Annotated in this window: 53 protein-coding genes and 2 tRNA genes (2 of these 55 only partly in view); 46 read left to right on the forward strand and 9 right to left on the reverse strand. The window is 71.7% G+C overall.

All coding sequences use genetic code 11. From position 1 onward, the window contains the following. The 16 genes from ACFVTR_RS02570 to ACFVTR_RS02645 all read left to right on the forward strand — a co-directional run. Positions 1 to 524, forward strand: partial view of an ABC transporter substrate-binding protein gene (locus ACFVTR_RS02570; protein WP_387034462.1) — the 3' end only. The gene continues 1,138 nt to the left of window position 1, outside the view; 524 of the gene's 1,662 nt are visible here — the last part of the coding sequence; the start codon falls outside the window, past its left edge; its stop codon occupies positions 522 to 524. A gap of 51 nt (positions 525 to 575) precedes the next feature. Further along, on the forward strand, positions 576 to 1,580 hold the full coding sequence (locus ACFVTR_RS02575) for an ABC transporter permease (protein WP_387034464.1): 1,005 nt from the start codon (positions 576 to 578) through the stop codon (positions 1,578 to 1,580). Continuing rightward, complete coding sequence (locus tag ACFVTR_RS02580) at positions 1,573 to 2,670, forward strand: ABC transporter permease (protein ID WP_157422317.1); 1,098 nt, start codon at positions 1,573 to 1,575, stop codon at positions 2,668 to 2,670. Before ACFVTR_RS02575 ends, ACFVTR_RS02580 begins: the two co-directional genes overlap by 8 nt. Continuing rightward, positions 2,667 to 3,572: an ABC transporter ATP-binding protein gene (locus ACFVTR_RS02585; protein ID WP_387034466.1), complete on the forward strand. Its 906-nt coding sequence runs from the start codon at positions 2,667 to 2,669 to the stop codon at positions 3,570 to 3,572. The genes ACFVTR_RS02580 and ACFVTR_RS02585 overlap by 4 nt, the downstream gene beginning before the upstream one ends. Beyond that, on the forward strand, positions 3,569 to 4,417 hold the full coding sequence (locus ACFVTR_RS02590; protein WP_387034467.1) for an ABC transporter ATP-binding protein: 849 nt from the start codon (positions 3,569 to 3,571) through the stop codon (positions 4,415 to 4,417). Before ACFVTR_RS02585 ends, ACFVTR_RS02590 begins: the two co-directional genes overlap by 4 nt. Before the next feature lie 65 nt (positions 4,418 to 4,482). Then, positions 4,483 to 5,637: an ROK family protein gene (locus ACFVTR_RS02595; RefSeq protein WP_387034469.1), complete on the forward strand. Its 1,155-nt coding sequence runs from the start codon at positions 4,483 to 4,485 to the stop codon at positions 5,635 to 5,637. 100 nt (positions 5,638 to 5,737) lie between these two features. Beyond that, a complete protein-coding gene (locus ACFVTR_RS02600) occupies positions 5,738 to 6,994 on the forward strand; it encodes a 6-phospho-beta-glucosidase (RefSeq protein ID WP_387034471.1) in 1,257 nt (418 codons plus the stop codon). Next, positions 6,991 to 8,022: an N-acetylglucosamine kinase gene (locus ACFVTR_RS02605; RefSeq protein ID WP_387034473.1), complete on the forward strand. Its 1,032-nt coding sequence runs from the start codon at positions 6,991 to 6,993 to the stop codon at positions 8,020 to 8,022. Before ACFVTR_RS02600 ends, ACFVTR_RS02605 begins: the two co-directional genes overlap by 4 nt. Positions 8,023 to 8,083: 61 nt before the next feature. Then, a complete protein-coding gene (locus ACFVTR_RS02610) occupies positions 8,084 to 8,524 on the forward strand; it encodes a VOC family protein (RefSeq protein ID WP_376941221.1) in 441 nt (146 codons plus the stop codon). Positions 8,525 to 8,602: 78 nt separating this feature from the next. Next, entirely contained in the window at positions 8,603 to 10,081 is a 1,479-nt protein-coding gene (locus ACFVTR_RS02615; protein WP_376941220.1) for a malate:quinone oxidoreductase, read from the forward strand. A 353-nt stretch (positions 10,082 to 10,434) separates the two neighbouring features. Next, a complete protein-coding gene (locus ACFVTR_RS02620; protein ID WP_387034475.1) occupies positions 10,435 to 12,180 on the forward strand; it encodes an ATP-binding cassette domain-containing protein in 1,746 nt (581 codons plus the stop codon). A 100-nt stretch (positions 12,181 to 12,280) separates the two neighbouring features. Continuing rightward, positions 12,281 to 13,417 (forward strand): Rv2578c family radical SAM protein, encoded by a 1,137-nt coding sequence (locus ACFVTR_RS02625; protein ID WP_387034476.1) that lies wholly within the window; start codon positions 12,281 to 12,283, stop codon positions 13,415 to 13,417. Positions 13,418 to 13,567: 150 nt separating this feature from the next. Then, positions 13,568 to 14,884: a sensor histidine kinase gene (locus ACFVTR_RS02630; protein ID WP_387034478.1), complete on the forward strand. Its 1,317-nt coding sequence runs from the start codon at positions 13,568 to 13,570 to the stop codon at positions 14,882 to 14,884. Beyond that, positions 14,881 to 16,014, forward strand: a complete 1,134-nt coding sequence (locus tag ACFVTR_RS02635; RefSeq protein WP_387034480.1) for a hypothetical protein — start codon at positions 14,881 to 14,883, stop codon at positions 16,012 to 16,014. The genes ACFVTR_RS02630 and ACFVTR_RS02635 overlap by 4 nt, the downstream gene beginning before the upstream one ends. Next, complete coding sequence (locus tag ACFVTR_RS02640; RefSeq protein WP_387034482.1) at positions 16,001 to 16,687, forward strand: response regulator; 687 nt, start codon at positions 16,001 to 16,003, stop codon at positions 16,685 to 16,687. The genes ACFVTR_RS02635 and ACFVTR_RS02640 overlap by 14 nt, the downstream gene beginning before the upstream one ends. Next, positions 16,688 to 17,302 (forward strand): thymidine kinase, encoded by a 615-nt coding sequence (locus tag ACFVTR_RS02645; protein WP_387034484.1) that lies wholly within the window; start codon positions 16,688 to 16,690, stop codon positions 17,300 to 17,302. Here the strand turns inward: ACFVTR_RS02645 and ACFVTR_RS02650 are convergent. Further along, positions 17,286 to 17,747 carry a GtrA family protein gene (locus tag ACFVTR_RS02650; protein WP_387034485.1) on the reverse strand — a complete coding sequence of 154 codons (462 nt, stop codon included), beginning with the start codon at positions 17,745 to 17,747 and terminating at the stop codon, positions 17,286 to 17,288. The genes ACFVTR_RS02645 and ACFVTR_RS02650 overlap by 17 nt on opposite strands. A 90-nt stretch (positions 17,748 to 17,837) precedes the next feature. Here ACFVTR_RS02650 and ACFVTR_RS02655 point away from each other — a divergent pair, with 90 nt between their 5' ends. The 5 genes from ACFVTR_RS02655 to ACFVTR_RS02675 all read left to right on the forward strand — a co-directional run bounded on the left by ACFVTR_RS02655 (position 17,838) and on the right by ACFVTR_RS02675 (position 23,617). Beyond that, a complete protein-coding gene (locus ACFVTR_RS02655; RefSeq protein WP_387034487.1) occupies positions 17,838 to 18,587 on the forward strand; it encodes a glycosyltransferase family 2 protein in 750 nt (249 codons plus the stop codon). Next, a complete protein-coding gene (locus ACFVTR_RS02660) occupies positions 18,584 to 20,188 on the forward strand; it encodes a hypothetical protein (RefSeq protein ID WP_387034489.1) in 1,605 nt (534 codons plus the stop codon). The genes ACFVTR_RS02655 and ACFVTR_RS02660 overlap by 4 nt, the downstream gene beginning before the upstream one ends. A gap of 119 nt (positions 20,189 to 20,307) precedes the next feature. Next, entirely contained in the window at positions 20,308 to 21,159 is an 852-nt protein-coding gene (locus tag ACFVTR_RS02665) for a universal stress protein (protein WP_387034491.1), read from the forward strand. Continuing rightward, positions 21,156 to 22,253, forward strand: a complete 1,098-nt coding sequence (locus ACFVTR_RS02670; RefSeq protein ID WP_387034493.1) for a heparan-alpha-glucosaminide N-acetyltransferase domain-containing protein — start codon at positions 21,156 to 21,158, stop codon at positions 22,251 to 22,253. The genes ACFVTR_RS02665 and ACFVTR_RS02670 overlap by 4 nt, the downstream gene beginning before the upstream one ends. A gap of 62 nt (positions 22,254 to 22,315) precedes the next feature. Continuing rightward, positions 22,316 to 23,617: a UDP-glucose dehydrogenase family protein gene (locus ACFVTR_RS02675; RefSeq protein WP_387034495.1), complete on the forward strand. Its 1,302-nt coding sequence runs from the start codon at positions 22,316 to 22,318 to the stop codon at positions 23,615 to 23,617. 52 nt (positions 23,618 to 23,669) lie between these two features. Here the strand turns inward: ACFVTR_RS02675 and ACFVTR_RS02680 are convergent. From ACFVTR_RS02680 to ACFVTR_RS02690, 3 genes are all read right to left on the reverse strand, one after another. Then, positions 23,670 to 23,743, reverse strand: a tRNA-Pro gene (locus ACFVTR_RS02680). Between the two features lie 113 nt (positions 23,744 to 23,856). Beyond that, positions 23,857 to 24,831: a metallophosphoesterase gene (locus ACFVTR_RS02685; protein WP_387034497.1), complete on the reverse strand. Its 975-nt coding sequence runs from the start codon at positions 24,829 to 24,831 to the stop codon at positions 23,857 to 23,859. After that, on the reverse strand, positions 24,828 to 27,449 hold the full coding sequence (locus ACFVTR_RS02690; protein ID WP_387034499.1) for a transglycosylase domain-containing protein: 2,622 nt from the start codon (positions 27,447 to 27,449) through the stop codon (positions 24,828 to 24,830). The genes ACFVTR_RS02685 and ACFVTR_RS02690 overlap by 4 nt, the downstream gene beginning before the upstream one ends. Before the next feature lie 149 nt (positions 27,450 to 27,598). Here ACFVTR_RS02690 and ACFVTR_RS02695 point away from each other — a divergent pair, with 149 nt between their 5' ends. Continuing rightward, positions 27,599 to 27,832: a hypothetical protein gene (locus ACFVTR_RS02695; protein ID WP_157422335.1), complete on the forward strand. Its 234-nt coding sequence runs from the start codon at positions 27,599 to 27,601 to the stop codon at positions 27,830 to 27,832. Continuing rightward, a complete protein-coding gene (locus ACFVTR_RS02700) occupies positions 27,832 to 28,302 on the forward strand; it encodes a RidA family protein (protein WP_387034501.1) in 471 nt (156 codons plus the stop codon). Before ACFVTR_RS02695 ends, ACFVTR_RS02700 begins: the two co-directional genes overlap by 1 nt. 79 nt (positions 28,303 to 28,381) lie before the next feature. Here ACFVTR_RS02700 and acs read toward each other — a convergent pair whose 3' ends face one another. Then, positions 28,382 to 30,334 carry an acetate--CoA ligase gene (acs, locus tag ACFVTR_RS02705; protein WP_387034503.1) on the reverse strand — a complete coding sequence of 651 codons (1,953 nt, stop codon included), beginning with the start codon at positions 30,332 to 30,334 and terminating at the stop codon, positions 28,382 to 28,384. Positions 30,335 to 30,791: 457 nt separating this feature from the next. Here acs and ACFVTR_RS02710 point away from each other — a divergent pair, with 457 nt between their 5' ends. The 5 genes from ACFVTR_RS02710 (at position 30,792) to ACFVTR_RS02730 (ending at position 33,950) form a co-directional block, all read left to right on the forward strand. Beyond that, positions 30,792 to 31,910 carry a TadA family conjugal transfer-associated ATPase gene (locus tag ACFVTR_RS02710; RefSeq protein ID WP_387034505.1) on the forward strand — a complete coding sequence of 373 codons (1,119 nt, stop codon included), beginning with the start codon at positions 30,792 to 30,794 and terminating at the stop codon, positions 31,908 to 31,910. Beyond that, positions 31,907 to 32,908, forward strand: coding sequence for a type II secretion system F family protein (locus tag ACFVTR_RS02715; protein ID WP_387034507.1), 1,002 nt, complete (start codon positions 31,907 to 31,909; stop codon positions 32,906 to 32,908). The genes ACFVTR_RS02710 and ACFVTR_RS02715 overlap by 4 nt, the downstream gene beginning before the upstream one ends. Before the next feature lie 133 nt (positions 32,909 to 33,041). Continuing rightward, positions 33,042 to 33,248 (forward strand): DUF4244 domain-containing protein, encoded by a 207-nt coding sequence (locus tag ACFVTR_RS02720; RefSeq protein ID WP_387035369.1) that lies wholly within the window; start codon positions 33,042 to 33,044, stop codon positions 33,246 to 33,248. A gap of 16 nt (positions 33,249 to 33,264) precedes the next feature. Then, positions 33,265 to 33,573, forward strand: a complete 309-nt coding sequence (locus ACFVTR_RS02725; RefSeq protein WP_387034509.1) for a TadE family type IV pilus minor pilin — start codon at positions 33,265 to 33,267, stop codon at positions 33,571 to 33,573. After that, positions 33,570 to 33,950, forward strand: a complete 381-nt coding sequence (locus ACFVTR_RS02730) for an Rv3654c family TadE-like protein (RefSeq protein ID WP_387034511.1) — start codon at positions 33,570 to 33,572, stop codon at positions 33,948 to 33,950. The genes ACFVTR_RS02725 and ACFVTR_RS02730 overlap by 4 nt, the downstream gene beginning before the upstream one ends. A gap of 29 nt (positions 33,951 to 33,979) precedes the next feature. Here ACFVTR_RS02730 and ACFVTR_RS02735 read toward each other — a convergent pair whose 3' ends face one another. After that, positions 33,980 to 34,216, reverse strand: a complete 237-nt coding sequence (locus ACFVTR_RS02735; protein WP_387034513.1) for a hypothetical protein — start codon at positions 34,214 to 34,216, stop codon at positions 33,980 to 33,982. A gap of 209 nt (positions 34,217 to 34,425) precedes the next feature. Between ACFVTR_RS02735 and topA the strand changes: the two genes are divergently transcribed. The 5 genes from topA to ACFVTR_RS02760 all read left to right on the forward strand — a co-directional run bounded on the left by topA (position 34,426) and on the right by ACFVTR_RS02760 (position 40,845). Then, on the forward strand, positions 34,426 to 37,209 hold the full coding sequence (gene topA / locus ACFVTR_RS02740; RefSeq protein ID WP_387034515.1) for a type I DNA topoisomerase: 2,784 nt from the start codon (positions 34,426 to 34,428) through the stop codon (positions 37,207 to 37,209). Beyond that, complete coding sequence (gene tmk / locus ACFVTR_RS02745; protein WP_376941198.1) at positions 37,206 to 37,838, forward strand: dTMP kinase; 633 nt, start codon at positions 37,206 to 37,208, stop codon at positions 37,836 to 37,838. Before topA ends, tmk begins: the two co-directional genes overlap by 4 nt. Positions 37,839 to 37,872: 34 nt before the next feature. Then, on the forward strand, positions 37,873 to 39,063 hold the full coding sequence (locus tag ACFVTR_RS02750) for a DNA polymerase III subunit delta' (RefSeq protein WP_387034517.1): 1,191 nt from the start codon (positions 37,873 to 37,875) through the stop codon (positions 39,061 to 39,063). Continuing rightward, entirely contained in the window at positions 39,060 to 40,640 is a 1,581-nt protein-coding gene (locus ACFVTR_RS02755) for an alpha/beta hydrolase (RefSeq protein WP_387034518.1), read from the forward strand. Before ACFVTR_RS02750 ends, ACFVTR_RS02755 begins: the two co-directional genes overlap by 4 nt. Before the next feature lie 132 nt (positions 40,641 to 40,772). Then, positions 40,773 to 40,845 (forward strand) — tRNA-Thr (locus ACFVTR_RS02760). A gap of 101 nt (positions 40,846 to 40,946) precedes the next feature. Here the strand turns inward: ACFVTR_RS02760 and ACFVTR_RS02765 are convergent. The 3 genes from ACFVTR_RS02765 to ACFVTR_RS02775 all read right to left on the reverse strand — a co-directional run bounded on the left by ACFVTR_RS02765 (position 40,947) and on the right by ACFVTR_RS02775 (position 43,603). Further along, entirely contained in the window at positions 40,947 to 41,813 is an 867-nt protein-coding gene (locus ACFVTR_RS02765) for a GyrI-like domain-containing protein (protein WP_387034520.1), read from the reverse strand. 144 nt (positions 41,814 to 41,957) lie between these two features. Next, positions 41,958 to 42,773: an SGNH/GDSL hydrolase family protein gene (locus ACFVTR_RS02770; protein WP_387034522.1), complete on the reverse strand. Its 816-nt coding sequence runs from the start codon at positions 42,771 to 42,773 to the stop codon at positions 41,958 to 41,960. Continuing rightward, entirely contained in the window at positions 42,770 to 43,603 is an 834-nt protein-coding gene (locus ACFVTR_RS02775; RefSeq protein WP_387034524.1) for a GDSL-type esterase/lipase family protein, read from the reverse strand. Before ACFVTR_RS02775 ends, ACFVTR_RS02770 begins: the two co-directional genes overlap by 4 nt. An 83-nt stretch (positions 43,604 to 43,686) precedes the next feature. Between ACFVTR_RS02775 and ACFVTR_RS02780 the strand changes: the two genes are divergently transcribed. From ACFVTR_RS02780 to ACFVTR_RS02840, 13 genes are all read left to right on the forward strand, one after another. Further along, positions 43,687 to 44,673, forward strand: coding sequence for a Gfo/Idh/MocA family protein (locus ACFVTR_RS02780; protein WP_387034526.1), 987 nt, complete (start codon positions 43,687 to 43,689; stop codon positions 44,671 to 44,673). 171 nt (positions 44,674 to 44,844) lie between these two features. Then, complete coding sequence (locus ACFVTR_RS02785) at positions 44,845 to 45,822, forward strand: hypothetical protein (protein WP_387034528.1); 978 nt, start codon at positions 44,845 to 44,847, stop codon at positions 45,820 to 45,822. Continuing rightward, on the forward strand, positions 45,819 to 47,492 hold the full coding sequence (locus ACFVTR_RS02790; RefSeq protein WP_387034530.1) for a hypothetical protein: 1,674 nt from the start codon (positions 45,819 to 45,821) through the stop codon (positions 47,490 to 47,492). The genes ACFVTR_RS02785 and ACFVTR_RS02790 overlap by 4 nt, the downstream gene beginning before the upstream one ends. After that, entirely contained in the window at positions 47,489 to 48,166 is a 678-nt protein-coding gene (locus tag ACFVTR_RS02795) for an ABC transporter ATP-binding protein (protein ID WP_376941189.1), read from the forward strand. The genes ACFVTR_RS02790 and ACFVTR_RS02795 overlap by 4 nt, the downstream gene beginning before the upstream one ends. A 128-nt stretch (positions 48,167 to 48,294) precedes the next feature. Then, positions 48,295 to 49,521 (forward strand): ABC transporter permease, encoded by a 1,227-nt coding sequence (locus ACFVTR_RS02800; protein WP_387035370.1) that lies wholly within the window; start codon positions 48,295 to 48,297, stop codon positions 49,519 to 49,521. 90 nt (positions 49,522 to 49,611) lie between these two features. Next, on the forward strand, positions 49,612 to 51,072 hold the full coding sequence (locus ACFVTR_RS02805) for a D-alanyl-D-alanine carboxypeptidase/D-alanyl-D-alanine-endopeptidase (RefSeq protein ID WP_387034532.1): 1,461 nt from the start codon (positions 49,612 to 49,614) through the stop codon (positions 51,070 to 51,072). Between the two features lie 71 nt (positions 51,073 to 51,143). Continuing rightward, the gene (locus tag ACFVTR_RS02810) at positions 51,144 to 51,755 is read left to right on the forward strand and encodes an isochorismatase family protein (protein WP_387034534.1); all 612 of its coding nucleotides are present in this window, start codon (positions 51,144 to 51,146) and stop codon (positions 51,753 to 51,755) included. Beyond that, the gene (locus tag ACFVTR_RS02815; protein WP_387034536.1) at positions 51,752 to 52,531 is read left to right on the forward strand and encodes an alpha/beta fold hydrolase; all 780 of its coding nucleotides are present in this window, start codon (positions 51,752 to 51,754) and stop codon (positions 52,529 to 52,531) included. The genes ACFVTR_RS02810 and ACFVTR_RS02815 overlap by 4 nt, the downstream gene beginning before the upstream one ends. A 194-nt stretch (positions 52,532 to 52,725) precedes the next feature. Next, entirely contained in the window at positions 52,726 to 53,805 is a 1,080-nt protein-coding gene (hisC, locus tag ACFVTR_RS02820) for a histidinol-phosphate transaminase (protein ID WP_387034538.1), read from the forward strand. A gap of 139 nt (positions 53,806 to 53,944) precedes the next feature. Beyond that, a complete protein-coding gene (locus ACFVTR_RS02825; protein WP_387034540.1) occupies positions 53,945 to 54,940 on the forward strand; it encodes an ABC transporter substrate-binding protein in 996 nt (331 codons plus the stop codon). Positions 54,941 to 54,970: 30 nt separating this feature from the next. After that, positions 54,971 to 55,864 (forward strand): ABC transporter permease, encoded by an 894-nt coding sequence (locus ACFVTR_RS02830; RefSeq protein ID WP_157422354.1) that lies wholly within the window; start codon positions 54,971 to 54,973, stop codon positions 55,862 to 55,864. Between the two features lie 14 nt (positions 55,865 to 55,878). After that, positions 55,879 to 56,670, forward strand: coding sequence for an ABC transporter ATP-binding protein (locus ACFVTR_RS02835; RefSeq protein ID WP_376941182.1), 792 nt, complete (start codon positions 55,879 to 55,881; stop codon positions 56,668 to 56,670). A gap of 173 nt (positions 56,671 to 56,843) precedes the next feature. Continuing rightward, on the forward strand, positions 56,844 to 57,138 hold the 5' portion of the coding sequence (locus tag ACFVTR_RS02840; RefSeq protein WP_387034543.1) for an Lrp/AsnC family transcriptional regulator. It continues 176 nt past the right edge of the window; 295 of the gene's 471 nt are visible here — the first part of the coding sequence; the start codon lies at positions 56,844 to 56,846; the stop codon falls past the right edge of the window.

Below are 57,138 nucleotides of genomic sequence, written 5' to 3' on the forward strand. Positions count from 1 at the left end.
ACGGCTGGACCGACTACAACGACGCGGCGAAGCTCATCTCCGAGCAGGCGGCGGAGGCGGGCATCCGCATCAACGCCCGCACCGTCTCCGACGCCGAGTACTGGACGCCGATCCAGAACGGCGACTTCCAGATGGCGCTCTTCGGCCTCACGCAGAGCCTCGTCGCCGACCCGTACTCGAACTACCACGAGTACTTCGCCGGCACCTCGACCGCGAAGGTCGGCGAGCCCCCGCTCGTCGGGCAGAACTACTCGCGCTACACGAACCCGACGGTCGACGCGGCGGTGCTCGCAGCGGGTGCGACGCAGGACGTCGCGGCGAAGCAGGAGGCCTACGCGACGATCCAGGCCGAGATCGCGCGCGACCTCCCGTACATCCCGGTGGTGCTGAACGCCTCGCAGTCGTTCTTCAACACCGAGAAGTTCAGCGGGTGGCCGACCGAGGACGAGCTGTACGCCGCGCCCCTGCCGTATCTCGCAGTGGCCAACGCGGTCGTGCTCACGCACCTCACGCCGGTCGAGTAGGCCGAGCGGTCCCATGGAACGAACCTCCCCCACCTCGAGGACGGCAGCGGCATGAGCTTCTACCTTCGGCGGGTCGCCTTCTACCTGGTGACCCTCTGGGCGGCGATCTCGCTCAACTTCCTGCTCCCGCGGCTCCTCCCGGGCGACCCCGCGGCGATCATGCTCGGCAAGCTCCGGCGGGCCAGCGGCGGGCGCCCCCTCTCCGAGGAGACGATCGAGGCGATCACCTCGATCCTCGGCGCCGGGAAGGACATGTCCCTCTGGGACCAGTACGTGGCGTACTGGGGCCGGCTGCTGCAGGGAGACCTCGGGGTCTCCTCGACGCGGTACCCGGCCTCGGTCGCCGACCTCATCGCCGCGGCGCTGCCGTGGACGATCATCCTGGTCGGGGTCGCGACCGTCATCTCGTTCCTGCTCGGCATCATCGTCGGCGCGTGGGTGGGGTGGCGGCGCGGCACCTGGCTCGACCACCTCGTGCCGGTGACGACGGTCTTCCAGTCGATCCCGTACTTCTGGCTCGCGCTCGTGCTCGTCGCGGTGTTCTCGGTGCAGCTGGGACTCTTCCCGATCGTCGGCGGGTACGACGTCTTCGAGTTCCCGGCCGGTCCCGAGCTCAGCTGGGCGTTCATCGGCAGCGCGATCTACCACGCCATCCTCCCGGCGACCACGATCGTGCTCTCCTCGGTCGGCGGCTGGCTCCTCGGCATGCGCAACATGATGGTGTCGACGATGTCGGAGGACTACGTCGTCACCGCCGAGGCGAAGGGGCTGACGCCGCGCCGCGTGCGCACGAAGTACGCGTCGCGCAACGCGGCGATCCCGAGCCTCGCCGGATTCGGCATCGCGCTCGGCTTCGTCGTCGCGGGCTCGATCGTGATGGAGCAGGTGTTCAGCTACCCGGGCATCGGCAAGCTCATGATCCAGGCGGTGCAGGGCCTCGACTACGCGCTCATGCAGGGCGTGTTCCTCGTGATCACGCTCACGGTGCTCGCCGCCAACTTCTTCATGGACCTCATCTACGGCTTCATCGACCCGAGGGTGCGACACAATGGATGACTCCCAGCCCACCCTCGATCGCGCGACCGACGACTCCGGGTACGCGACGGGCGACGACGCGCCGTTCCAGTCGCCGGTCTCCGCCGAGGCCGTGCGCGAGACGAACCGGGAGGCGACCGCGACCGCGGCGATCGCGGCGGCCCGCGCGACGCGCGGCGGGCGGTTCCGCCACGTCCTGCCGAGTCGCTCGGGCAAGCTCGTCGCGGGGGTCGTGATCGTCGGGCTCATCACCCTGTTCGGCATCTTCGGGCCGATGATCGCCCAGCCGCCCCGCGACTCGAGCAACGAGGCGCTGCAGCCGCCCTCGGCCGAGCACTGGCTCGGCACGACGAAGCTCGGCTACGACGTCTTCTCCCAGCTGGCCTGGGGCACGCAGGGCTCGCTCTTCATCGGGCTCGTCGCGGGCATCGTCGCCCTGCTCCTCGCGGTGATCTTCGGCGTCTTCGCCGGCTACTTCGGCGGCGTGCTCGACGAGGTGCTCACCCTCTTCACGAACATCGTGCTCGTGATCCCGGGCCTGCCCGTCGTCATGGTGATCGCCGCCTACGTGCAGAACGCCGAGGGGCTCGGGCCGCTCGCCCGCAGCTCGCTCCTCGTCGCGCTCGTGCTCGGCATCACCGGCTGGGCCGGGTCGGCGGTGGTGCTGCGGGCGCAGGCGCGCTCGCTCCGCACCCGCGAGTACGTCGCCGCGGCCCGGGTCGCGGGCGAGAAGCCCGGCCGCATCATCTTCGTCGAGATCCTGCCGAACCTCGTGCCGCTGCTCGCCGCCCAGTTCATCTTCGGCGTGATCTTCGCCGTGCTCGGCGAGGCCGGCCTCTCGTACCTCGGGCTCGGGCCGACCGGTTCGATCACCCTCGGCACGATGCTGAACGACGCCCAGACCGGCCAGGCCGTCGGCACCGGCGCCTGGTGGTGGTTCGTGCCGCCCGGCCTCGTCATCGCCGCCCTCGGCGCCGGGCTCGCCCTCATCAACTTCGCGATCGACGAGGTCGTGAACCCGAAGCTCAGGCTCGCGCCTGAGAACGCGAAGCGCCAGCGCCGGGCCGCCAAGGCCGGCCGGGGCGTCGCCGACACCGGAGCTTTCGCATGAACCCAACGAACCCCGTGATCGCCACGGACCCCATGAACGGCGCGGTCGCCCTCGGCGAGCCGGTGCTCACCGCGCGCGACGTCTCGATCGAGTACGAGGTCGACCCGCCGGTGAAGGCCGTGCGTGGCGCGTCGATCACCCTGCACCGCGGCGAGATCCTGGGACTCGCGGGGGAGTCGGGATGCGGCAAGACGACCCTCGCGTACGGCCTCAACCGCCTGCTCAAGGCCCCGGCGCTCATGACCGGGGGCGAGGTCGTGTTCCACGACGCATCCGGCGCCGACATCGACGTCGTCGCACTCGACGGCGAATCGCTGCGGAAGTACCGCTGGGACAAGGTGTCGATGGTCTTCCAGGGCTCGATGAACTCGCTGAACCCCGTCATGAGCGTCCGCAAGCAGCTGGCCGACGTGTTCCTCACGCACCGCCCCGCGATGAAGCGGGCCGAGCGCGAAGCGCGCTGCGCCGAGCTCCTCAGCCTCGTCGGCGTCGACCCCGCGCGGCTCTCGAGCTTCCCGCACGAGCTGTCGGGCGGCATGCGCCAGCGGGTGATGATCGCGATGGCGCTCGCCCTCGACCCGCAGGTCATGATCATGGACGAGCCGACGACCGCGCTCGACGTCGTCGTGCAGCGCGGCATCATCCGCGAGATCATGCGGCTGCGCGAGCGGCTCGGCTTCGCGGTGATCTTCATCACGCACGACCTGCCGCTGCTCATCGAGATCAGCGACCGCATCGCGATCATGCTCGACGGCGAGATCGTCGAGCAGGGCGCGTCCGAGCAGATCTACCGAGCTCCCGGGCATCCGTACACCCGGCGGCTGCTGTCGAGCTTCCCGAGCCTGCGCGGCGAGCGCGGCGACTTCATCCGGACGGGTGCGGCGATGGGCGGTGCGGCATGAGCGGGCGCACTGGGCCCCTCGAGGTCACGACCCTCGAGGCGCGGAACCTCGTCAAGGACTTCCGCCTGCGGAGCGGCGTGAACGTGCGCACCCTCAATGCGGTGCGGGATGTCTCGTTCACCCTCGAGCCCGGGCGCACCATCGCCCTGGTCGGCGAGTCCGGTTCGGGCAAGTCGACGATCGCACGGATGATGGCGAAGCTCGAGACCCCGACCTCCGGCGAGGTGCTCCTCGACGGGCGCGTGAGCGCGACCCGGGGGAGCGGCCTCGCCCGCTACCGACGCGACGTGCAGATGGTCTTCCAGGATCCGTTCAGCTCGCTGAACCCGTTCCATCCGATCCGGCACCACCTCGAGCGGCCGCTGCGCATCCACCACCCGCGGCTCTCGTCGAGGGAGGTCCGCGAACGCGCGGAGGAGCTGCTCGAGCGTGTGCGGCTCTCGCCGGCTTCGACGTTCGCCGACCGCCGGCCGCACGAGCTCTCGGGCGGTCAGCGGCAGCGCGTCGCGATCGCGCGGGCGCTCGCGCCCGGGGCCCGGTTCATCATCGCCGACGAGCCGGTGTCGATGCTCGACGTGTCGATCCGCCTGGGCGTGCTGAACCTGCTCGCCGAGCTGCAGCGGCAGGAGCACCTCGGGGTGCTCTACATCACCCACGACCTCGCGACCGCGCGGCACTTCTCGGACGAGATCCTCGTGATGTACCGCGGCGAGATCGTCGAGCGCGGGCCGAGCGAGCAGGTGATCCTCGATCCGCAGCACGACTACACGAAGACCCTGCTGGAGGCGGCCGCCGATCCCGATCGGCTCGGACGGCTGCGCGACGAGGTGCGGAGCGGCGGGTGATCCAATCAGTAAACATTGTTTTCAGATAGAGTGACCACGAACACGATTCGCGAGAGGCGGACAGCATGAGCCAGATCGACCCGGGCACCCCGACGTGGCTCGCGGCGCGCAACGACCGCACCGCGTTCCGCCTCCTGCTCGAGCACGGACCGCTCACGCGTTCGCGCCTCGGCGAGCTGACTGGGCTGTCGAAGCCGACGGCATCGCAGATGCTCGCACGGCTCGAGCGGGTGGGCCTCATCCATCCCGTCGGCGAGCGTTCGGGAGGGCGCGGGCCGAACGCGGTGACCTACGGCGTGCGCACCGACCGCATCACCGGGGTCGCAATCTCGATCCTCGACCGATCCATCCAGGCGGTGGTCGTCGACGCGGTCGACCACGACCACCCGATCGTCGAGATCGCGACGGCCGACGGCGACCGCACGCCCGAGGGCGACGTCCGCGACGCCGTCCGCGCGGCCTGCGCCAGCGCGGGCATCGACGAGCACACGGTGAGCCGCGTCGTGATCGGCGTCCAGGCCGCGTTCTTCGTCGAGGGCGACGAGCTCTCGTTCACCGACACGCTGCCCGGCTGGCCGGCGATCGGCGCCCGCGCGCGCATCGAGCGGGCGCTCGGCATCCAGGTGACTATCGACAACGACGTGAACCTCGCGACGATGGCCGAGCGCTCGGCCGGAGCGGCGCAGCAGGCGTCGAGCTTCGCACTGTTCTGGATCGGCGACGGCCTCGGCGTCGGCGTCGACCTGGGCGGCACCGTCCACCGGGGCGCCTCCGGCGGGGCCGGCGAGATCGGCTACCTCGCGGTGCCGCGCGCGGCGGCCGCGTTCGCACCGACCGCGAACGACTTCACCGATCTGCTCGGCGGCCCGGCCGTCGCGCGGATGCTGGGCGACGGCGACCAGGCGCTCGCCGAGGTCCTGCCCCGCCTCGCGGGCGACGACGCGGCGCTCTCGGCGCTCGCCGACCGGGTCATCCTGGCGGTCGACCCGCTGCTCGCGATCCTCGACCCCTCGATGATCGTGCTCGGCGGCCCCACCGGCACCGCGGGCGGTGCTCGGCTCGCCGAGCTCGTCGCCGGCCGCGTCGACCCTGCGGCCCACCCCAAGCTCGCGGTGCGCACGAGCGGCGCCGGCGCGCAGCCGGTGCTCCTCGGCGCGCGCCAGCAGCTCGTCGACCAGATCCGCGATCAGCTCGAGGCGGACATCTCGCTCGCCACCTGACCCGCCTCCGAGCGGCGGATGCCGGGGCATCCGCCGCCAGGCCACGATCTTCGCTCCGCGCCGCTGCGCGCGGGGCGCACCACGCACGGAATGAGGACCAATGAAGCTCGCCATCGTCGGCGGAGGATCCACCTACACGCCCGAACTCATCGACGGGTTCGCCCGCCTCCGCGACACCCTGCCGCTCGAGGAGATCCGGCTCGTCGACACCGACCCGCACCGGCTCTCGCTCGTCGCGGGGATGTCGCGGCGCATGCTCGAGCATGCGGGGCATCCGGCCGCCGTGATCGGCACCACCGACCTCGTCGCCGGCGTCGCCGACGCCGACGCGGTGCTGATCCAGTTGCGCGTCGGCGGGCAGGACGCCCGTCACGCCGACGAGACCTGGCCCCACGAGGCCGGCTGTATCGGCCAGGAGACGACCGGGCCGGGCGGGCTCGCCAAGGCGCTCCGCACCGTGCCGGTCGTGCTCCGCATCGCCGAGGTCGTGCGCGCCCACGCGAAGCCCGACGCCTGGATCGTCGACTTCACGAACCCGGTCGGCATCGTGACTCGGGCGCTGCTCGAGGCGGGCCACCGCGCCGTCGGCCTCTGCAACGTCGCGATCGGGTTCCAGCGCCGCTTCGCCGCGATGTTCGACGTCGACCACGACCGGGTGAACCTCGGCCACGTCGGGCTCAACCACCTGACTTGGGAGCGCAGCGTCGTCGTCGACGGCGAGGACCGCCTGCCGGGGCTCCTGCAGCACCGGCTCGGCGACCTCGCCGAGGAGGTGCACCTCGCTCCGGCCCTCATCGCCCAGCTCGGCGTCGTGCCCTCGTACTACCTTCGGTACTTCTACGCGCACGACGAGGTGCTGCGCGAGCAGCTGCGCGAACCCACGAGGGCCGAGGCCGTCCGCGCGATCGAGCGAGAGCTCCTCGAGCTCTACGCCGACGACGCCCAGCACGAGAAGCCCGCCGCCCTCGAGGGGCGCGGCGGCGCGTTCTACTCGGAGGCGGCGATCGAGCTCCTCGCGGCGATGCGCGACGGCGGGAGCCGCTCCCGCGTGGTCAACCTGCGCAACGACGGCGTGCTGCCGTTCCTGCCCGACGACCACGTCATCGAGGTGCCGGCCGTGTTCCGCGACGGGGGATTCGTCGCGGAACCGGTCGCGCCGCTTCCCGACGACATCCGCGGGCTCGTCTCGGGCGTCGCCGGATACGAGCGGCTCGCGCTCGACGCGGCGCTGCACGGCGGTCGGGATCGCGTGCTCCGCGCCATGCGCGCGCACCCGCTGGTGCTGCAGCACGACCGGGCCGAGCAGCTCACCGACCTGCTCCTGGCCGAGAACGCGCGCTTCCTGGAGTGGGCGTGACCGGGGGCGCGGCGGGCGTCGGCGAGGATGCCCCGCCGCCGCCGCCGCCGGTCGTCGTGGCCGTCGACGGCGGCGGCTCGAAGACCGACGCCGTCGCGCTCACGCTCGACGGCGAGCTCGTCGCGCACCGGCGCGGCCCGGGGTCGAGCCCGCACTTCGAAGGGCTCGGCGCCTCCGTCGCCCAGGTCGACGGCCTCGTGCGGCAGGTCGCGGGGGAGCACCCCGTCGCGCACACCGGCCTCTACCTCTCGGGCCTCGACCTGCCGGTCGAGATCGAGCAGTACGCCGGCGCGATCGCGGGCCTCGGGTGGGCCGCGGGAGCCGTCGTCGAGAACGATCTCTACGCGCTCCTCCGCGCTGGCACCGATTCGCCCGACGCGGTCGCGGTCGTCTGCGGCACCGGCGTGAACGCGATCGGCGTCCGAGCCGACGGCGCCGTCGTGCGCTTCCCGGCACTCGGGCCGCTGTCGGGCGACTGGGGCGGTGGCTCGGGGCTCGGCGAAGCGGTGCTCTGGCACGCCGCGCGCGCGGTCGACGGCCGCGGGCCCGATACGATCCTGGTCGGGGAGCTGCTCCGGAGGATCGGCGTCGCCTCCGTGCCCGAGCTCATCGAGGAGCTCCACTTCGGGCGGCGCGACTCCTCCGAGCTGACCGCCCTCGCCCCGGCGGTGTTCGACGCCGCACGTGGCGGTGACGCCGTCGCGATCGCGCTCGTCGACCGCCAGGCCGACGAGATCGCCGCGTTCGCCCGGGCGAGCCTCACGCGGCTCGGCCTCCTCGATCGGCCGGTGCCGGTCGTGCTCGGCGGCGGCATCGCCCAGTCGGGCGACGAGCGCCTGCTCGGGGGCGTCCGCGAACGCCTCGCCGCGGTCGCGCCGCTCGCGCGCCTCTCGGTCGTGGACTCGGCGCCCATCGTCGGCGCAGCGCTGCTCTCCCTCGCCGCGGCGGGCGCCGGCGCGCCCGCGCTCGAGCGCGCCCGTGAAGCGGTCGCGGCCGCGGCGGCCCAGGCGGCGGTGCTCGTGCCGTAGCGGGCGGATCCGGCCGGCACGGCAGGGTGACGGCGCCGACGTCAGGGCGTACGCTCGGCGCATGGGCATCCCGCAGCGATTCTCACTCGTGACCCTCGGCGTCGCCGACGTCGAGACGGCCACCGCGTTCTACCACCGGCTCGGCTGGCGCGAAGCGCGCTCCACCGTCGCCGGGGAGATCACCTTCTTCGCCACGCCGGGCGGCGTCCTCGCTCTCTGGGAGACGGCCGAACTCGCGAAGGACGCGGCGCTGCCGACCTTCCACGCGAACGCGCCGGGGTTCAGGGCGGTGGCGCTCGCCATCAACCTCGCCTCGCGCGAGGAGGTCGACGACGCCGTCGGCGACTGGGTGCTCGCCGGCGGCTCGATCGCCAAGGCGGCCTCCGAGACCGAGTGGGGCGGGTACAGCGGCTACGTCGCCGACCCCGACGGCAACCTCTGGGAGCTCGCGCACAACCCCGGTTGGCCGCTCGACGAGCGAGGCCTACCGCAGCTCGGCTGACCGCGCAGCGGCGCGCCGAGTCATCCGAGGAAATGGGCCGGTCAAGGGCACCCTCGAAGCCCATCTACACTGGAACCCGTGAATTCAGAGGAAACCGTCGACGTCGTTCTGATCGGCGGGGGCATCATGAGCGCGACGCTCGGCTCCCTCATCTCCCAGTTGCAGCCCGACTGGACGATCCGCGTCTACGAGCGCCTGGGCGAGGTCGCGCAGGAGTCCTCCAACGCCTGGAACAACGCGGGCACCGGCCACGCGGCGCTCTGCGAGCTCAACTACATGCCCGAGAACGCCGACGGCAGCGTGAGCTCGACCAAGGCGGTGTCGATCAACGAGCAGTTCCAGGTGAGCCGCCAGTACTGGGCCTACCTCGTCGCGAAGGGCGCGTTGCCCGAGCCGCACAACTTCATCAACTCGGCCCCGCACATGACCTTCGTCCGCGGTGCGGCGAACATCGAGTACCTCAAGAAGCGGGTCGAGGCGCTGAAGGACGAGCCGCTCTTCCCCGACATGGAGTTCACTGAGGACCTCGAGCGCATCGCCGAGTGGACCCCGCTCCTCGCGAAGAAGCGCAATCCTCGCGCCCGCGTCGCGGCAACGCGGATGGAAGCCGGCACCGATGTCGACTACGGCGCGCTGACGAAGTACCTCATGCACGACATGGAGCAGCGCGGCGCCTCCATCCAGACGAACCACCAGGTCACGTGGCTCAAGCGGCTGAAGGACGGCCGGTGGAAGCTCCGGCTCCGCCACACCGTCGGCAACACGCCCAAGACCGTGATCGCCCGCTTCGTGTTCGTCGGCGCAGGCGGCGGCGCGCTCGCGCTGCTGCAGCACTCGGGCATCCCCGAGATCAAGGGCTTCGGCGGATTCCCGATCTCCGGGCAGTTCCTGCGCACGACCAACCCGAAGCTCGTCGCACAGCACCACGCCAAGGTCTACGGCAAGGCCGCCGTCGGCGCCCCGCCGATGTCGGTGCCCCACCTCGACACCCGTGTCGTCGACGGCGAGACGGCGCTGCTGTTCGGCCCGTACGCGGGCTTCACGCCGAAGTTCCTCAAGACCAGCACCTGGTTCGACCTGCCCTTCTCCATCCGCCTGCACAACCTCGGGCCGATGCTCCAGGTCGGCCTCAAGAACTTCGACCTCGTGAAGTACCTCGTCGGCGAGCTCATGGCGAACCGCGAGAAGAAGATGAAGGCGCTGCGCGAGTTCATGCCCACGGCCAAGACCGAGGACTGGGAGCTCATCACCGCCGGTCAGCGCGTGCAGGTCATGAAGAAGGACCCTGAGAAGGGCGGCATCCTGCAGTTCGGCACCGAGGTCATCACCGGAGCCGACGGCACGATCGCCGGTCTCCTCGGCGCCTCGCCCGGTGCGTCGACCGCCGCGCCGATCATGCTCGACGTGCTCTCGCGCTGCTTCCCCGACCGCATGGCGGAGTGGGAGCCGAAGCTCCGCGAGATGATCCCGAGCTACGGCACCGAGCTCTCGGCCGACCCGGCCGCCGCCGAGGCGTCGCTGAAGGCGACCGCCGAGGTGCTCAAGCTCTCGGCCTGACGATTCGTCTCGTGCCGGCGGGGGCGCCTGTTTGCGCCCGCGCCGGCACGCTGCTACGGTCGTACACGCTATGAAGTGAGCACACCCCCTCGTCCCGCGCCTGAGGCGCCGTTGACGTCGGGTGTGCACACGGTCCTGATCGACCCGTGCTGATCGCGACTGCGGTCTCGTGCACCCACGCCCGGCAATGCCCGGCGGGATCCACTCCGCTCCCGAACGGTCGCCGCATCCGCAGCGAACGCGCGGGCCGAGGTGTCGCACGCGACGCCCGGCACCGCCGGTGCACCGGACGGACCGCGTCGTCGCCGTGGCATCCGGCGGCCGTTCGGGAGCTCTCGCGAAGGGCGGACCCCTTGGCTGTACACCTCTCTTTCTCCAACCATCTCCGGGCCGACGGACTCTCGGTCGCCTACCCCGACCGGCGCGTCTTCGCCGACCTCGGTTTCGCCGTCGCCCCGGGCGACCGGCTCGGCCTCATCGGCGAGAACGGCGTCGGCAAGTCGACGCTGCTGCGGCTCCTCGCCGCCGACGACGGCCCGGATGCCTCGGCCGCCGGCCCGCTCGCACGGGCCGACGTCTCGGGGCGGATCACGCGCCCTCGACGCACCGGCCTGCTCACGCAGGAGCTGCCGTTCGCGCCCGATGAACTCGTCGACCTCGTGCTCGAGGCGGCCCTCGCCCCGGTGCGCGCCATCGAACGGGAGCTCGACGCCGCGGCCGCGGCGCTCGGCGCCGGTGCGGACGCCGACGCCGCATCGGCCGAGCACCGCTACGCGGCCGCACTCGACGCCGCCGAGCGCGCCGAGGTGTGGACCGCCGAAGCCCGTCGCGACGAGCTGCTCGACGGGCTCGGCGTGGCCGGGCTCGGCCGCGGGCGGCGCATCGACGAGCTCTCGGGCGGGCAGCGCTCGCGCTTCGCCCTCGCGGCGCTGCTGCTGTCGGCGCCCGACGCCCTGCTCCTGGACGAGCCGACGAACCACCTCGACGACGCCGCGGCCGAGTTCCTCGAGGGGCGCCTGCGCGCCTTCGCGGGACCGGTCGTGTTCGCGAGTCACGATCGTGCGTTCCTCGATCGGGCGGCGACGGGCCTGCTCGATCTCGATCCAGGGCGCCAGGGCGCGATCGCGGCGTCCGCCGGCGATGGGGGATCGGGCACCCTCGGCGGCACGGTCTTCGGCGGCGGATTCAGCGAGTTCCTCGGCGTGAAGGCCGACGAGCGGGCGCGATGGCAGCGGCAGTACGACGACGAGCAGGAGGAGCTCCGGCGCCTCCGGTCCTCGATCGGCGGGACGGCGCGCAACGTCTCGCACGGGCGGGCGGCGACCGACAACGACAAGTTCCTCAAGTACTTCAAGGGCGAGAACGTCGAACGTTCGATCGCACGCCGGGTGCGCAACGCCGAGCAGCGGCTCGCGACGCTCGAACGCGAGCAGCTGCGGAAGCCCCCTGCGCCCCTCGCGTTCGCCGGGATCCCGTCGGGATCGCATGCGCTCGAGGAGTCCGCCGGGCTGCTCGTGCAACTCGACGACGTCGAGGTCCCGGGCCGGCTGCGGCTCGAGCGGCTCCGGCTCGAGCCGCTCTCGCGACTGCTCGTGACGGGGGCGAACGGGGCGGGCAAGTCGACGCTGCTCGGCGTGCTCGCCGGGTCGATCGTCGCCGACCGGGGAGCGGTGCAGCGCCGCAGGGGACTGCGCGTGCAGCTGCTCGAGCAGGACGTCCGCTTCGCCGATCCCGCGGCGACGCCGCGGGCGACGTACGAGCGCGTGCTCGGCGAGCGCCGTGCCGAGCAGGTGCCGCTCTCGGGCCTCGGCCTCCTCGCCCCGCGCGACCTCGGGCGGCCCGTCGGCGCGCTCTCGGTCGGGCAGCAGCGCCGGCTCGCGCTCGCGCTCGTCCTCGCGCGCCCGCCGCACGTGTTCCTCCTCGACGAGCCGACGAACCACCTCTCGCTCGCGCTCGCGACCGAGCTCGAGGAGGCGCTCGGCGGCTACCCCGGCGCGGTCGTCATCGCGAGCCACGACCGCTGGCTGCGCCAGCGCTGGTCGGGGGAGCGGCTCGAGCTGCACCAGGGCAGGGCGGCCCCCGTCGCGGTCGCCGGCTGAGCAGGCGGGATGCCTCGGGGTGCGCCCCGAGGCATCCCGTTCTTCGGACATTCGCCCCTGCACGCTTGCGCGAGATTCGAATATATGTTCGAATGAACGAGTGCGGTGGAGCGGGCAGGAGTTGGGAGTCGACCAGGTCGACGCCCTTCCCGGCCTCGCCCGGCTCAACAACCTCGTGCGATCCGTGCAGACGCCCGAGTTCGCCGGCGTCACCTTCCACGAGGTGCTCGCGAAGTCGGCGCTGAACCGAGTGCCCGGCCAGTCGATGATGCCGTTCGGCTGGACCATCAACCCGTACCGGGGCTGCAGCCACGCATGCCTCTATTGCTTCGCGCGCCCGACGCACGAGTATCTCGATCTCGACGCGGGCGACGACTTCGACCGTCAGATCATCGTGAAGGTGAACCTCGCCGAGGTGCTGCGGCGCGAACTCGCCCGGCCGTCGTGGCGGCACGAGCCGGTCGCGCTCGGCACGAACACCGACCCGTACCAGCGGGCCGAGGGGCGCTACGAGCTCATGCCCGGCATCATCGACGCGCTCACGACGAGCGGCACCCCGTTCAGCATCCTCACGAAGGGCACGCTGCTGCGCCGCGACCTGCCGCTCATCGCGGCGGCGGCCGAACACGTGCCGGTCGATCTCGCCATGTCGATCGCGATCCACGACCACGAACTGCAGCAGTCGCTCGAACCGGGCACGCCGTCGACGAAGGCGCGGCTGGCGACCGTGACGGCGGTCCGCGATGCCGGGCTCGACTGCGCGGTGTTCCTCATGCCCGTGCTGCCGTACCTCACCGACACGCGGGCGCACCTCGACGAGGCGCTGCGGCAGGTGAAGGCGGCCGGGGCGACGAGCGTGCTGTACGCCGCGCTCCACCTGCGCGGGGCGGTCAAGCCGTGGTTCATGCAGTGGCTCGAACGCGAGCATCCCGAACTGGTGCCGAAGTACCGCTCGATGTACTACGGCAACAACGCCTACGCCCCGAAGGACTACCGACGCTGGCTCGCCCAGCGCATCCATCCGCTGATCCGGGCGCACGGGCTCGAACGCGGCATCGAAGACCCGGTGACCGGCGGAGTCCGGTCGACGGCAGAGCCCCGCGACCGCTGGACCCGGCCGGGGGCGGCTGGGCGGCCGAACGGCGCTGGTGCCCATGCGGGCTCCGAGAGGGCGTCGTCCACGCTCGAACTCCCCGCCGGACTGGGCGCGCTCGCCGACCCGGCGGCCCTGTTCTGACCCGCCATGAGCGGGCCGTCCTGACCCGTCATGAGCGAAACGCTGCGCTCGCGGTGCGTGAAGATGCGCGAATTCCCGCCGAACTGAGATAATTCGCTGAGTCCGATCGGCTCGCGAAGGTCGGGCGCTGCTCGCGAGTGGAGGTTCACGATGAGCCTGGGGTTGCCGGGGCACCTCGCGCGCGACAGCCTGAGTCGAGCGCTCGCGTTCGCCGGGCACTGCGCCGCGTTCGCCTTGCTGACGATCACGATCGTCGTGAGCATCCTCGTCGCGACCGTCGGCGAGCGGCCGACCGGGTGGACGGGGGCAGCGCTCGCCGGGGTGATGCTGCTCGCGCTCGTCGCCGTCGCCCTGCACCCGTCCGTCACCCTCACCGTCCTCGCGCTCGTCGTCGGCACCGGGGCGACGATCGCCTTCACGATGCTCGTCATGGAGCCCGGAGGCTTCGAATCGACCAACAACGCGGTGCTCGCGCTCCCGAGGATCGCGCTCCTGCTCGTCGGGGGCGCCGGAAGCGGCTCGCTCATCGCGATCGTCTGGGCCACGCTCGGCTACGCGCTCGGCGAGGCGGCGGCGTTCCTCGGCGTCGCGCTCGTCGGAGGCGCCTACGCCCCCAGCACGGCGGCGGCCGCCGCCTTCGGCATCCTGCTCGTGGTCAGGATCTTCGACGGCGTCTCGCGCCGTTCCGACCCCCGGCAGGAGACCGGGCTGCACCGCGCGAGCCAGCAGACCCGCGAACTCGCCATCCGCCACGACTACGAGCTCCGGGCCACCGCACGGCTGCACGACACCGCGTTGAGCCACCTCATTGCGATCTCCGCGGCCGGCTCGGGCACGGTCGACGAGCGGCTGCGCGCCGGGATCCGCCAGGATCTCGGGCTCATCGTCGGGCGGGACTGGGCGATCGACCACTCGGGGCAGGCCACGGCGAACGATCGCGGCAGCCGGCGCGCCGCACCTGTCCCCGAGCCCTCGCCGAACGGGGCGACCGGGCGAGGGCGATTCGCCCGTCGGGGCGCCGGCGGGGCCGCGACCCGATCGAGAACCGCCCCCGAGCCGGTCGAGCCGCGCGGCGACGGCACGACGATGCTCGTGCAGTCCTTCGCCGCGGCGTCGAACGCCGGCCTCGACGTGCGCGTGACCGGTGACCCCGAGATCCTGCACGTGCTCGGGCCGGGGCGCGCGGAGGCGCTCGACGCGGCCGTCGCCCAGTGCCTGATCAACGTCGCGCGCCACGCCGGCGTCGACGAGGCCGAACTCGCGCTCGGCCTCGGAGGCGGCGAGGTCACGATCGCGGTGATGGACAGCGGCGTCGGATTCGACGAGGGCGAGGTGCCCGACGACCGCATCGGGCTGCGCACCTCGATCCGCGCCCGCATCGAGCAGCAGGACGGCACCGTCCGGCTGTGGTCGACGAAGGGCATCGGCACCACCATCGTGCTCACCGTCCCGGAGGGCGGAGCATGATGCGCCTGACCCAGCAGGAGGCCGACCCGATCGGCGGCATCACTGCGGCGCCGATCGTGGCAATCGGGGCCGCGCTCGCCCTCGGCAGTGCGGTCGCCCTCACCTGGGTCCACCGGGGCGAGGTCGTCTCGCCCCTCGCGGCGATCGTCGCGATCCTCCTCGTCGCGGCGGCCGGAGCGGTCGCCGCGATCTCGGCCGCACCGTCGCGGGCGCCGTTCACGGCCGAGCGCCTCTGGGTCGTCGTCACCCTCGCCGTCGGCGCCGCGATCGCCGAGTACACGAGCACCGTCGGCTCCAACCGCTACCTCTACGACGACTTCGGGCCGGTCGTCATCGGGATGCTCATCCTCTCGGTGGCTCCGTACTGCACATGGGTCTCGCTCGCGCTCGCGGGTGTGCTGGCCTCGATCGTGCTGTCGATCCTCGTCGTCGGCGCCTCGAGCTACGTCGCGGCGGATGCCCCGGTCGGTGCCCTGGTGGCGGTGAACGCGGCGCCGGTCGTCGCGCTCTCCGCGGCCGCGGCCGGATACGCCTACGCGATCATCGCCGAGACCCTCGGCTGGCAGCGCGAGGCGAACCGTGCGGCCCTCCAGCGCGATACCGAGCTGCGGGCGGGCATCGCCCGCTCGGTGCAGCAGAGCCGGGTCTCGGTGCTCGGCCGTGAGGTGCTGCCGTTCCTCGCCGGCATCATGACCGCCGAACGGATCTCGGTGGCCGAGGCCGATCGGGCCCGCGAGCTCGCGGAAGAGCTTCGCCGTGCCCTGCGGGCGGGGCTCGAGTCGACCTGGCTCGACGACCTGGCGACCAATCTCAGGCTGACGCGGGGCATCGAGACCGTCGTCGACGACCCCTCCGGAGCCGCCGATCTGCTCGGCGACGACCAGCGTTCCGCACTCACGGCGCTCATCAGCTGGCTCGCCGAACCGGCGCGCTCCGAACGGGTGGCGGTCTCCCTCGTGAACGATCTCGACGGCGGCCGGATCGTGATCTCGGCGGTTCCGGCGGGTCGCCCGCCGGCCAAGCGCGAGATCGATCGGTTCATCGCCGTGGCGCGCGCCGTTTCCTTGGGTGCCGAATCGGCTTCGACGCGAGAGAATGTACGTGTGGAGCTGAGTTATGTCATCGATTGACGAAGGCCCGGCGCATCGGCACCGGCTTGCGATCCTCGACGACCACAGTCTGATCGTCGACAGCCTCGCCCGGTGGTTCGGCGACCGTGCGGCCGATTTCGACGTGGTCGTCACCGCGACCTCGTGGATGGACCTCGTGCGCAGCCCCGAGTTCCCCGTCGACATCGTCCTGATGGACCTCCAGCTCCCCGACGGCGTGTCGATCGAGTCCCGCATCAGGGCGTGCCGCGCCGCGGGCGCCCGGGTGATCGTGGTGACCGCGCTCGACGACGACGACTCGCGCGAGCGCTGCATGGCGGCGGGCGCGGCCGGCTTCGTCTCGAAGACCCTCCCCGCCGAGGTGCTCGTCGACTATGCGCGTCGGGTGATGCGCGGCGAGCGTCTGCCGCGGCAGGCATCCCGACCCGGCGCCCGATCCGTCGGAGCACCCGGCGCGGCCGGCGCGGTCGCGACGATGTCGGGCGTGCATCTCAGCCCCGCCGAGGAGAAGGCTCTGCGCTACTACGCCCAGGGGCTCAGCACCCTCGAGGTCGGGCAGCGCATGGACGTCGGCTACGAGACCGCGAAGACCTACCTGCGCCGTGTGCGCGAGAAGTATGCGAAGGTCGGCCGGCCCGCGAGCCGCAAGGCGGAGCTCATCCGTCGCGCGGCGGAGGACGGGTTCCTCGAGTAGATGGCGAAACTGTACTTCCGCTACGGCGCGATGAACTCCGGCAAGTCGACGGCATTGCTCCAGGCGGCCTTCAACTACGAAGAGCGCGGGCACCGGGTGCTCCTCGCGAAGCCCGCCGTCGACACGAAGGGGGATCGCGGCATCGTCTCGCGCCTCGGTGTCGTGCGCGAGGTCGATTTCGTCATCGAACCGGATGCTCCGGTGCTCGACCGCTTCCAGGGGCACCGAACCCGGGTGATCGAGGAGTCGGGCCGCGACGTCAGCTGCCTGCTCGTCGACGAAGCGCAGTTCCTCTCGTCGGAGCAGGTCGACGACCTCCTCCGCATCGCGCTCATCGACGGCATTCCGGTGCTCGCCTACGGCATCCGCACCGATTTCCAGACGGTCGCGTTCCCCGGCAGCCGGCGCCTCCTCGAGGTCTCGCACTCGCTCGAAGAGCTGAAGACGATCTGCCGCTGCGGCCGCAAGGCGATCTTCAACGGGCGCAGCGTCGACGGGCGGTACATCTTCGACGGCGAGCAGGTCGCGATCGACGGGGTCGAGGTGGAGTACGAGTCGCTCTGCGGCGTCTGCTACCTGCAGGAGTCGGGCGGCGTGCTCAACGGGCGGCACTGACCGGTCGAGCACGCTCGCCGCGGAACACCACGAAGTGGTAGAGCAGGAATCGCGCGAGCACGACGACGGCGATGCTCGCGAGGTTCACGATGTTCACCGCGATCGGTCCGGCCTCCCGGCCCAGCGCGGCGGAGGCGACGGCGACGCCCGCCCACACCAGCGCGGCGCCGAGCGCCGTGCAGAGGGCGTTCACGATCACGAAGAGGGTGATCTCGACGGCTCGGCTGTGTCCTCCCCGGTCGCGGAACGTCCACTCGCGATTGCCGAAGTACGCGTTCACGAGTGCCACGAGCGAGGCGATGATCTTCGCCCACACGAGATCCCAGCCGAGGCCGAGGTAGAGCGCGTTGAACACGCCGATCTCGATGAGCGTGGAAAGGGCGCCGACGGTGAGGAACCGGGCGCCGAGCCCGGCCGCACGGAGGAAACGGGCACTGGTCGGCATCTCCACTACGCTACTACCCAACGTCCGTGCGGCGAGCGCACGGCGACCAGTTGGGGAGTCGGCGTGCGACTGAGCCATCTCGCGGTTGTGATGCCGGCATACAACGAGGCCGAGGGCATCGTCGGGTTCCTCCAGGAGCTCGAGGCGAACCTCTCGCCGTTGGCGGCCGAACTCGAGTTCATCGTGGTCGACGACCGGTCGACGGATGACACGGGGTCGGTGCTCGCCGCGCTCGCCCGCGACCTTCCCCGACTGCAGGTGATCACCGCCGAGGCCAACCGCGGCCACGGTCCGACCGCCCTCGCCGCGTACCGCGCCGGTCTCGCCGCCGAGTCCGAACTGGTGGTGCACGTCGACGGCGACGGCCAGTTCGCGGGCGCCGACGTCGCCAAGCTCGTCCGCGCGTCGATGGGCACCGATGCCGACGTCGTGCACGGCGTCCGCACCGGGCGCAGCGATCCCTGGTTCCGTCGAGGACTGACCGCGATGGTCGGCGTCGTCGTGACGATCGTCGCCGGGCGTCGCATCCCCGACGTCAACACGCCGTTGCGCGCGTACCGGCCCGCACCGCTCGCCGCGCTGGTGTCGACGGTGCCGCAGAACGCACTCGTGCCGCACGTGCACTTCTCGATCGCCGAGGTCCGCAACTCGTTCCGGGTTCGATACGTGCGCGTGGCGAGCCTGCCGAGGCGGGGTGCCGACGCGCAGGGCACGATGTGGAGCGACGCAGGCCGCCGGTCGCGCCTGCCCCAGGTTCCGCCGCCGAGACTCCGCCGTTTCGCCCGCCAGGCCGCGGTCGAACTCTGGCAGGTCTCGCTGAGACCCGGACGGGTCGAGTGAGCGCGACCCCGTCGACGTCCGTCGGGCGCGGTCGCATCGGCGCGGGCACCATCCTGTGGTGGGTCGTCCTCGCGACGGTGGTCGTCGCGAACCTCGCCGTGCTCGTGCCCGCCTTCACGACCGTCCGGCTCTGGGAGGACGAGGCGTTCAACCTCACGGTGCCGCTCAACCTCCTGCGAGGGCTCGGCTACACGAGTGACGGCACGCTCTCGGGCAGCGAACTCACGCCGTTCGACGTCCGGATCTCGACGGGCCCGGTGCTGCTGCTGCCGGTCGCTGCGCTCATCGGTCTCGGGGTCGACACGGTCATCGCCGGTCGACTCGTGGGCCTCGCCGGTTATCTGCTCCTCATCGGCAGTCTGTGGATCATCGGCCGCAGATTCGGAGGACGCTGGGCGGGCCTCGTCGCCGCGGCGCTGCCCCTCGCCTTCGCGAGCGATCGCCTCCCTTCGCCGATCCAGACGCCCGTCGACGTCCTGGGCGAGGTCGCGACCGCGGGGCTGCTCGCAGCGGCGCTCGCGGTGCTGCACCGGCGACCGTGGCTCGCCGGACTCTTCGTGGGCCTCGCCATGCAGACGAAGTTCATCGCGGTGCTCGCGCTCCCGGCGTTCGCGCTGGCGGCGCTGTTCGACGCCCCGGGGGCGACCCTGGTCGGGCGGGCCCGTCGGGCGATGCCGCGTGTCATCGCGGCCGCCGCGTGCGCGGCCGCGCCGACCGTGGCATTCGAGCTCGTCAAGCTCTTCGCGCTCGGGCCGGCCGGGTGGGTCGTGAACCTGCGGGAGTTCGTGTGGTTCGTGCGCGGCGGCGGTCAGCGCGGCTATGCCATCCCTCCGATCGAGAAACTGCATGCCCTCCTGGATGCCTGGCACCTGCCGCCGTGGCTCGTCGCCGTCGTCCTCGTCGCCGGGGTGGCACTCGCCGTCATCGGGCTGCTGGCAGTGCGCCGCGACCCGCGTCTCCTCGCCGATCCGGGCGGTGCGACGGCGACGCCGCGTGAGTTCGCGGTCGTCTCCGGCGCGGCGCTCCTCGGCCTCACGATCTTCCTCATCTGGTGGCCCCTCTCGATGCATACGCCGACCTGGCTGCGCCACCCGGCGCCGGCGGTGCTCGCATTCGCCCCGGTGCTCGTGGCAGCGACGCTCACGCTCGCCCGGGTCGCGTTCGCGAGTGCGGGGCGCCGTGTTCCGGTCGAAACGCCGACCGTCGTCGGCGAGGGGACGGCACCGGCGGGATGGAGGGCGGGGCGGTCCCGCCGTCTCGCCGCCGCAACCGTCGGCGCCCTCGGCGTCGGACTCCTCCTCGTCTCCCTGGGCGGCCGCGTCGCGCTGCCCGGGTACGGCGACTGGGAGACCCTTGCCGACCAACGCGCTGCAGCGCGCGATATCGCCGAGCTGCGAGGCGACCTCGGCGCGGATCGACTCGCGAGCCCCTGGGGCGGCGAAGTCAGCGTCGTCGTGCTGTCGGGGGCTCACGCCGCCCTCGTGGATGCCGGTGCGGTGGTCGTCGGAGACCCGCAGGTCTGGCACGAGTCGCATCGCCCCGAGACGTGCGAATCGCTGCTGCTCAGCGGTCGATACCGCGTCTGTGCTCCGCCGGAGTAGGGCGAACGGGGACTCCGCCAAGATGCGGGCGGACAGGGCGACGCGCACGTGCACGACCTTTCGAAGTGTCTGGCGCTGCCGCCGAATCGGCGTGATGATGGAGTCGAGAGGGGGGATGCATGAGCGAGATCGTCGTGGGCGTCGGTGCCGCGGAGGGCGCAGGCCTCCTGGCCGTGCGGTGGGCTGCGGAACAGGCGTCGGCACGCCGATCGACGCTGCGCCTCCTCCACGTCGTCGATGAGGCGATCGAGGCGAGCGGCGACGCGGATCTGCTCCTCGCCGTGCTGGACGCGGCCCGCGCGTCGCTGGCGGTCGCCGCAGATGCCGCCCGCGCCGTCGACCCGTCGCTCGAGATCGTCACCGACCTCGAGCAGGGCGCGCCGATCGCGCACTTCGAGCGGCGTTCGCGTGCCGCTGAGCTCCTCGTCGTCGCGAGCGATACGCACGGCGGCAAGCGCCCGAGCCGGCGCGGCGTGCACAGCCTCCGCATCGCGGCGGCGAGTCACGCGCCGGTCGCGGTCGTGCCCGACATCGACGTCTCGGCCCGATCCGGCGTCGCCGTCGGCATCGACGGATCGGACGTCGGTGCGCGGGCGCTCGAGTTCGCCGCGACGGAGGCCGAGCGGCTCGACTGCCCGCTCATCGCGGTGCACGCGTGGGATCTGGCGCTGATGGCCGGCGGCGAGTACGGGTACGGCGTCTCCGCGTTCGCGATGGACGACCTCACGAGGGCTGCGCACGAGGTGCTCGCGGACGCCCTCGTTCCGCTGGATCGATCCCACCCCGGGCTCGAGATCGATCGGCGGGTGATCGCCGGCGACCCGGTCGTCGCCCTGGCCGACGCCGCGGCCGAGGCCGAGCTCCTCGTCGTCGGGAGCCACGGCCGCAGCGCCCTCGCGCGGTTCCTGCTCGGCTCGGTCAGCCACGGCGTGCTGGCGCGCCTCGAGGCGCCCACGGTCGTCGTGCGGTGACGGCTCCCGCGGGGCTGGGCGCGCGGGTGCGCGACCGCCCTGCGCCGCGAGTCGACGGCATCGACGCGGCCCGTGGTCTCGCACTCATCGGCATGTTCGTCGCGCACGTCGCGCCGGTGGCGGCGACCCCCGAGGTCGCCGAGCTCATCGCGATCGCCGACGAGCGCCCACGCCTGCTGTTCGCGCTCACCGCCGGGTTCGGGCTCGGCTTCCTCACCGGCGGCACCCGCCCCGTGACCGAGGGTCGCGGCGTGCTGCGCCGTCAGCTCGCCGTGCGCGCCGTCATCCTCGTCGCGCTCGGCCTGCTCATCGCGGCGACGCTCCATCCGCTCGTGTTCATCATCCTCGACGTCTACGGCGTCGCGTTCCTCGTCATGCTGCCGTTGCTCTTCCTGCCGGCGCGCGTCGCCGTGGTCGTCGGCGCCGGGCTCCTCGCGGTGGCACCCGGCGTCGCGACCGCGGCGCAGTACAGCCAGGAGCTCCTGATCGCGAGGGAGAGCGGCCCGCGCCTGCTGTGGGACTGGCTGCTCACCGGCGCGTATCCGGTCATCGTCTGGGTGCCGGTGATGCTCATCGGCCTCGGGCTCGCGCGGATGGGGGCGGCGGATCCGCGAGTGGTCCCGCGGTACGCGCTCGCGGGCGCGATCACCGCGGTCGTCATGCTGCCGCTCACGCGGCTGCTGCCCGCCGAGGCGGATGCCACGGCCACGCCCGCAGAGCACGCGGTCTCCGCCTCGGCGCTCGCTCTCGGCAACGTGGGCCTCGGGCTCGTCGTCGTCGCGACGATGGTGATGCTGACCGCGCTCGCCCGTCCGGCCGTGACGCGGATCGCGGGGGCCGTGCTGTCTCCGGTGACGGCGATGGGCGCGATGCCCCTCACCATCTACACCCTGCACCTCGTGGTGATCTCTGCGGCGAAGCGCGTCGAGGACGGCTTCGTCACCGACGACTCCTGGGGGTTGACGATCGGGCTCATCGCCGGCGGGATGGCGTTCGCGTGGCTCTGGAGGCGATTCCTCGGGCGAGGTCCGCTCGAACGGCTCCTGCGGGCGGCGAGCGGTCGATCGGGCGCCGCAGCCGGAGGCGCCGACTGACCGCCCATCGGGCGATCGCACGGAGCGTACGCGAGAATGGAAGCCCGACCGAAAGGGACTCCATGCGCATCTCGGTGATCGGCTGCGGCTATCTCGGCGCCGTGCACGCCTCGGCGATGGCCGAACTCGGGCACGACGTCGTCGGCATCGACGTCGATCCCGCCAAGATCGCGGCGCTCGCCGTCGGGCGTCCGCCGTTCTTCGAGCCGGGGCTCGCCGAGATCCTCGCTTCCGCGACCGCGACGGGCAGGCTCCGCTTCTCGAGCGACATCGCCGACGCGGCCGGCGCCGAGGTGCATTTCCTCGCCGTGGGCACGCCGCAGGCCGCGGACAGCCATGCCGCCGACCTGCGCTTCGTGAACGCGGCCTTCGAGGCCGTCGTGCCGCACCTCGCCGACGGCGCGCTGATCGTCGGCAAGAGCACCGTTCCCGTCGGCACCGCCGGGCGCCTCGCCGAGCGTCTCGTGGAGCTCGCACCCCACGCCTCCCTCGCTTGGAACCCCGAGTTCCTCCGCGAAGGCTACGCCGTGCGCGACACCCTCGAGCCCGATCGACTCGTCTACGGCGTCGGCGACGACCACGCGGCATCCGTGCTCGATCAGGTCTACCGCGCCGCGATCGAGGCGGGCACACCGCGGATCGTCACCGACTACGCGACCGCCGAGCTCGTGAAGGTCGCGGCGAACGCCTTCCTCGCGACGAAGATCAGCTTCATCAACGCCATGAGCGAGATCGCGGATGCCTCGGGCGCCGACGTGACCGCCCTCGCCGACGCGATCGGACACGACGCGCGCATCGGGCGCCGCTTCCTCAACGCCGGCGTGGGATTCGGCGGCGGATGCCTGCCGAAGGACATCCGGGCGTTCACCGCTCGCGCCGAAGAGCTCGGTCGCGGCGAGGCGCTCGCCTTCCTCCGAGAAGTCGACGCCATCAACCTCCGTCAGCGTCAGCGCGCCGTCGACCTCGCCGTCGCCGCCCTCGACGGGAGCGTGCACCGCAAGCGCATCGCGGTGCTCGGCGTCACCTTCAAGCCCGAATCCGACGATGTGCGCGATTCGCCGGCGCTCGATGTCGCCGTGCAGCTCAAAGGACTCGGCGCCGAGGTCGTCGCGACGGACCCCGAGGGCATCGACAACGCGCGGGCGCGCCATCCGCAGCTCGACTACGTGAGCTCGACCCGAGAGGCGCTCCGCGGCGCCGACCTCGTCGTGCTCGTCACGGAATGGCGCGAGTACCGGGCTCTCGATCCGGTGGAGACCGCCCGGCTCGTCGCCGGGCGGCGCATCATCGACGGGCGCAACGTGCTCGACGCGGCAGCCTGGCGGGCGGCCGGCTGGGAGTACCGGGGCATCGGGCGCCCCTGACACCCCGAGAACGACGAAACCCCCTCCGAAATCGGAGGGGGTCTCTACCCGGTCGGGGTGACAGGATTTGAACCTGCGACCTCGTCGTCCCGAACGACGCGCGCTACCAAGCTGCGCCACACCCCGGGGTGACCCTTGCGGGCCTCAACAAGAATAGCCGATAAATCGAGCGCCTCCGACCACTGCGCCGTGCCTCGCCCTCCGCAGCGGCCGGGCGCCGCGGTTGCGGGCATCGGGGCCTATTCGGCGGGGACGAGCGTGATGAGCGTGGCCTCGGGCGGGCACGCGAAGCGCACCGGGGCGAAGATCGAGGTGCCGAGGCCGGCCGAGACGTTGAGGAACGCCGACCGCAGCCCGTGGCGCCAGATGCTGAGCCCCTTGACCTGCTTGCGGGGGATGTCGCAGTTGGTCACGAGCGCCCCGTAGCCGGGCACGCAGACCTGGCCGCCGTGCGTGTGGCCCGCGAGGATCAGCTGTGCACCGTGGTTCACGAAGGAGTTGAGCACGCGCTGGTACGGTGCGTGGGCGACGCCGATGGTCACGGTGGGCCGCGCGGTGGGCTGCGGGGTCTCGTCGAGCCAGCTCTCCTCGCCGAGCGGGTCGTCGGCGCGGAGCTCGTCGATCGCACCGGTGATGAGGTCGAGCCGGTCGTATCCCTTGTGCGGATCGTCGACGCCGAAGAACTCGAAGTGCGTGCCCCGGAGGTCGAGGCTCGCGGCGGTGTTGTCGAGGTCCTGCCAGCCGAGCTCGGCGAAGAACCCGTGCAGCGCCTCGATGTCGAGCCGCTTCGCCGAGCGGCGGAGCCGCGACGGACCCGCGAAGTACGCGAACGGATTCTTCGGCGTCGGGCCGAAGTAGTCGTTCGAGCCGTTGACGAAGACCCCGGGGATGCCCGCGAACGGCTCGAATGCCCGGCGGATCCCCTCGAGGCCGCGCTCATGGCCGAGGTTGTCGCCCGTGTCGACGATGAGGTCGGGCTCGAGCAGGGCGAGCTCGCGCACCCATTCCTGCTTGTCGCGCTGCCACGGCGCCATGTGGAGGTCGGAGAGGTGGAGGACGCGGATCGGCTGCGCGCCGGCGGGGAGCACCGGCACCTCGGCGCGTCGGAGGGTCCAGCGGGTGCGCTCGACGAGCGAACCCCAGGCGAACGCGGCGACGCCCGCCGCGCCGATCGCCAGGGCGATCCGCGCGACGGGCGTCAGGCGGGCGGTCAACCGTTGCCCGGAGGGGTCTCGGGGCCGCCGTCGCCGTCGCCGCCGCCACCGGTGAAGCGGCCGATGACGATCGTCACCTTCTGGCCGGGTTTCGCGTTCTCGCCCGGGCCAGGCGACTGCGAGATGACGAGGCCGTTCTTGCTCTCGTCGTCCGTGTCCTCCTCCTTGCGGTCGGCCCGGAAGCCGGCGGCCCCGAGGGTCGCCTCGGCCTGGTCGGCCTGCATGCCGCTGACATCGGGCACCCCGGTCAGGTTGCCGCGACTGGTCTTCAGCGAGATCGACGACCCCCGCGGAGCCTGGCCGGTCGCGGACTGGCTTCCGATCGTGCCCTTCGGCTGCGCCGAGTCGACGTCGCCGTCCATCGACCAGCCGAAGCCGGCCGCCTCGAGCGCCTTCTGCGCAGCGTCGGGCGCAAGGCCGAGCACGCTCGGCACGTTGGCCATCGGGGTGCTCAGGTACTTCCGGTCGGGCTCGGGGAACCCGTCGCCGCCGTACTTGCTGTTCGCGACGTCCATGATGCGCGGCCAGATGTTGTGGCGGAGGACGGCGGCCTGCTCGCCGTTGATGTAGGTCTCGCGGAGGTTCACGAATCCGGTGACGTTGTAGACGCCCACGACCGTCGCGACCTTCGACGAGGCGCCGCTCATCCAGGTGGCGTACGCGTCGTCGGTCGTACCGGTCTTGCCGATCATCGGCGTGCCCGCGGTCTCCATGCTGCCGCGCGACGACGTACCCGTGCCTTCGGTCATGACGCGCTGCAGCGCGTAGTTCATACCTGCGGCGACGTCGGGCGTGATGGCCTGCGTGCACGTCGACTTCGGGAACTCGACCGGTTCGCCCTTGCCGTCGGTGATGCTGTCGATCGCGACGGGCGTGCACGACTTGCCGCCGCCGGCGACCGCGGCGAACGCCGTCGCCATCGAGATCGGTGCGACCTCTTCGGTGCCGAGCACGGCCGAGGGGCCGAACGGGATGCGGTCGCCGTCCTCGTCGAGACCCTCGCCGAGCGGCTTGCCGTCGGCGCGACCGGCGCTCATGAGCCCCGTCGCGGTCTTCTTGATGCCGCACAGGTCGAGCTGCTTCGCCATGGCGACGAAGCCGGTGTTCTCGGACCGGACCGTGTTGTGCAGCGCACTCCAGTACCCGCCGTTGCCGCCCTCGTCATTGCGCGGGTCCCAGTCGCCGGCGTCCTTGTCGCCGTCGCAGCTGTCCTTGAACGTGCCCCAGTTGTTGCGCTTGCGGGCGTCCATGCTCTCGTTGACCGAGTGGCCCTCCTTGAGCCACTCGCCGAGCGTGAAGATCTTGAACGTCGATCCCGGCTGGAAGCCGTGGGAGCTGCCGTAGTCGATCGTCGCGTTGTAGTTGACGGCGTCGAAGCCGTCGCCGGTCACCTCGGGATCGACGTTGTACGTCGTGTTCTGCGCCATCGCGAGGATGCGTCCGGTGCCGACCTCGACCGACACGGCCGAACCGCCGATGTTCGCCTCGGCGATCGACCCGGGGACGTTATCGTGCACGGCCGAGTAGGCCGCGGACTGCAGGTCCATGTCGATCGTCGTGTAGATGTCGAGGCCGCCGCGTTCGAGCATGCGCGCGCCCTCGTTCTCCTCGGTCTCGGGGTTGTCGAGCTTGTTCTTGATCTCCCACGTGACGTAGTCGCAGAAATACGCGTAGACGGGCGAGGCCTGGCAGCCGCTCGACGGCGGCACGATCTTCGGAGCGACCGGCTCGGCGACCGCCGCGTCGTGCTCCTCCTGGGTGATCTTCTTCTCCTCGAGCATCTTCCCGAGGATGTAGTCGCGGCGCTCCTTGTTGCGCGCGTACGGCACGGTCTCGCCGTCGACGACCGTCGCAGCCCCGTTGAGCTCGTCCTCGGGGTAGTCGAGCCGGAACTCCTCAGGGCTGTTCACGATCGCGATGAGGCTCGCAGCCTGGGCGAGCGAGAGGTCCCTCGCGTTCGTGCCGAAGTAGTACAAGGCGGCGGTCTGCACGCCGTAGATCTGGCCGCCGAAGCCCGCGATGTTCAGGTAGCCGCCGAGGATCACATCCTTCGAGTACTCCTTCTCGACCGTGATCGCGTACCGCATCTCCTTGAGCTTGCGGTCGACCGAGGTCTTCGTGTGCTTCTCCCACGCCTCGGTGCGCTCTTCATCGGTCGTCGCCTTCGACATGTCGTTCGCCACCAGCACGTTCTTCACGTACTGCTGCGTGATCGACGAACCGCCCTGGGTATCGCCTCCGATGACCGTCTTCAACGCGCCGCGCACGGTGCCCGCGATGTCGATGCCGCCGTGGTCGTAGAACCGGGGGTCCTCACCGGCGACCGCGGCGTCCTTCAGGTACTGCGAGATGTACTTGAACTCCACCTCCTCGCGGTTGTCGTCGTAGAAGAACGCCATCGCCGACGGAGTGCCGTCGGGCTTCATCGCGTAGATCGTCGACTTCTGCGCCAGCTCGCCGATCTCGAGGTACCCGGGCAGGTTCTCGAACATCGTGATGCTGTTGTTGGCAGCCATACCGGTCACGGCGAGGGCCGGGGTCACCGCGGCGGTCACGAGGACGCCGGCGAGAGCGCTCATGCCGACGAACCCGAGGATTCCGGAGCCGACGTCGCTCATCGTACGTTTTTGGGCAGACATATAGTGGAGCTTAACGGAGAAGGCTGGCAAATCCCGATACGTGCGCTGGGCGTCGCATCCGGGTACGACACGCCGCGAACCGCGATCCCGCACGTATCGTGCACGAGACATCCATCGAGGGAGCCCACATGCCCGCCTGGGAGTACATCACCACTCCGCTGCTCATCCACAACACCGCCGCGATCCTCAACAACTGGGGTTCGGAGGGCTGGGAGCTCGTGCAGATCGTGCAGGGCCCCGAGGGCGGCCTCGTCGCGTACCTGAAGCGCCCCAAGGGCGGCGAGGACTCGGCGGCGGCATCGGCCGGCGCCGCCGCGGCCGCGCAGGCCGCGAAGCAGTTCGAGGGCGAGGGGCACGCCTGATGGCCGGCTACGAGGCCCGCCTCGCCGAGCTCGGCATCGAGCTCCCCGAGGTCGCCGCCCCCGTCGCCGCCTACGTGCCGGCCGTCGTCACCGGCTCGTACGTGTACACCTCGGGCCAGCTGCCGTTCACGGCCGGCGCCCTGCCGGCCACCGGCAAGGTCGGCGACGGGCACGGGCTCGTGCCCGCCGACGACGCCAAGGCCTACGCCCGCACCTGCGTCCTCAACGCGCTCGCGGCCGTGCGCGCCGAGATCGGCTCGCTCGACCGCGTCACCCGCATCGTGAAGCTCGTCGGCTTCGTCGCGAGCGACCCGGCATTCACCGGACAGCCCGGAGTGATCAACGGCGCCTCCGAGGTGCTCGGCGAGATCTTCGGCGACGCCGGGCGCCACGCCCGTTCGGCCGTCGGCGTCGCGGTGCTGCCGCTCGACTCGCCGGTCGAGCTCGAGCTCGTCGTCGAGTTCGCATAGCCCGAGCAGACAGCAGGATGCCCCGGCGGGATCGATTCCCGCCGGGGCATCCGTCGTCGTGCGGAGCGTCGCGGAGCGGCTACTTCACCTGCTCGCTGATGATCTGCATGATCGAGGTGTCGGCCAACGTCGTCGTGTCGCCGATCTGACGGCCCTCGGCGAGGTCGCGCAGCAGGCGCCGCATGATCTTGCCCGAGCGGGTCTTCGGCAGCTCGTTGACGATGAACACCTGGCGGGGACGAGCGATCGCACCGATCTGGGTCGCGACGTGCTTGCGCAGCTCCTCCGACGCCGCGGCGACGTCGTCGCCGTGCGCGGCCTGACTCGCCTTGAGGATCACGAACGCCACGACCGCCTGGCCCGTGGTCTCGTCGGATGCGCCGACGACGGCCGCCTCGGCGGTCCACGGGTGGGCGACGAGCGACGACTCGATCTCGGCCGTCGAGAGCCGGTGGCCCGAGACGTTCATGACGTCGTCGACCCGGCCGAGCAGCCAGATGTCGCCGTCCTCGTCGCGGCGCGCGCCGTCGCCGGCGAAGTACTTGTCGCCGAACTTCTCCCAGTAGGTCTCCTTGAACCGCTCGGGGTCGCCCCAGATGCCGCGGAGCATCGACGGCCACGGCTCGGTCACGACGAGGAGCCCGCCCTCTTCGCCTTCGACGGGGGCGCCGTCGTCGGTGAGGATGTCGATCGAGACGCCGGGCACCGGCACCTGCGCCGAACCGGGCTTCAGGTCGGTGACGCCCGGCAGCGCCGAGATCATGATCGCGCCGGTCTCGGTCTGCCACCAGGTGTCGACGACGGGGATCGAGCCGCCGCCGATGACGTGGCGGTACCAGATCCAGGCCTCGGGGTTGATGGGCTCGCCCACCGAGCCGAGCAGGCGCAGCGAACGCAGGTTGAACTGGTGCGGGATCTGCCGGCCCAGCTTCATGAACGAGCGGATCGCCGTGGGGGCCGTGTAGAGGATCGAGACCTTGTACTTCTCGACGATCTCCCACCAGCGACCCGGGTGCGGGGTGTCGGGGGTGCCCTCGTAGACCACCTGCGTGGCGCCGTTGGCGAGCGGGCCGTACACGACGTACGAGTGGCCCGTGATCCAGCCGACGTCGGCCGTGCACCAGTAGACGTCGGTCTCGGCGTGCAGGTCGAAGACGTTCTTGTGGGTGAACGCGGCCTGGGTGAGGTAGCCGCCGCTCGAGTGCACGACGCCCTTCGGCTTGCCGGTGGTGCCGCTCGTGTAGAGGATGAACAGCGGGTGCTCGGCGTTGAACGGCTTCGCCGCGTGCTCGCCCGAGGCCTCGGCCACGGTGTCGTGCCACCAGTGGTCGCGGCCGTCGACGACGTCGACCTCGTTGCCCGTGCGCTTGACGACGAGCACGTTCTCGATCGATCCGGCGGACTTGGCGATCGCCTCGTCGACCGTCGGCTTGAGCGGGAAGACCCGCCCCTTGCGGTACCCGCCGTCGGCGGTGATGACGAGCTTCGCCTCGGCATCGTCGATGCGCGAGGCGAGGCTGTCGGAGCTGAACCCGCCGAACACGACGGAGTGGATGGCGCCGATGCGCGCGACGGCGAGCATCGAGACGATCGCCTCGGGGATCATCGGCAGGTAGATGGCGACCCGGTCGCCCTCCCCGATGCCGAGGCCCTCGAGCACGTTCGCCGCGCGCTTGACCTCGTCGGTGAGCTCGGCGTAGGTGATGTCGCGGCTGTCACCGGGTTCGCCCTCGAAGTGGATGGCGACGCGGTCGCCGAGGCCGGCGGCGACATGGCGGTCGAGGCAGTTCTCGGCGACGTTGAGCTCGCCGTCGTCGAACCACTTCGCGAACGGCGGGTTCGACCAGTCGAGCGTGCGGGTGAAGGGCTTCTGCCAGGTGAGGAGCTCTCGCGCCTGGTCGGCCCAGAAGCCGAGGCGGTCGGCGCGTGCCGACTCGTAGAGCTCGTGGCCGGCGACGGCCTGGGCGGCGAACTCGGGGCTCGGACGGAAGCGCCTGATCTCCTCGAGTGCGTGATCGATCTGAACGGTCATGGTTCTCCGGTCGCTCCTTCGCGATCTGTTTCATCGGTTGGGTCGCCTGCCCCAAGCAGCACCCTACCTCTCGCTCATGCATGCATTCGACGAGTGAGGAAACACATCGTCGGTTTGCACTTCCGTGCACGGCTTCGGAGTATTACTGTGCCTTTGCGCAGAGAAATCTGTATGTCCGCACAAATGAGGACAAAAATACTTGCGCATTCATTCTGAGGCCCTACACTGAATACCGCCCGAACACTCGTTTCGAGGCCTGCAGCGCTCGCGATTCCCCCCAATCCTTGCGCTGCCGAGGCGGCACCTGTTCCCCCCAATGGGTGCCGCCCCCTTTCGTTAAGCGCACCTCTCGCAGGTGCGGGTCGAATCCTCCTCCACAACGACGTGGAGGGGGATTTCTTCTTCTCCGCGTTCGAACGGATGCCTCGGGGCTCGCCCGGCTCCATACGCTCGCCGCATGTCCATCCCCTTCGTGGCGACGCCCTCGTGGCAGACGAACGAGATCGCCGTGCCGCGTACGCGGTCGATCAGCCGCGCGTCGTCGTCGTGCGCGCCCTCCGAGTTCGAGGCGAACGACCGGTTCACCGAGATTCTCAACGGCCTCGAGTACGGATTCGGGGCGACGGAGGGGGAGACGCGGGCCGCGGCATCCCTCGTCGATCTGGCCGTGCTCGACGCCCTCGCACCGTTCGCGGCCGACGGGCCGGTCACCGATCTGTTCGTCAACGGCGGCGCCGGACTCTGGGTCGACCGGGGCGACGGGGCCCGCCGCGAGCCCGGGTGGGCGGTCGAGGAGTCCGAGGTCCGCGCGCTGGCCGTGAAGCTCATCGCCCGCGGCGGACGCCACGTCGACGAGGCCACCCCGACGGTCGACGTCCGGCTCGGTCTCGGCATCCGCGTGCACGTGGTGCTGCCGCCCGTCTCGACCGGGGGCACCCTCATCTCCGTGCGCATCCCGAGGGCGGCCGGTCGATCGCTCGCCGAGCTCGCGACCACCGGCATGCTCGACGACGTGCAGCGCGAGCTGCTCGAGCGCGCGGTGCGCGACCGCCGGAACCTGCTCGTCACCGGTGCCGGCGGCACCGGCAAGACGACGATGCTCGCCGCGATGCTGAGCGGGGCGCCCGCGCACGAACGCATCGTCGTCATCGAGGACGTCGCCGAGCTCCGGTTCGCGCACCCGCACGTCGTCTCGCTCGAGGCGCGCCAGGCGAATCTCGAGGGCAGCGGGCGCATCGGGCTCGACGCGCTGCTCCGAGAGGCGCTGCGGATGCGCCCCGACCGGCTCGTGGTCGGCGAGTGCCGCGGCGCCGAGCTGCGCGAGCTCCTCGCCGCGCTCAACACCGGGCACGACGGCGGGGCCGGCACGCTCCACGCGAACTCGCTCGCCGACGTCCCCGCCCGGCTCGAAGCGCTCGGCGCGACGGCGGGGCTCTCGCCCGACGCAGTGGCACGGCAGACGGCGAGCGCCTTCGACCTCGTGCTGCACCTCGAACGCGTCGACGGCTGCCGGCGTCTCGCCCAGATCGGCCGGTTCGCCCTGCGCGGCGATCGGCTCGGAGTGGAGCCGCTGTGATCGCGCTGACGAATCTCGTGCGCCGACGCGCGGCCGACCCGGGCGCGGGGGTCGACGCGATCGCGTCGATCACCGAGCGCCTCGCCGTGCTCCTCGCAGCGGGGGTGCCGGCCTCGAGCGCCTGGCGCCACGTGTCCGCGGAGGACGGCGCTGCGGGCACGACCGGAACCACGGACGGCGGCCCGGCCGTCTCCGGCGACGAGCGGGTGCTCGCCGCGGCCGCCGAGGCGGCGTCGCAGGGGGAGTCGGTCGCCGCGGCGATCGCCGTCGCAGGCGCGGCCCACCCAGGGGCCTCCCTCGCCTGGCCGGTCCTCGCCGCGGCCTGGGCGGTCGCCGCCGAGTCGGGTGCGCCGCTCGCCGCGAGCCTGCGGAGCCTCGCCGTCGTGCTTCGCGACGAGGCACAGCTGCGTCGTGACGTCGGCGCCGCGCTCGCCGGCCCCGCGGCCAGCGCCCGGCTCGTCACCGCCCTGCCGCCGATCACCGTCGTGTTCGGAGCGACGCTCGGCTTCGACACCGTCGGCGTGCTGCTCGGCAACCCCATCGGCCTCGCCTGTCTCGTGCTCGGCGCGCTGCTGCTCTGGGCCGGAGCGGGATGGAACCGGCGGCTCGCCCGGACCGCCTCGGTCTCGCGCGCCGACGCCGGACTCGAGCTCGAGCTGCTCGCGATCGCGATGTCGAGCGGCGCCTCGGTCGAGCGGGCCAGGGTGCTCACCCGTGAGACCGTCCGCACGCACGTGCCGCACTCGGGAGACGGCCGCGCCGTCGACGAGGTCGTGGCGCTCGCGGCCCGGGCGGGCGCCCCGGTCGCCGAGCTCCTCCGCGCCGAGTCGCTCCGGGTGCGCCGCGCCGCCCGCTCGGCGGGTGCCGCGGCGGCGGCGGCACTCGGCGTACGCCTCATGCTGCCGCTCGGACTCTGCGTGCTGCCGGCCTTCGTGCTGCTCGGCGTCGCGCCGCTCATGATCTCCGTCGTCACCGGCACCCTCGGCGATGCCTCGTGACGACCCAGGACTCGTGCCGCCGATCCGCCGGGCCTCCGGCACTACTGAAGGGAACCACATGCAGAACTCCGATGACCTGGTCGACGAGCGCGCGCGAGCGGGTGACGTCGGGGCGCAGGCCGAGCCTGCGCAGATCGACGTCGTTCCGGCCCGGCGGCGGTCCGCCGTTCGTCGTCTCCTCCGCCGCTTCGGCGGAGAGCGCGGGGCCGCCACCGCCGAGTACGCGGTCGCGACCATGGCCGCGGTCGGCTTCGCGGGCCTGCTCGTCGTCATCCTCCGCGGTGACGAGGTGCGCGGCATCCTCACCGATCTCGTGCGGAATGCGCTCACGGTGGGGTGACCGGGAGCGGGGCAGCGTGACGGCGGAGTTCGCCGTCGCGCTGCCGGCGATCGCGCTCGTGCTTGCCGGATGCCTCGCCTCGGTGCAGCTCGCGGCCCAGCAGGTGCGGCTCACCGACGCGGCCGCCGACGCCGCACGGGCACTCGGACGAGGCGAGTCGAGCGCCACCGCACAGGCGATCGCCGCGCGCGTGGCCGGCGCTGCGGCGCTCGCGGTCGCGGAGGAGGGGGAGTTCGTGTGCGCGCGGCTCACCGCCTCGGGTCCGGGGCTCCTGTCGGCCGTGCGCCTGAGTGCTGAGTCGTGCGCGGTCGGAGGCGGACGATGAACCGGCTCAGTCAACTACCGGATCGCCTCGACGGCCGAGGCGACGACCGTGGTGCCGCCTCGGTCGTCGCGCTCGGTCTCGTCGGTGCGATCATCGGGCTCACGGCGCTCCTCGTGCCGGTGCTCGGCGCCTTCGTGGGGTCGCAGCGCGCGGCGAACGCGGCCGACGCCGCCGCGCTCGCCGCCGCTGACGCGTCGAGCGGCGCCGTGCCGGGAACGCCCTGCGCGCTCGCCTCGGCGATCGCCGAGCGCAACGGCGTCGAACTCGTGTCGTGCGAGCTCGACGGCCCGGTCGCCGCGGTGTCGGTGCGCGTCGGGGTGCCGGGCTTCGCGCTCACGGCCGAGGCACGCGCCGGGCCTCCGGGCTGGCCGGGGTGAACCCGTCGCCGCGCGGCGACCCGGACCGATCAGTCGAAGACGGTCTCGATGAACCGGTAGTCGACCGCCGAGGGACGCGAGTCGCCCGGCGTCTCGAACTCGAGTCCGGCCGAGCGGGAGTAGACGTAGCGCTTGCCCGCATCGGCGTTGAGCTCGAGGCGGGGCCTGGGGTCGCCGGATTCGAGGAAGGCCGTCGCGACGGTCTTGCCCTCGAGCGGCCCGTCGATCAGCTTGGCCGTGTACGAGCCGTGAGATGACGTGTCCATGCGGCCATTCTCCTCCCGGCGTGCCGAAGCGCAAGAGGGTCGCGGCGAGTCGCGTCTCGACCACTGGACGCCGTGGAGTGGGCGTACTTCCGGCGAGGGTGTGTATCGTGTGGCTGTCGGCGGAGCGTTCCGCCGGCCATGGCACACCGCTCGGGGGCGCGGCATACATTGTGCGTTCTCGTCTCATTCGAACGGTCAGAAGGAGTCTGGTGTCAGGCGCGAAGAAGTTGGTCATCGTGGAGTCGCCGACCAAGATGAAGTCCATCGCCCAGTACTTGGGCGACGGGTACGAGGTGCTGTCCTCGGTCGGTCACATCCGCGATCTCATCGAGCCGAAGAACCTGCCCGCAGAGCTCAAGAAGGGCCCGCTCGGCAAGTTCTCGGTCGACGTCGACAACGGCTTCGAGCCGTACTACGTGGTCTCCGACTCGAAGAAGAAGACGGTCGCCGAACTCAAGCGCGCCCTGAAGAACGCCGATGAACTCCTGCTCGCCACCGATGAGGACCGCGAGGGCGAGGCCATCGCGTGGCATCTCCTGCAGGAGCTGAAGCCCAAGGTCCCCGTGCGCCGCATGGTCTTCCACGAGATCACGAAGGACGCCATCCAGAAGGCGAAGGACAACACCCGCGAGCTCGACACCGCGCTCGTCGACGCGCAGGAGACCCGCCGCATCCTCGACCGGCTCTACGGGTACGAGGTCTCGCCGGTGCTCTGGCGCAAGGTCGGCCCCGGCCTCTCCGCGGGCCGCGTGCAGTCCGCGGCCACGCGCCTCGTCGTCGACCGAGAGCGCGAGCGCCTCGCCTTCGTCGCGGCCGGCTACTGGGACCTGATCGGCACCTTCGCCACGGATGCCGCGGGCAGCGCGTTCGACGCGAAGCTCGTGCGCGTCGGCGGTGAGCGCATCGCGACCGGTCGCGACTTCGACGACTCCGGGAAGCTGACCTCGAAGGCCGTCGTCATCGACGAGGCGACCGCCGAGGCGCTGGCGTCGGCGCTCCGCGACGACACGGTCGCGCAGCGCGTCTCCAAGCTCGAGACGAAGCCGTACTCGCGCCGCCCGGCGGCGCCCTTCACCACCTCGACCCTGCAGCAGGAGGCCGCGCGCAAGCTCCGCCTCTCGGCGAAGGACACGATGCGCGTGGCGCAGTCGCTCTACGAGAACGGCTACATCACCTATATGCGCACCGACTCGAACTCGCTCTCGCAGCAGGCGATCTCGGCGGCGCGCGCCCAGGCAACCTCGCTCTACGGCGCCGACTCCGTGCCCGACAAGCCCCGCGTCTACGCCGGCAAGTCGAAGAACGCCCAGGAGGCGCACGAGGCCATCCGCCCCTCGGGCGAGGTGTTCCGCACGCCCGCCTCGCTCCAGGGGTCGCTGCGCGGGCGCGAGTTCGACCTCTACGACCTCATCTGGAAGCGCACCGTCGCCTCGCAGATGGCCGACGCGAAGGGCCAGACGGCCACCGTCACGATCGAGGTCGGCCCGACGAAGGCGGATGCCGCCGCCCCGGCCGCGCCGACGACGAAGATCGGCGGCACGATCGCCGAGTTCACCGCGAGCGGCACCGTGATCACCTTCCGCGGCTTCCTCGCCGCCTATGAAGAGGGACGCGACGAGGAGCGCAACCGCGACGACGCCTCGGGCGACGCCAAGCTCCCGCAGCTGGCCGAAGGGCAGCAGCTCGCGCTCGACCTGCTCGAGGCCAAGGGCCACGAGACGAGCCCGCCGCCGCGCTACACCGAGGCGAGCCTCGTCAAGCGCCTCGAGGAGCTCGGCATCGGCCGGCCCTCGACCTTCGCCTCGATCATCTCGACGATCATCGACCGCGGCTACGTCACGCAGCGCGGCCAGGCGCTCGTGCCGAGCTGGATCGCCTTCTCGGTCGTGCGCCTGCTCGAGGAGCACTTCGGCGACCTCGTCGAGTACGACTTCACGGCCGAGATGGAGGACGACCTCGACCACATCGCCGCGGGCGAGGCCGACCGGGTCGACTGGCTCTCGAGCTTCTACTTCGGCTCGGACAAGCACCGCGGGCTCCGTCAGGTCGTCGACAACCTCGGCGAGATCGACGCGCGCGAGATCAACTCGGTCGCGATCGCGCCCGACATCACGCTGCGGATCGGCAAGTACGGCCCCTACCTCGAGACGATCGACCCCGACGCCGCCCCCTCCGCGACCGGAGAGCCGACGCCGCGCCGGGTGAACCTGCCCGAGGGGCTCGCGCCCGACGAGCTCACCGAGGCGAAGGCCCGAGAACTCATCGAGGCGCCCGTGCAGGGCGACCGCGTGCTGGGCGTGAACCCCGCGAACGGCAAGCAGATCGTCGCGAAGGACGGCCGCTTCGGACCGTACGTGACCGAGCTCGAGCCCGAGCCCGAGCCCGAGGCGGCGGCGACCGTCGACACCGCGACCGGCGAGGTCGTCGAGGCGCCGAAGCCGAAGCGCGGCGCGAAGAAGGCCGCCGCCCCGAAGCCGCGCACGGCGTCGCTGTTCAAGAGCATGCACCCCGAGGAGATCGACCTCGAGACGGCGTTGAAGCTGCTCGACCTGCCCCGCGTCGTCGGCGCCGACCCCGAGTCGGGCGTCGAGATCACGGCGCAGAACGGTCGCTACGGCCCGTACCTCAAGAAGGACGCCGACACCCGCACGCTCCCCAGCGAGGACGCGATCTTCGACATCGACCTCGCCGGCGCGCTCGAGCTGTTCGCCCAGCCGAAGTACGGCGCCCGCCGCGCGTCGAGCGCCTTGAAGGAGTTCGACAACGACCCGGTGAGCGGCAAGCCGATCAAGGTGAAGGACGGCCGCTTCGGACCGTACGTCACCGACGGCACGACGAACGCGACGATCCCGCGCGCCGAGTCCGTCGAGGACATCACCTTCGAGCGCGCGGTCGAGCTGCTGCAGATCAAGCGCGACAAGGGCCCGGCCGCACCGCGCAAGAAGGCGCCCGCCAAGAAGCCGGCCGCGAAGAAGCCGGCGTCGAAGAAGTGAGCGGTTCGGGTCTGTTCATCACCCTCGAGGGGGGCGACGGCTCGGGCAAGACCACGCAGGCCGAACTGCTCGGCGAGTGGCTGACCGGGCAGGGGCGCACCGTCGTGCGCACCCGCGAACCGGGCGGCACCGAGGTCGGCGTCGAGGTGCGCGAGATCGTGCTGCACCACCGCGGCGACATCGCGCCGCGCGCCGAGGCGCTGCTCTACGCGGCCGACCGTGCGCATCACGTCGCGACGGTCGTGCGGCCGGCGCTCGAACGCGGCGACGTCGTCCTCCAGGACAGGTACATCGACTCCTCGGTGGCCTACCAGGGGGCCGGGCGCGTGCTCGACCCCGAGGCCGTGCGCGGGATCTCCGAGTGGGCGACCGAGGGGCTCGTGCCCGACCTCACCGTGCTGCTCGACCTCGACGCCGCGGCGGCCCGGGGCCGTCTCGACGAGGCGCGCACGCGGTACGACCGGCTCGAGGCCGAGGCCGCCGAGTTCCACGACCGGGTGCGCACCGCCTATCTCGGACTCGCCGAGGCCGAACCCGGGCGATTCCTCGTCGTCGACGCGGCGCAGCCGGTCGAGGCGATCGCGCTCGCGATCCGCGAGCGGGTCGGCGCACTCCTGGGCGACCGCTGAATCCGCCGTCGGCGGCGGAAGGTAGCGTGGAGCCGTGAGCGTGTGGAGCGAGCTGACCGGGCAGGACGCGGCGATCGCCGTGTTCCGCGCCGCGGCCGAGGCCGCGCGCGGCGGCGGCACCGAGGCATCCGCCGGCGGTTCGCAGCAGATGACGCACTCGTGGCTCGTGACCGGCCCACCGGGCTCGGGGCGCTCCAATCTCGCCTACGCCTTCGCGACGGCGCTGATCTCGGGCGACCCCGACGGCGACGAGACGACGCGGATCCAGGTCGACGCGCGCAGCCACCCCGACCTGCACGTGCTCGCGACCGAGGGCGTGATCATCAAGCGCGACGACGTGCGCGACATCGTGAAGCGCTCGCACTACGCGCCCTCGATCGGCCGGCATCGCGTGATCATCGTCGAAGACGCCGATCGCATGACCGAGCAGACCTCGAACTTCCTCCTCAAGGAGCTCGAAGAGCCGCCCGAGCGCACCGTCTGGATCCTCTGCGCGCCGAGCGAGGCCGACCTCATCCCGACGATCCGTTCGCGGGTTCGCTCGGTGCGCCTCCAGGTGCCGAGCGTGGCCGACGTGGCCGAGCTCCTCGTGCGCCGTGACGGCGTCGACGCCGAGCTCGCCGAACGCGCGGCTCGCGAGGCGCAGAGCCACATCGGCATGGCGCACCGGCTCGCCACCAACGCCGAGGCGCGCGAGCGCCGGGCCGAGACGCTCCAGCTCGCGCTGCGGGTGCGCTCGACGGCGACCGCGGTGATGACGGCGGCGCGGTATCTCGAGATCGCCGGCGACGACGCGAAGGCGATCACCGAGCTCCGCGACGCCGAGGAGCGCGAGCACGCGCTGCACTCGCTCGGCATCGCCCCCGGGCAGGCGGTGCCGCCGGCGCTCCGGCCGCAGATCAAGGCCCTCGAAGACGATCAGAAGCGCCGGGCGACCCGGAGCCTCCGCGACGGCATCGACCGGATCCTCGTCGATCTGGCGTCGCTCTACCGCGACATCCTGCTCGTGCAACTGGCCGCGGAGGTCCCGCTCGTCAATCGCGAGCTGCTGCCGGGCATCGAGCTGGCCGCCGCGGCGGCGACGCCCGCGCGGACGCTCGCGACGCTCGACGCCATCCAGACCGCGCGCACGCGCATCGAGGGCAACGTGCAGCCCGCCCTCGCGCTCGAGGCGATGCTCGTCTCCGCCGTCCGAGCCAACGACCACGAACGAGGAGCCGCATGAGCGCACCGAGCACCGTCCGACGATCGCAGGATCGTGAGCCGAGGGGGCGGAGGCCGCGGGGCCGTCGCTTCGCGGCGGTCGGCGTCGCGCTCGTCGCCGTGCTCGCGCTGAGCGGGTGCGTGCCCTCGTTCCTCGAGCCGTCGGCGCCGGTGTCGACCCCCACCGGCGAAGAGGTCTCGGCCGAGCTCGAGCCGTTCTACACGCAGGTGCTCGAGTGGGAGCGCTGCGGCGACGGCATGGGCTGCACCACCGCGAAGGCGCCGCTCGACTGGAACGACCCTTCGGCGGGCGAGATCGACCTCGCCCTCGTGCGTCACGTGGCGAGCGGCGAGAAGGTCGGGTCGCTGCTCGTGAACCCCGGCGGCCCCGGCGGCTCGGGCTACGACTTCGTGCTCGACTCCCTCGACTACGCCGTCGGCGAGCCCCTGCAGGAGCGCTTCGACATCGTCGGCTTCGACCCGCGCGGGGTCGGCCGCTCCTCGGCGGTCGCCTGCTACGACGCCGCCGAGATGGACGACTACCTCTACGGCATCGTGCCCGCGGAGCGCGGCAGCGACGAGTGGATCGAGGCCGTCGGCAGTGCCGCGGCCGACTTCGGAGCGGCCTGCGACGAGAACACCGGCGCCCTCCTGCCGAACGTCGACACCGAGAGTGCCGCCCGCGACATGGACCTGCTGCGTGCGGTCCTCGGCGACGAGCAGTTGAACTACCTCGGCTTCTCGTACGGCACCTTCCTCGGGGCGACCTACGCCGAGCTCTACCCCGAGAAGGTCGGTCGGCTCGTGCTCGACGGCGCGATCGACCCGTCGGCGAGCGACTTCGAGGTCTCGAAGGCGCAGTCCGTCGGGTTCGAGCGAGCGCTCGACGCCTACCTGGAAGACTGCCTCGCCTCGGACGACTGCCCGTTCGACGGCACCGTCGACGCGTCGCGCGACGAGATCGGGCGCCTGCTCGCCTCGGTCGACCAGAGCCCCCTGCGCGGCAGCGACGGGCGGATGGTGGGCGCCGACACGCTCCTGACGGCGATCATCTACCCGCTCTACAGTGCCGACTCGTGGCCGTACCTCAGCGACATGCTCGAGGCCACGATGCTCGGCGACGCCGATCCCGCGCTCGCCTTCGCCGACGGCTACAACGGTCGCAACCCCGACGGCACGTACCTCGACAACTCGACCGAGGCCTTCCGGGCCATCAACTGCCTCGACTACACCTACCAGTCAGACGTGGCCGTGATGCGCGAGAAGGCCGAGGCGATCGCCGAGGCCGCCCCGACGATCGGCCCGTACATGGGCTACGGCGACCTCAGCTGCGTCAACTGGCCGTACCAGTCCGACCGCGAGCGGGCCGAGATCCACGCAGAGGGCGCTGCGCCGATCATGGTCGTCGGCACCACCGGCGACCCGGCGACCCCGTACGAGTGGGCGGTCGCCCTCGCCGACCAGCTTGAGAGCGGCGTGGTCGTGAGCTACGAGGGCGAGGGGCACACTGCCTACAACAAGTCGAACTCCTGCGTGAACGGCGCGGTTGAGAGCTATCTCATCGACGGGACGGTGCCGGCGAGCGACCCCGAGTGCTGATCGGGTGCGGATGTCGCGCGGCGAGCGCCGCGAGGCATCCGCACCGCTGACCGGAGTGGTCATCAGGAGGCTCGCGCATCCGCTACTATTGACTCTCGTGCCAGTCGGTGCGCCTCGCGCGCCGGTCGTCACGCCGCCTTAGCTCAGTCGGCAGAGCGTCTCACTCGTAATGAGAAGGTCGTGGGTTCGATTCCCACAGGCGGCTCCGACACGAAGCCCGGAACTCCGCAGATCTCGCGGGGTTCCGGGCTTCTCCGTTTGTCCGGGTCGCCGGGTCGTCGGATCGTCTCCGACGGGCGATGTCGATCAGGCTCGTTCGATCGCGAGCCACAATTCGCAGGTGGCCGTGCTGAAGTCGGGGGCGCGGTCGAGGATCGCCACGATCGAGGGACCGGGACGCAGCCGCCAGGGATTGGACGGGAACCACTCCGTCGCGGTGGCCGCCCATGCCGACTGCAGCGCTCCCGGATACTCCCCTTCGGTGCGGAACACCGCCCAGCTGCCGGCGGGCACGTCGATCACGTCCAGATCCTCCGGCACGTGCGTCCCGTCGGTGATGGCGACCCCGTGGAGGTACGTCAGTTCGCTGCCCTCCGCGTAATCGGGATCGACGTCGTCGCTCACCTGGAGCAGGCCCGCGGGCTCGCCGTCGCCCAGGTCTCTCAGCCGGGAGTGCTCCGATGCCGGCAGCGCGGCGATGTGGGCCTGGATGTGCGGATTGGCGCCGTGGTGGATGAGCGGCACACGTGCTGCGTGGCCGACGAGCCGGAATGCCGGTCGATCTGCGATGCGAGTGTCCATGGTGATGTTCCCTTCGACGGTCAGGCGGAACCTGAGTTGCGGTTGCGTTCGAAGGGGGCCGCCGTCCCGCCGCACGTCGCCGGGGCCGACGCCGTGCACCGATCGGAACGCTCGGCCGAACGCCTCGGTCGAGCCGTAGCCGTAGCGCACGGCGATGCCCAGCAGCTCGCCGCCTCCGATGACGTCCGCCGCGGCGGCCGTCATCCGGCGGCGCCGAACGTACTCGGAGAGCGGCATGCCGGCCAACGACGAGAACATCCGGCGGAGGTGGTACTCGGTCGTGCCGAAGCCCGTCGCCAGCGCGGTCACGTCGAGGTCGTCGGTGAGACGATCCTCGACGTACGCGACGAGACGGTTCAGTTCTGCGATCATGGTGCTCCCTTCGTCGTCCAGCCTCGCTCGCCGCGACGATCGGCACCCTACTCTTGCGGTCCGATCGAGTCGGAATCGTCGAGGTGCCGGATATGCGAAGGGCCCGGGTCTCCCCAGGCCCTTCGTCGTTCCCGTCTCGAGTCGTCAGCCGAGCGCCGGGCCGAGGAGCGTCGCGTAGTTCGCGTATCCCGTCGAGTTCGGGTGGAACGCCGCGGTGGTGTTGAAGATGCTGAACGCGTTGATCCACGGCGTCGAACTGCCGATGCCGTGTCCGGCGAAGGCCGCCTCCACGTCGACGAAGGTCGCGCCGTTGGCGACCGCGGCCGCCTCGACCTGGTCGTTCAGTGCGCTCGTGTCGGCGTTGACGCGGGCGGCGTAGGCATACCGTGACGGCAGCTGGAACAGCTGCGGGTAGCCGGCGACGACGATCTTCGCCTGGGCGCCGACCTTCGCGCGGATGGCCTGCACCAGCGAGGCGACCCGGTTGTAGATCGTGCCGTCGCCCACCATGGTCTCCGCCGTCACGAGCCGCGACTCGCAGCTCGTGGTGGAGACGAACACGAAGCAGTTCTGCATCACCGACGCGAACCCGACGTCGTTGCCGCCGACGGTCAGCGACACGCGCTGCGTGCCCGCGGGGATCGACGGCACCTGCGACGCGAGGGTCTCGACGGTCGAGGCTCCGGCGCAGGCCGGGAAGGCGGTGAGCTTCAGCTTCGCCGTCGCATCGAGACGCTGCGGGTAGCTGTTCCTGCTGCGGTAGCAGCTCGTGTCGAGATAACTCCCGCCGCCCTGCCCCGCTGCGAACGAGTCGCCGAGCGCGACGTACGCGAGCTCGCTCGAGCCGCCGCCTGGCTTCCCCGGCCCCTTCGCGGCGAACGCGGGCGACGCGCCGGTCAGCGCAAGGGCCGCGACGGCGACGGCCGCGACCGCCGCGGCCAGCGTCCTGCGCGCGCTCACGGCGCCACGGCCAGGTAGGCGTCGTGCACGAGGCCGGTGTACGCGGCGTAGCCCGCGGCGTTCGGATGGAGGAACGTGACGGGATCGGCCGCGTTCGAACCGAGCCAGGGATCGGCACTGACCGCGCTGTGGCCGGCGAAGGCCGCGGTCACGTCGACGTAGGTGGCGGGCACCCCACCGAGGCCGGCGGCTGCGGCGACGGCTCCGGCGATCTGCGCGTCGAGCGCCGCGGCGGCCTGGTCGATCACGCCGAGGAATCCTGGTGTCGCGCCGCCGAACGGCAGCGGATACCCGGTGACGAGGATCTGCGCACGCGGCGACCGCTCGTGCGTCGCGATGAGCAGTGCGGTCAGGCGCTCGCCGATGACGCCGGATTCGAGGGTCTGCTGGGCGGCCCCCACGGCGGCCGCGCAGGGCAGCGTGTTCGGATCGGGGAAGCACGCCGCGTAGACCCCGCCGATGTCGAGGTCGCCGGCGCCTGCCGTGATCGTGATGAGGGTCGTTCCGCGGTTGACCTGGTCGAGCTGGCCGGCGGCGACCTCGCTCACAGTGGCGCCGCTGCAGCCCGCGTTCCGCAGGAGGTTGATGCGGGGGATGGCGTCGAGGCCGTTCGCGTAGCCGGCGCCGGTGCGGAGGCAGGCGTCGAGCGGCGTGCCCGCGCCCTGGCCTGCGGCGATCGAGTCGCCCAGTGCGACGTACTTCGCGACGGCGGTCTGCGGTGGCGCTGCCTGGGCGGGCAGCGCGATCCCGATCGGGATCGCGAGGAGGACGACTGCGGACGCCGCGGCGACGATGCCGTTGCGGGCCCTTCGGGTGAAAAGAGCGCTCATGGCCCAACGCTAGGCCTGAATTGAGGATTCCACAGTAACCAGATCTGGGGGTGGAAGCGGGGAACTCGCCGTATCCTTGCCGGATGACCGAATCTCTGCGCTGGGGCATCCTCGCGACCGGCGGCATCGCTCGCCTCTTCGTCAACGACCTGAAGCTCAACGGATTCGATGTGCGGGCCGTGGGCTCGCGCAACGAGGCCTCCGCCGCACGCTTCGCCGAGGAGTTCGGCATCCCGCGGGTGCACGGCAGCTACGAATCGCTCGTCGCCGATCCCGAGGTCGACGTCGTCTACGTCGCCACTCCGCACCCGATGCACGCGGCGAACGCCGTGCTCGCCCTCGAGGCCGGCAAGCACGTGCTCGTCGAGAAGGCCCTCACACTGAACGCCCGAGAGGCCAAGCAGATCGCCGAGGTCGCCGAGGCTCGCGGGCTCCTCGCCCTCGAGGCGATGTGGACCCGTTACCTCCCGCACATGGTGCGGATCCGCGAGCTCGTCGCGACGGGCGCGATCGGTGAGCCGCGCACGCTGATCGCCGATCACACGCAGCTGCTCCCCGAGGACCCGGCCCACCGGCTCAACGCGCTCGAGCTCGGCGGCGGGGCGCTCCTCGACCTCGGCATCTACCCGATCTCGTTCGCCTGGGACCTCTTCGGCGCCCCCGCCGACGTCCGGTCGTCGGCGACGTTCAAGCCGACCGGCGCCGACGCGCAGGTCGCGACGATCTTCACCTACGGCGACGGCCGCATCGCCTCCACGCTCTCCGCGTCGAACACCCGCGGGCCGAACACGGCGATGGTGCTCGGCACCGAGGCGCGCATCGAGATCGACCCGATCTGGTACGCGCCGACGACCTTCCGCCTGGTCCGTCCCGACGGCGAGGTCGTCGAGGAGTACGTCTCCGAGGTACACGGCCGGGGCATGCACTACCAGGCGGCCGCACTCGAGCGACTCGTCGCCGAGGGACGCACCGACGGCGGAGACATCCTGCCGACCCGGCAGAGCGTCGCGATCATGGAGACGCTCGACCTGATCCGCGAGCAGATCGGCCTCCGCTACCCGGGCGAGTGAGCGCCGATCGGGGATCACCCTGATCCGACCCCGAATCATCCTCTGGACGGATGGTGCGGGGCTCCGGCGCGCCGATAGGCTCGCCGGAGCGCCGCCCTGCCGACGCGTCCGAGACCCGCTCGAGCGACCGTCCGACGCGGGGTTCGGCGCACCGACCCGAAGGAGTTCCCCGTGCCCGCACGCCGCCCCGTCCTCGGCTTCACCGCCCTCGCCGCCGTCACGGTGCTCGCGCTCGCGGGCTGCGCCGGCGGGCCCGCCGGCGGTGCGGAGAAGCTCAGCTACGAGGACAGCCCGCTCACGAAGTACCTCGAGCCGGTCAACGGCACGTGGGACGAGGAGCGGATGATCGCCGAGCAGAAGAAGGCCGAGGAGTTCAAGGCCGAGTGCATGGCCGAGGAGGGCTTCGAGTACACCCCCATCGACCAGTCGCAGAACATGGGCTTCATGGACGAGGACGAGATGGCCGAGCGCGAGACCGAGGAATGGGTCGCCGCGAACGGCTGGGGGATGATCCAGACGCAGGAGGAGATGGAGGCCCAGCAGGAGGAGGCCGAGGAGTACGTCGACCCGAACCAGCCCTATGTCGAGTCGCTCTCGCCCAGCGAGCAGGAGGCCTACTACGCCACCCTCTACGGCGTGCCGCCGACCGAGGAGGAGATGAACGAGGACGGCTCCTACGAGTACAACTGGGAGACCGCGGGCTGCGAAGGCGCGGCGCAGCACGAGATCCAGGGAGAGAACTACTGGGAGGACGAGGAGTTCACCGACCTCACCGAGGCGATGGGCGCCCTGTGGGAGGGGCTCGCGAAGCAGCCCGACATGCTCGCGCTCGACGAGAAGTGGGCGGCCTGCATGGCCGACGCCGAGTACCCCGACCTGAAGACCCGCAGCGACGCCCAGACCTCGATCATGGACGAGCAGAACGCCTTCTACGAGGGTGAGAACCCCGAGGGCCCGAGCGACGAGCAGCTCGCCGAGCTGAAGCAGCAGGAGATCGACATCGCCGTCGCCGACTTCCGCTGCGCGGAGAAGTTCGACTACCAGAACACGCAGCTGAAGGCGCAGTTCGCGCTGGAGGAGCAGTTCATCGAGGACAACAAGTCCGAGCTCGACGCGCTGCTCGCCGCGTACAGCAAGGGCGACGAGTGATCCGCAGGCGGCGCGCGGGCGGGGCCGGCGAGTCGGGCGGCGCCGGCGAGGCGGGCGCGACGGGCGAGGCGGGCGAGGCGGGCACTGCCGGCGAGAACGCGGCGTCGGATGCCCCGCGCAGCGAGTTCGACGAGCTCGTCGCCGCCGAGGCGTCGACCCCGACCGACGCCGCGCCGGCCGAACCCGTCGACCCCGCGGTTCAGGGGTGGCGGCGCGTGCTGCGCGGCAACCGGGTGCTCTGGGTGCTCGCGGCGGTCGCGATCGCGTCGCTCGTCGCCGGCGTCGGGCTGAGCTTCCTCATCGTCTCCCCGGGGCAGGCGGCCGCCGATGCGTCGGCTCCCGACGCCGGACCGATCACCGTGCCGGTCGAGCTGCGCTCGCTCTCGAACGACGTCACCATCCGCGGCGACGCGGCGTTCGCCGACTCCGTCGAGGTGAAGCTCGAGACGGGCGATCTCGGCGGCCCCGCGGTCGTCACGGGTCGCGTGCCCGAGGTGGGTGCGACGCTCGGTCCTGCGGCGGTCGCACTCGAGGTCACCGGTCGCCCGGTCATCGTGCTGCCGGGCGAACTGCCGGGCTACCGCACCCTTCGGGCCGGGCTCTCGGGGCCCGACGTGACGCAGCTCAAGCAGGCGCTGCGCGCCGTCGGCATCGACCCCGGCGACGTCGGCTCCGACGCCTACGACTCGGCGACCGCGGCCGGCGTGGCGGCCCTCTACGAGAAGGTCGGTTATCCGCTGCCCGAGGCGCCCGAAGGCACTGCCGACACCGTGCGCTCGGCGCGGGAGGCCGTGAACGGCGCCGAGGAGTCGGTCGCCTCCGCCGAACGGGCGCTCGCCGCGGCCGGGTCCGGCCCGAGCTCCGTCGAGCGCGTCCAGCTCGACAACGCGGTGCGCGCCGCCGAGCGCGCGCTCGCCGCCGCCAAGGCCCAGGGCGACGCCGTCGCGATCGGCGACGCTGAGGATGCGCTGAAGCTCGCCCGCGTCGAGCGGGACGCCGGACTCGCGCCGAAGGACGCGAGCGCCGAACGGGCGGCCCTCGATTCGGCCCGCTCGCAGCTCGACGACGCCTACGAGCTCCTCGCGGAGGCCGAGACCGGCACCCTCGCCTTCCTCCCGGTGAGCGAGGTGCTCTACCTCCAGGACCTCCCGCGCCGCGTCGACGAGGTCATGGTCGAGCGCGGCACCATCGTGCAGTCCGCGGCGATGCTCGTCTCGGGGGCGACCCTCGCGATCAACGCCTCCGCGGCCGAGAGCGACGCGAAGCTGCTGAAGGTCGGCGACGTCGCGACCCTCGCGATGCCCGACGGCTCCGAGCTCGCGGCCGCGATCACCTCCGTCGAACCGCGCAAGGCCGAAGGCGGCGAGGCCGCCGAGTCGGGGCCGCGCTACGACGTGGTGCTCGCACCTGTCAAGCCCACCGACGCGCAGGTCGAGGCGCTGCGCGGGCAGAACGTGCGCGTGAAGATCTCGATCGGCGCGACCGAGGGCGATGTGCTCGCGGTGCCGCTCGCGGCGCTCACCGCGGGGCCCGGCGGCGAATCGCGCGTCGAGGTGCAGGACGGCGACGAGACCCGGCTCGTCGAAGTCGAGACCGGCCTCGCCGCCGAGGGATTCGTCGAGATCACCGGTGAGATCGCCGAGGGCGACCTCGTCGTGGTGGGCCGATGAGCCAGGCCCCCGTGGTCGAGCTCATCGATGTCACCCGCTCCTTCCCCGGTCCGCCAGAGGTGCAGGCGCTGAAGGGCGTCAACCTCTCGATCGGGCGGGGCGACTACCTCTCGATCGTCGGACCGAGCGGTTCGGGCAAGTCGACGCTGCTCAACGTGCTGGGCCTCCTCGACCGGCCGACGGTCGGCGAGTACCGGCTCGGCGGCGTGCTCACCGCCGCGCTCGACGAGGAGGCGCGCGCGGGCCTGCGCGCGCAGACGATCGGGTTCGTGTTCCAGGCCTTCCACCTGCTGCCGCGTCGCACCGTGCTCGACAACGTGCTGCTCGCCACCCTGTACAGCGGCGTACCGCGACGCGAACGGATGCCCCGGGCGAAGGCCGCACTCGACCGGGTCGGCCTCGCGCATCGCATGGACTTCCTGCCGACGACCCTCTCGGGCGGCGAGCGGCAGCGCGTCGCCGTGGCCCGGGCCGTGATGGCCTCGCCCGAGCTCATCCTCGCCGACGAGCCCACGGGCAACCTCGACCAGCAGACCTCCGGAGAGGTGATGGACCTCTTCGAGGAGCTCAATGCCGACGGGTTGAGCCTCGTCGTCATCACGCACGACCAGCACGTCGCCGACCGGGCGCGACGGAGCATCCGCATCGCCGACGGGCGGGTGAGCGAGCTGTGAGGGGATCGATCCTCCGGCGCTTCCGCCGCGGTGCGTCGACCGACGTCGCGAACGACGGCGCGATCGTCGACGGCACGACCGTCGTCGGCGCGAGCGTCGACGGCGCGAGCGAGTCCGCCGCCGTCCCCGTGATCGCCCGTGCCGATCGCTTCACCAACCAGGACCTGCTCGTCGAGGTGAGCCACGGCATCGGCGGCCACACCGGACGACTCGTCATGACGACGCTCGGCACCGTGCTCGGCATCGCCTCGCTCGTCGTCACGATCGGCTTCGCGCAGACGGCGGCGGGGCAGATCAGCCGCCAGTTCGACGCGGTCGCCGCGACGCAGGCGGTCGTGAAGCCCGAGACCGCGAACTCGAGCGGCAACGAGGTCGCGACCACGACCCTGCCGTGGGATGCGTCGGAGCGGGTCGAGCGCCTCAACGGCGTCGAGCGCGCGGGGCTCATCGGCGAGGTGCCGATCGGCGAGCTCGAGATCACCGCCGTGCCGATCAACGACCCCTCGGCGCCCGAGGTGCTGAGCCCGGCGCTGCTCGCGACCTCGCCGGGGCTCCTCGACGCCGTGCGCGGCGAGGTGAGCGCCGGGCGCTACTTCGACGACGGGCACGACGCCCGCGCCGACCGGGTCGCGGTGATCGGCGCGCGGGCCGCCGAGAAGCTCGGCATCAACCGCGTCGACAGCCAGCCCTCGATCTTCATCGGCGAGCGCCCGTACACCGTCATCGGCATCGTCGACGGCATGGAGCGCCGGCCCGACCTGCTCGACGCGGTCATCCTGCCGTTGGGAACGGCGCGTGCCGACTTCGGCCTGCGGAGCGCGAGCGAACTCCAGCTGCGCATCGACGCGGGCGCGGGCCCGCTCGTCGCGAAGCAGGCGCCGATCGCGCTCGATCCGAACGCCCCCGAGAACTTCGACGTGCAGGCGCCGCGCGCCGGCTCCTCGCTGCAGGAGAACGTGCAGGCCGACATCAACGTGGTCTTCCTCATCCTCGGGGTGATCGCGCTGCTCGCGGGCGGGCTCGGCATCGCGAACGTCACCCTGCTCTCGGTGTCGGAGCGCACGGGAGAGATCGGCCTGCGGCGTGCGCTCGGCGCGACGAGGCGGCAGATCGCCCGCCAGTTCATGGTCGAGTCGGTCGTGATCGGCCTGCTCGGCGGGCTCATCGGGGCCGCGGTCGGCGTGTTCGCGGTGGTCGTCGTCGCGCTCGTGCAGCAGTGGACCCCGATCATCGACCTGCCCATGGTGTTCGGCGCGGCGCTCCTCGGCGCGGTCGTGGGGCTCGGCGCCGGTGCCTACCCGGCGCGCAAGGCCTCGCGCATCGAGCCGATCGCCGCCCTGCGCGCCGGTGTCTGATCGCCCGGTCGCTGGCACCCGCGCCGAAGGGCGCGGGTCTCCGCACCGTTCCTGAACGGGGCATCGGGGGAGGGCGCGTACAATTCCCGCGTGATCGATGAGACGGATGCCACGGGCGCCGCGCCGCCCGGGCGCGGCGGTGCCGCGGCATCCGCGCTCGCCTTCATCAGGAAGCATCGGCTGCCGCTCGCGATCGTCGGCGGCGTGCTCGCCTTCGCGCTCGTCGGGGGCGGCGCGGTCGCCCTCGGCGCCGCGCTCGCACCCGAGGAGCCCGTCTCGGCCGCGGTGCCGAGCGAGACCCCGACGCCGACTCCCGAGGCACGGCCACGGCCCGAGACGGCGGCGGCGGCAAGCCGCGTGCGCACCTGCTCGGTCGCCGATCGTGCCGCCGACCCGCGTCTCGCGAACCTGCAGGCGCAGGTGATGAAGGCGTCGACCGGCGAGGTGCTCTACGACCGCGGCGGCACGACGCCCTCCCGCACCGCGAGCGTCATGAAGGTGCTCACCTCGGCGGCGGCGCTCTCGGTGCTCGGGCCCGATCACCGCGCCGCGACGACGGTCGTCAAGGGTGCCGAGCCCGGTTCGATCGTGCTCGTCGGCGGCGGCGACGTGACGCTCTCGCGCACCCCCTCCGGCGATGAGACTGCCTACCCGGGCGCGGCGCACCTCGACGAGCTGGCCCGCCAGGTCGAAGAGGCGTGGGCCGCCGATCCGGCGAATCCGCCGATCACGAAGCTGATCCTCGACGCGAGCTACTTCGGCGGCGAGGAGTGGCAGCCGAGCTGGGACCTCGTCGAGCGCGAGGACGGCTACATGTCGAACATCACGGCGCTCATGGTCGACGGCGACCGCGACGACCCGTACTCGAACACCTCCTGGCGCAGCGACGACCCGATCGGCCGGGCGGGGCAGGCCTTCGCCGACGAGCTCGGCGGGGTCGCGACGATCGAGCGGGGCACGGCGCCCGCCGGGGCGGCGCAGCTCGGTCAGGTGCTCTCGCCGCCCGTGTCGGCGCTCGTCGACAAGGCGCTCGTTGTGTCGGACAACACGGTCGCCGAGATGCTCGCGCGCCTCGTCGCGATCGAGACGGGCTCCGGCAACGACTTCGCGGCCATCAACGCGGGCGTGCTCGAGGGCCTCGCGCCCTACGGGGTCGACACGGCGGGCATCACGGTCGTCGACGGCTCGGGTCTCTCCGACGACAACGCCGTTCCGCCCTCGTACCTCACGCGGCTCTTCGTGAAGATCAACGCCCGAGAGGCGAACCTCGGGTACCTGCTCGACTCGCTGCCGGTGTCGGGCGAGCGCGGCTCGCTCGCCTACGACGACCGGTTCTGGGGCGACAACGCGGTGGCCGACGGCCGCGTCCTCGCGAAGACGGGGTGGATCAACACCGGCTACACGCTCTCGGGGGTCATCCGTGCCGAGGACGGCACCGACCTCACCTTCGCGATCTACGCCCTCGGCGACGTGACCGATGAGGCGAAGACCGCCATCGACACGCTCGCGACGGGCTTCTACCTCTGCGGGGACAACCTCTCGAACCAGTGAGCGGCGGGGCTCGCGGCGGGCTCCGCGCCCGCCCGGGTTGCCCCTCGCGCGGGCGGGGGGACAATGGAGGCATGACCCGCGCGCTGTTCATCATCGACGTTCAGAACGACTTCACCGAGGGGGGTGCGCTCGGCGTCGACGGCGGAGCCGCCGTCGCCGCCGGCGTGAGCGAGCTGCTCGCCCGCCACCGGGGCGCCTACGAGCTCGTCGTCGCCTCGCGCGACTGGCACTCGGGCGAGGGCGACAACGGGGGGCACTTCGCGACCGACGCCGAACCCGACTTCGTCGACACCTGGCCGCCGCACTGCGTCGCCGGCACGATGGGCGCCGAGTATCACCCGGGGCTCACGATCGACGATGTCGACGTGCACATCCGCAAGGGCCAGGGGGTGCCGGCCTACTCGATCTACGAGGGCACCGACGACGCGGGCGACACGATCAGCGAGCTGCTCGGCCGCCACGGCATCACCGACGTCGACGTCGTCGGCCTCGCGACCGACTACTGCGTGCGGGCGAGCGCACTCGACGCGCTCGAGCACGGCCAGCACGTGCGCGTGCTGACCGACCTCGTCGCGGGCGTCGCGGCCGAGTCGTCGATCGCCGCCCTCGCCGAGCTCGGCCACGCCGGCGCGCTCATCGTGACCTCGAGCGTCGTCGCCGAGGCATCCGGGGCCGCCGAGTGATCGCGACGGATGCCTCGCGCCCCCCGCTGCTGCACGCGGAGAGCGCCGACGGGACGCTCATCGGGTACCGCGTGCACCGCGCGCCGAACCGCGACGCCGCCCTGCCGCCGGTGCTGCTCGTGCACGGCTTCGCCTCCGACGCGCGCATCACGTGGGAGGGCACCGGCTGGGTGAAGGCGCTCACCGACGCCGGGCGCGAGGTCGTGACCGTCGACCTGCGCGGCCACGGCGAGAGCGACAAGCCGATCGGAGCCGCAGACTACGCGCCGGTCCGGCTCGGCGCCGACCTCGCCGCCGTGCTCGACTCGGCGGGCGTGCCGGTCGCCGACGCGATCGGCTACTCGATGGGATGCCGCGTGGTCTCGGCGCTCGCGGCGATCGCGCCCGAACGCCTGCGGCGGGTCGTGCTCGGCGGGGCGGGGCCGAACGAACTGTTCGCCTCGTGGGCCATCGCCGAGGTGCGCGAGCTGCTCGTCGAGGACCGGCCGACCGAGAACCGGGTGATCGAGCAGGTGCTCCGGCCCGCGATCGACGCGGGCGCCGACCGGGAGGCGCTGCTCGCGGTCGTCGAGGGCGTGTCGGGCGCACCCCTCGGGATCCCCGGGACGATCCCCGCGCTCTTCGTCGCGGGCGAGCTCGACCCGGTGCCGGCCGGCGTGCAGCAGCTCGCGCTCGACTGGGGCGTCGACCTCGTCTCCGTGCCGGGCCGCGACCACGTCTCGACGCTCACCTCGCGGGTGTTCAAGGACGCGGCGATCGGGTTCCTGCGCGACTGAGCCGGGTCGCGTCCGCACCGGGTGTCATTCCACGGCTGTGCATCTTGTACAGCTCGAATCGGATCGGCACGTGACGATCGAGCACCTTGTCGGGTGCTCGATCGTCGCTTTGCCGCCCCGTCGACTTCCTCCCTAGGCTGCCGATCGTCAGCGGCGACGTGCGCCGCGGTGACGACCCACGAGGAAGTAGGGACATGATCCACCAGCGCGACGTCATCGGCCGGCTCCCCGTCTACAAGCCGGGCCGGCCCGCCGCGCAGGGCGCCGTCAAGCTCTCCTCGAACGAGAACCCGTTCCCCCCGCTGCCCTCCGTCGTCGACGCGGTCGTCGCCGGTCTCGACGGGATCCAGCGCTATCCCGACCTCGGCGCCGCTGAGCTCACCCGCCGGCTCGCCGAGCACTACGACGTCGACCCCGCCGAGATCGCGCTCGGCGCCGGATCGGTCGAGGTCGCGAGCCAGCTCATCCACGCGAGCGCCGGCGACGGCGACGAGGTGATCTTCGCCTGGCGCTCATTCGAGGCGTACCCGATCCTCGTGCAGGTGGCCGGTGCCACGCCGGTTCCCGTGCCGCTCACGGCCGACGAACGCCACGACCTCGACGCGATGGCCGCCGCGATCACGCCCCGCACCCGGCTCGTCTTCGTCTGCAACCCGAACAACCCGACCGGCGCGACGGTGACCGCCGACGAGCTCACCGCGTTCCTCGCGAAGGTGCCCGCCGAGGTGCTCGTCGTCGTCGACGAGGCCTACGTGCACTTCGACGACGACCCCCGCTCGGCGAACGGGCTCGAGTTCTTCCGCCGCCACCCGAACGTCGCGGTGCTGCACACCTTCTCGAAGGCGTACGGGCTCGCCGGGCTTCGCGTCGGCTACGCCATCGCGCCGGCGGAGATCGCCGCGAACCTCCGCCGCGTCGGCGTGCCGTTCGCCGTGAGCGACCTGGCCCAGCGTGCGGCGATCGCCTCGCTCGACGCCGAGTCCGAGCTCGAGGTGCGCATCCGCGGGATCGTCGCCGAGCGGCAGCGCGTCACGGCGGCGCTCCGCGACGGGGGATGGCAGCTCGTCGACTCCTTCGGCAACTTCGTGTGGCTCCGCACCGGCGACGACACCGAACGCGTCGACGGCGTGCTGCACGCGCACGGCGTCGTGGCGCGCGCCTTCGCCGGCGAGGGCGTCCGCGTGACGATCGGCTCGCCCGAGGCGAACGACCGCTTCCTCGCCGCCGCGGCCGCCGCCGTCGCCACCGCACCGGTCGCGGCGCCGGTCGGCTGACGCCACCCCGCACCCGCCCCACCTCCAGACCCCGCTCCATCCCCATCACGGGCCCGGCCATTCACGGCCGAGCCCGCCCCAGAGACCTGCGCCCTGCGCACGGAACCCCCGCAACACGGACCTGAGGAGGATCCCCACGATGAGAACCCACTCGAAGCTCGCCGGACTCGCACTGCTCGCCTCGGGAGCACTGCTGCTCACCGGCTGCGCAGCGGACGGCGGCGCGGCCGGAGCATCCGACGACACCGTCTCGATCGGCATCAGCCAGATCGTGCAGCACCCCGCGCTCGACGCGACGCGCGAGGGCTTCAAGCAGGCCTTCGCCGACGCCGGCTACGTCGAGGGCGAGGACATCACGTTCGACGAGCAGAACGCGCAGGGCGAGCAGGCCACGGCGACCACCATCGCCGCGAAGTTCCAGACCGACGGCGTCGACCTCGTGCTCGCGATCGCCACGCCCACCGCGCAGGCGGCGGCGCAGTCGATCGCCGACATCCCCGTGCTCTTCACCGCCGTCACCGAGCCCGCCGAGGCCGGCCTCGTCGACAGCTGGGAGAAGCCGGGCGGCAACGTCACCGGCACGAGCGATCTCAACCCCGTCGAGCAGCAGCTCGAGCTCGTCACCCAGGTCGTGCCCGACGCGAAGACCGTCGGCATCGTGTACAGCTCGGGCGAGGTCAACTCCGAGGTGCAGGTCGAGCTCGCGAAGGAGGCCGCCGACAAGCTCGGCCTCACGATCAAGGAGGCGACCGTCACGAACTCGAGCGAGGTCGCCCAGGCGACCGAGTCGCTCGGCGACGTCGACGCGATCTACATCCCGACCGACAACCGCGTGACCGAGGGCCTCGAGGCCGTCGTGCAGATCGCCGAGCAGAAGCAGATCCCGCTGTTCGGCGCGGAGGGCGGCCAGGTCGAGCGCGGCGCCGTCGCCACCTACGGCATCGACTACACCGAGCTCGGCTACCAGACCGGCAAGATGGCGATCGAGATCCTCGAGAACGGCGCCGACCCGGCCGAGATGCCCGTCGAGACCCTCGACGAGCTCTCGCTGATCGTGAACCCCGCCGCCGCCGAGCGCCAGGGCGTCACCCTTCCCGAAGACCTGGTCGCCGACGCCGACCAGACCATCGAATAAGACGCCCACGGGACATCCGGAAGGCCCTGCATGAACGCCGCACTCGAACTCGGCCTGCTCTACGGGATCATGGCGCTCGGTGTGTACCTCACATTCCGCGTGCTCAACTTCCCCGACCTCACGGTCGACGGCAGCTTCACCACCGGCGCCGCCGTCGCGGCCTCGCTCATCGTGCAGGGCGTGCCCGCCCCCGTCGCGACCCTCGCAGGGGCGGCGTCGGGGGCGGTCGCCGGCATCGTCACCGGGGTGCTCTACACGAAGGGGCGCATCGACGGCCTCCTCGCCGGCATCCTCACCATGATCGCGCTGTGGTCGATCAACCTCAGGATCATGGGCAAATCGAACCTCCCACTGCTCAGGGAGGACACCGTGATGACGCCGCTGCGCGACAACGGCCTGCTCGGCGGGCCGTGGAGCATCCTCATCTTCGCGATCTTCGCGCTCGTGCTGAAGTTCGCCATCGACTGGTTCCTCTCGACCGACCTCGGTCTCTCGATCCAGGCGACCGGCAACAACGAGCAGATGATCCGCTCGTTCGGCGTGAACACGCACTTCACGACGATCCTGACGCTCGCGATCTCGAACGCGCTCGTCGCGCTCTGCGGCGCGCTCGTCGCGCAGTACCAGGGCTTCGCGGATGTCTCGATGGGCATCGGCCTCATCCTCGTCGGCCTCGCCTCGGTCATCATCGGCCAGGCGATCATCGCGGGTCGCTCGGTGTGGGTGGCGACCTTCGCGGTGCTCGTCGGCGCGATCATCTACCGCCTCGTGATCTTCTTCGCGCTCGCGGCGGGCCTCAACCCGAACGACATGAAACTCATCTCCGCCGTGCTCGTCGTCGCCGCGCTGCTGCTGCCGCGCTGGGGCTTCCTGAAGCGCGTCCCGAGTTTCCGGCAGCTCAACCGCCGCGCGGTCAGGGCCTGAGAGGAGCGACGACCATGCTCACCATCGATCACGTCACGAAGACCTTCTTCCCGGGAACCGTCAACGAGCGCGTCGCGCTGAACGACGTGTCCCTCCACCTCGACGAGGGCGACTTCGTCACCGTCATCGGCTCGAACGGCGCCGGCAAGTCGACGCTGCTGAACATCATCGCGGGCAAGATCGCCGTCGACTCGGGGGACCTCCTCATCGACGAGCGCTCGGTGAAGCGGATGAAGGACTACCAGCGGGCCGCGTACATCGGCCGGGTCTTCCAGGACCCGATGGCCGGGACCGCGCCCGACCTCACCATCGAGCAGAACCTCGCGCTCGCGCTCCGGCGCGGGCAGCGCCGGGGGTTCCACCTCGGCGTGACGAAGGCGCGTCGCGAGCGGTTCGAGCAGGAGCTCGTGGCGCTCGAGCTCGGCCTCGAGCAGCGGTTGAAGGCCCGAGTGGGGCTGCTCTCGGGCGGCCAGCGCCAAGCGCTGTCGCTGCTCATGGCGAGCTTCACGCAGCCGCGCATCCTGCTGCTCGACGAGCACACGGCGGCGCTCGACCCGCAGCGGGCCGACCTCGTCACCCGCCTCACCAAGTCGGTCGTCGAGCGCGACAAGCTCACGACCCTCATGGTCACCCACAACATGGAGCAGGCGCTCCGCGTGGGCAACCGGCTCATCATGATGCACGAGGGGCGGATCATCCTCGACCTGCCCGAGGCGGAGAAGCAGAAGATGACCGTCGCCGGGCTCCTCGCGGAGTTCGCGAAGATCAAGGGCGCGGCGCTCGACGACCGCGCGATGCTCGGCTGAGCGGGATCGGCGCCCGCACCGGGGCGCGGTCGGGCGCGGGGGCGCCGGATCGCGCCCCGCACCCGCGCGCGGCAGGGTCGGCGGCGTCACCGACGGCGACCCCGCCGGCCCCGTCCTCCCCGCGTCATCCGGCCCGCGAACGCCCGCGTACGCTGGATGCGGGGGAGGTCCCGATGCCCATCGATCGACTCGACGCGCGACTCGTCGCGCTCTTCGCCGACGAGCCGCGCATCGGGGTGTACGAGGCCTCGCGTCGCCTCGGCGTCGCCCGCGGCACCGTGCAGGCCCGCCTCGACCGGCTGCAGCGGCTCGGCATCGTCACCGGGTTCGGCCCCGACATCGATACGGCCGCGCTCGGCTACCCGGTCACGACCTTCGTCGAGATCGAGATCGCGCAGGGCTCGCGCAGCGACCTCATGCTCGACGAGCTCCGCGGCATCCCCGAGGTCATCGAGGCGCACACCATCA

It is taken from the genome of Agromyces sp. NPDC058126 (genome assembly GCF_042884595.1).
Lineage (GTDB): Bacteria > Actinomycetota > Actinomycetes > Actinomycetales > Microbacteriaceae > Agromyces.

Bases quoted from the DNA above. Each gene is read 5' to 3' on its own strand.
- ACFVTR_RS02575 (WP_387034464.1), top strand. From the start codon at position 576: ATGAGCTTCTACCTTCGGCGGGTCGCCTTCTACCTGGTGACCCTCTGG.
- ACFVTR_RS02580 (WP_157422317.1), top strand. From the start codon at position 1,573: ATGGATGACTCCCAGCCCACCCTCGATCGCGCGACCGACGACTCCGGG.
- ACFVTR_RS02585 (WP_387034466.1), top strand. From the start codon at position 2,667: ATGAACCCAACGAACCCCGTGATCGCCACGGACCCCATGAACGGCGCG.
- ACFVTR_RS02590 (WP_387034467.1), top strand. From the start codon at position 3,569: ATGAGCGGGCGCACTGGGCCCCTCGAGGTCACGACCCTCGAGGCGCGG.
- ACFVTR_RS02595 (WP_387034469.1), top strand. From the start codon at position 4,483: ATGAGCCAGATCGACCCGGGCACCCCGACGTGGCTCGCGGCGCGCAAC.
- ACFVTR_RS02600 (WP_387034471.1), top strand. From the start codon at position 5,738: ATGAAGCTCGCCATCGTCGGCGGAGGATCCACCTACACGCCCGAACTC.
- ACFVTR_RS02610 (WP_376941221.1), top strand. From the start codon at position 8,084: ATGGGCATCCCGCAGCGATTCTCACTCGTGACCCTCGGCGTCGCCGAC.
- ACFVTR_RS02630 (WP_387034478.1), top strand. From the start codon at position 13,568: ATGAGCCTGGGGTTGCCGGGGCACCTCGCGCGCGACAGCCTGAGTCGA.
- ACFVTR_RS02635 (WP_387034480.1), top strand. From the start codon at position 14,881: ATGATGCGCCTGACCCAGCAGGAGGCCGACCCGATCGGCGGCATCACT.
- ACFVTR_RS02640 (WP_387034482.1), top strand. From the start codon at position 16,001: ATGTCATCGATTGACGAAGGCCCGGCGCATCGGCACCGGCTTGCGATC.
- ACFVTR_RS02645 (WP_387034484.1), top strand. From the start codon at position 16,688: ATGGCGAAACTGTACTTCCGCTACGGCGCGATGAACTCCGGCAAGTCG.
- ACFVTR_RS02650 (WP_387034485.1), bottom strand. From the start codon at position 17,747: ATGCCGACCAGTGCCCGTTTCCTCCGTGCGGCCGGGCTCGGCGCCCGG.
- ACFVTR_RS02655 (WP_387034487.1), top strand. From the start codon at position 17,838: ATGCCGGCATACAACGAGGCCGAGGGCATCGTCGGGTTCCTCCAGGAG.
- ACFVTR_RS02665 (WP_387034491.1), top strand. From the start codon at position 20,308: ATGAGCGAGATCGTCGTGGGCGTCGGTGCCGCGGAGGGCGCAGGCCTC.
- ACFVTR_RS02675 (WP_387034495.1), top strand. From the start codon at position 22,316: ATGCGCATCTCGGTGATCGGCTGCGGCTATCTCGGCGCCGTGCACGCC.
- ACFVTR_RS02690 (WP_387034499.1), bottom strand. From the start codon at position 27,449: ATGAGCGACGTCGGCTCCGGAATCCTCGGGTTCGTCGGCATGAGCGCT.
- ACFVTR_RS02695 (WP_157422335.1), top strand. From the start codon at position 27,599: ATGCCCGCCTGGGAGTACATCACCACTCCGCTGCTCATCCACAACACC.
- ACFVTR_RS02700 (WP_387034501.1), top strand. From the start codon at position 27,832: ATGGCCGGCTACGAGGCCCGCCTCGCCGAGCTCGGCATCGAGCTCCCC.
- acs (WP_387034503.1), bottom strand. From the start codon at position 30,334: ATGACCGTTCAGATCGATCACGCACTCGAGGAGATCAGGCGCTTCCGT.
- ACFVTR_RS02710 (WP_387034505.1), top strand. From the start codon at position 30,792: ATGTCCATCCCCTTCGTGGCGACGCCCTCGTGGCAGACGAACGAGATC.
- ACFVTR_RS02730 (WP_387034511.1), top strand. From the start codon at position 33,570: ATGAACCGGCTCAGTCAACTACCGGATCGCCTCGACGGCCGAGGCGAC.
- ACFVTR_RS02735 (WP_387034513.1), bottom strand. From the start codon at position 34,216: ATGGACACGTCATCTCACGGCTCGTACACGGCCAAGCTGATCGACGGG.
- ACFVTR_RS02755 (WP_387034518.1), top strand. From the start codon at position 39,060: ATGAGCGCACCGAGCACCGTCCGACGATCGCAGGATCGTGAGCCGAGG.
- ACFVTR_RS02765 (WP_387034520.1), bottom strand. From the start codon at position 41,813: ATGATCGCAGAACTGAACCGTCTCGTCGCGTACGTCGAGGATCGTCTC.
- ACFVTR_RS02775 (WP_387034524.1), bottom strand. From the start codon at position 43,603: ATGAGCGCTCTTTTCACCCGAAGGGCCCGCAACGGCATCGTCGCCGCG.
- ACFVTR_RS02780 (WP_387034526.1), top strand. From the start codon at position 43,687: ATGACCGAATCTCTGCGCTGGGGCATCCTCGCGACCGGCGGCATCGCT.
- ACFVTR_RS02795 (WP_376941189.1), top strand. From the start codon at position 47,489: ATGAGCCAGGCCCCCGTGGTCGAGCTCATCGATGTCACCCGCTCCTTC.
- ACFVTR_RS02810 (WP_387034534.1), top strand. From the start codon at position 51,144: ATGACCCGCGCGCTGTTCATCATCGACGTTCAGAACGACTTCACCGAG.
- hisC (WP_387034538.1), top strand. From the start codon at position 52,726: ATGATCCACCAGCGCGACGTCATCGGCCGGCTCCCCGTCTACAAGCCG.
- ACFVTR_RS02825 (WP_387034540.1), top strand. From the start codon at position 53,945: ATGAGAACCCACTCGAAGCTCGCCGGACTCGCACTGCTCGCCTCGGGA.
- ACFVTR_RS02830 (WP_157422354.1), top strand. From the start codon at position 54,971: ATGAACGCCGCACTCGAACTCGGCCTGCTCTACGGGATCATGGCGCTC.
- ACFVTR_RS02835 (WP_376941182.1), top strand. From the start codon at position 55,879: ATGCTCACCATCGATCACGTCACGAAGACCTTCTTCCCGGGAACCGTC.